43 protein-coding genes, 2 tRNA genes and 1 pseudogene (1 of these 46 running past the window's edge) are annotated in these 57671 nt (G+C 71.3%); 34 read left to right on the forward strand and 12 right to left on the reverse strand.

What is annotated here, in order from left to right; all coding sequences use genetic code 11:
• The 3 genes from B1H50_RS08790 to B1H50_RS08800 form a co-directional block, all read right to left on the reverse strand.
• Positions 1-125: biotin/lipoyl-containing protein (locus B1H50_RS08790; protein WP_143231782.1), on the reverse strand; the 125-nt coding region annotated here is incomplete at its 3' end.
• 62 nt (positions 126-187) lie between these two features.
• Positions 188-1561 carry a dihydrolipoyl dehydrogenase gene (gene lpdA, locus B1H50_RS08795; RefSeq protein WP_080463409.1) on the reverse strand — a complete coding sequence of 458 codons (1374 nt, stop codon included), beginning with the start codon at positions 1559-1561 and terminating at the stop codon, positions 188-190.
• Between the two features lie 152 nt (positions 1562-1713).
• Positions 1714-3258: a leucyl aminopeptidase gene (locus B1H50_RS08800; protein WP_080463410.1), complete on the reverse strand. Its 1545-nt coding sequence runs from the start codon at positions 3256-3258 to the stop codon at positions 1714-1716.
• A 201-nt stretch (positions 3259-3459) separates the two neighbouring features.
• Between B1H50_RS08800 and B1H50_RS08805 the strand changes: the two genes are divergently transcribed.
• Entirely contained in the window at positions 3460-3978 is a 519-nt protein-coding gene (locus B1H50_RS08805) for a hypothetical protein (protein ID WP_080463411.1), read from the forward strand.
• 230 nt (positions 3979-4208) lie between these two features.
• Here the strand turns inward: B1H50_RS08805 and B1H50_RS08810 are convergent, their stop codons facing one another.
• Positions 4209-6221, reverse strand: a complete 2013-nt coding sequence (locus tag B1H50_RS08810; RefSeq protein ID WP_080463412.1) for an alpha/beta hydrolase family protein — start codon at positions 6219-6221, stop codon at positions 4209-4211.
• 256 nt (positions 6222-6477) lie between these two features.
• On the opposite strand from B1H50_RS08810, the gene dxs reads away from it, so the two are divergent.
• The 5 genes from dxs (at position 6478) to B1H50_RS08835 (ending at position 12963) form a co-directional block, all read left to right on the forward strand.
• Complete coding sequence (dxs, locus tag B1H50_RS08815; RefSeq protein WP_080463413.1) at positions 6478-8523, forward strand: 1-deoxy-D-xylulose-5-phosphate synthase; 2046 nt, start codon at positions 6478-6480, stop codon at positions 8521-8523.
• Positions 8524-8933: 410 nt separating this feature from the next.
• Positions 8934-11051 (forward strand): pyruvate formate lyase family protein, encoded by a 2118-nt coding sequence (locus B1H50_RS08820; protein WP_080463414.1) that lies wholly within the window; start codon positions 8934-8936, stop codon positions 11049-11051.
• 67 nt (positions 11052-11118) lie between these two features.
• Positions 11119-11364, forward strand: coding sequence for an autonomous glycyl radical cofactor GrcA2 (grcA2, locus tag B1H50_RS08825; RefSeq protein WP_080463415.1), 246 nt, complete (start codon positions 11119-11121; stop codon positions 11362-11364).
• 22 nt (positions 11365-11386) lie between these two features.
• Positions 11387-12265 (forward strand): pyruvate formate-lyase-activating protein, encoded by an 879-nt coding sequence (gene pflA, locus B1H50_RS08830; protein ID WP_080463416.1) that lies wholly within the window; start codon positions 11387-11389, stop codon positions 12263-12265.
• A 317-nt stretch (positions 12266-12582) separates the two neighbouring features.
• A complete protein-coding gene (locus B1H50_RS08835; RefSeq protein WP_188640718.1) occupies positions 12583-12963 on the forward strand; it encodes a hypothetical protein in 381 nt (126 codons plus the stop codon).
• Here B1H50_RS08835 and B1H50_RS08840 read toward each other — a convergent pair.
• The 5 genes from B1H50_RS08840 to glgX form a co-directional block, all read right to left on the reverse strand.
• Positions 12960-14249, reverse strand: coding sequence for an HRDC domain-containing protein (locus B1H50_RS08840; RefSeq protein ID WP_229657922.1), 1290 nt, complete (start codon positions 14247-14249; stop codon positions 12960-12962). The two genes, B1H50_RS08835 and B1H50_RS08840, sit on opposite strands and share 4 nt — an antisense overlap.
• Positions 14246-14851, reverse strand: coding sequence for a DUF3000 domain-containing protein (locus tag B1H50_RS08845; RefSeq protein WP_080463417.1), 606 nt, complete (start codon positions 14849-14851; stop codon positions 14246-14248). Before B1H50_RS08845 ends, B1H50_RS08840 begins: the two co-directional genes overlap by 4 nt.
• A gap of 601 nt (positions 14852-15452) precedes the next feature.
• Positions 15453-17264 (reverse strand): malto-oligosyltrehalose trehalohydrolase, encoded by a 1812-nt coding sequence (treZ, locus tag B1H50_RS08850; RefSeq protein WP_080463418.1) that lies wholly within the window; start codon positions 17262-17264, stop codon positions 15453-15455.
• Positions 17261-19945 carry a malto-oligosyltrehalose synthase gene (gene treY, locus B1H50_RS08855; protein ID WP_080463419.1) on the reverse strand — a complete coding sequence of 895 codons (2685 nt, stop codon included), beginning with the start codon at positions 19943-19945 and terminating at the stop codon, positions 17261-17263. Before treY ends, treZ begins: the two co-directional genes overlap by 4 nt.
• 73 nt (positions 19946-20018) lie before the next feature.
• Positions 20019-22400: a glycogen debranching protein GlgX gene (gene glgX, locus B1H50_RS08860; protein WP_080463420.1), complete on the reverse strand. Its 2382-nt coding sequence runs from the start codon at positions 22398-22400 to the stop codon at positions 20019-20021.
• A gap of 165 nt (positions 22401-22565) precedes the next feature.
• On the opposite strand from glgX, the gene B1H50_RS08865 reads away from it, so the two are divergent.
• From B1H50_RS08865 to B1H50_RS08965, 21 genes are all read left to right on the forward strand, one after another.
• Positions 22566-22638 (forward strand) — tRNA-Gly (locus B1H50_RS08865).
• Position 22639: 1 nt separating this feature from the next.
• Positions 22640-22711 (forward strand) — tRNA-Val (locus B1H50_RS08870).
• Between the two features lie 271 nt (positions 22712-22982).
• The gene (locus tag B1H50_RS08875; protein ID WP_080463421.1) at positions 22983-24221 is read left to right on the forward strand and encodes a carboxylate--amine ligase; all 1239 of its coding nucleotides are present in this window, start codon (positions 22983-22985) and stop codon (positions 24219-24221) included.
• 88 nt (positions 24222-24309) lie between these two features.
• Complete coding sequence (locus B1H50_RS08880) at positions 24310-25374, forward strand: lipid II:glycine glycyltransferase FemX (protein WP_080463422.1); 1065 nt, start codon at positions 24310-24312, stop codon at positions 25372-25374.
• 156 nt (positions 25375-25530) lie between these two features.
• Positions 25531-27588: a threonine--tRNA ligase gene (thrS, locus tag B1H50_RS08885; protein WP_080463423.1), complete on the forward strand. Its 2058-nt coding sequence runs from the start codon at positions 25531-25533 to the stop codon at positions 27586-27588.
• Positions 27581-28183 carry an HIT family protein gene (locus B1H50_RS08890; protein WP_080463424.1) on the forward strand — a complete coding sequence of 201 codons (603 nt, stop codon included), beginning with the start codon at positions 27581-27583 and terminating at the stop codon, positions 28181-28183. Before thrS ends, B1H50_RS08890 begins: the two co-directional genes overlap by 8 nt.
• A 56-nt stretch (positions 28184-28239) precedes the next feature.
• A complete protein-coding gene (gene pgsA, locus B1H50_RS08895) occupies positions 28240-28890 on the forward strand; it encodes a phosphatidylinositol phosphate synthase (RefSeq protein ID WP_080463425.1) in 651 nt (216 codons plus the stop codon).
• A complete protein-coding gene (locus B1H50_RS08900; protein WP_080463426.1) occupies positions 28887-29888 on the forward strand; it encodes a phosphatidylinositol mannoside acyltransferase in 1002 nt (333 codons plus the stop codon). The genes pgsA and B1H50_RS08900 overlap by 4 nt, the downstream gene beginning before the upstream one ends.
• The gene (locus tag B1H50_RS08905) at positions 29885-31066 is read left to right on the forward strand and encodes a glycosyltransferase family 4 protein (RefSeq protein WP_080463427.1); all 1182 of its coding nucleotides are present in this window, start codon (positions 29885-29887) and stop codon (positions 31064-31066) included. Before B1H50_RS08900 ends, B1H50_RS08905 begins: the two co-directional genes overlap by 4 nt.
• 12 nt (positions 31067-31078) lie before the next feature.
• The gene (locus B1H50_RS08910) at positions 31079-31720 is read left to right on the forward strand and encodes a hypothetical protein (protein ID WP_080463428.1); all 642 of its coding nucleotides are present in this window, start codon (positions 31079-31081) and stop codon (positions 31718-31720) included.
• Entirely contained in the window at positions 31717-32913 is a 1197-nt protein-coding gene (locus B1H50_RS08915) for a PrsW family intramembrane metalloprotease (protein ID WP_080463429.1), read from the forward strand. Before B1H50_RS08910 ends, B1H50_RS08915 begins: the two co-directional genes overlap by 4 nt.
• Positions 32914-32946: 33 nt before the next feature.
• Positions 32947-33591: an NUDIX hydrolase gene (locus B1H50_RS08920; protein WP_080463430.1), complete on the forward strand. Its 645-nt coding sequence runs from the start codon at positions 32947-32949 to the stop codon at positions 33589-33591.
• Between the two features lie 120 nt (positions 33592-33711).
• On the forward strand, positions 33712-34476 hold the full coding sequence (locus B1H50_RS08925) for a YebC/PmpR family DNA-binding transcriptional regulator (RefSeq protein ID WP_080463431.1): 765 nt from the start codon (positions 33712-33714) through the stop codon (positions 34474-34476).
• 80 nt (positions 34477-34556) lie between these two features.
• The gene (locus tag B1H50_RS08930; protein ID WP_080463432.1) at positions 34557-35159 is read left to right on the forward strand and encodes a crossover junction endodeoxyribonuclease RuvC; all 603 of its coding nucleotides are present in this window, start codon (positions 34557-34559) and stop codon (positions 35157-35159) included.
• A gap of 67 nt (positions 35160-35226) precedes the next feature.
• Positions 35227-35868, forward strand: coding sequence for a Holliday junction branch migration protein RuvA (ruvA, locus tag B1H50_RS08935; RefSeq protein ID WP_080463433.1), 642 nt, complete (start codon positions 35227-35229; stop codon positions 35866-35868).
• A 4-nt stretch (positions 35869-35872) separates the two neighbouring features.
• Positions 35873-36892, forward strand: a complete 1020-nt coding sequence (ruvB, locus tag B1H50_RS08940; protein WP_080463448.1) for a Holliday junction branch migration DNA helicase RuvB — start codon at positions 35873-35875, stop codon at positions 36890-36892.
• 250 nt (positions 36893-37142) lie between these two features.
• Complete coding sequence (locus tag B1H50_RS08945) at positions 37143-37499, forward strand: preprotein translocase subunit YajC (protein WP_080463434.1); 357 nt, start codon at positions 37143-37145, stop codon at positions 37497-37499.
• 106 nt (positions 37500-37605) lie between these two features.
• Positions 37606-39546, forward strand: a complete 1941-nt coding sequence (gene secD / locus B1H50_RS08950; RefSeq protein WP_080463435.1) for a protein translocase subunit SecD — start codon at positions 37606-37608, stop codon at positions 39544-39546.
• Complete coding sequence (secF, locus tag B1H50_RS08955; RefSeq protein WP_080463436.1) at positions 39543-40646, forward strand: protein translocase subunit SecF; 1104 nt, start codon at positions 39543-39545, stop codon at positions 40644-40646. Before secD ends, secF begins: the two co-directional genes overlap by 4 nt.
• The gene (locus B1H50_RS08960; protein ID WP_080463437.1) at positions 40643-41188 is read left to right on the forward strand and encodes an adenine phosphoribosyltransferase; all 546 of its coding nucleotides are present in this window, start codon (positions 40643-40645) and stop codon (positions 41186-41188) included. Before secF ends, B1H50_RS08960 begins: the two co-directional genes overlap by 4 nt.
• 136 nt (positions 41189-41324) lie before the next feature.
• On the forward strand, positions 41325-43652 hold the full coding sequence (locus tag B1H50_RS08965) for a RelA/SpoT family protein (protein WP_080463438.1): 2328 nt from the start codon (positions 41325-41327) through the stop codon (positions 43650-43652).
• On the opposite strand, the gene B1H50_RS08970 is transcribed toward B1H50_RS08965, so the two are convergent.
• Together B1H50_RS08970 and B1H50_RS08975 are read right to left on the reverse strand one after the other, a co-directional pair.
• Positions 43626-44297: a hypothetical protein gene (locus tag B1H50_RS08970; RefSeq protein ID WP_188640716.1), complete on the reverse strand. Its 672-nt coding sequence runs from the start codon at positions 44295-44297 to the stop codon at positions 43626-43628. The genes B1H50_RS08965 and B1H50_RS08970 overlap by 27 nt on opposite strands.
• A 168-nt stretch (positions 44298-44465) precedes the next feature.
• A complete protein-coding gene (locus B1H50_RS08975; protein ID WP_080463439.1) occupies positions 44466-46079 on the reverse strand; it encodes a DUF349 domain-containing protein in 1614 nt (537 codons plus the stop codon).
• Positions 46080-46539: 460 nt separating this feature from the next.
• Here B1H50_RS08975 and B1H50_RS08980 point away from each other — a divergent pair, with 460 nt between their 5' ends.
• The 6 genes from B1H50_RS08980 to B1H50_RS09005 all read left to right on the forward strand — a co-directional run bounded on the left by B1H50_RS08980 (position 46540) and on the right by B1H50_RS09005 (position 53642).
• Positions 46540-47118, forward strand: a complete 579-nt coding sequence (locus B1H50_RS08980; protein ID WP_080463440.1) for a hypothetical protein — start codon at positions 46540-46542, stop codon at positions 47116-47118.
• A 19-nt stretch (positions 47119-47137) separates the two neighbouring features.
• Complete coding sequence (locus B1H50_RS08985) at positions 47138-47803, forward strand: RES family NAD+ phosphorylase (protein ID WP_158082842.1); 666 nt, start codon at positions 47138-47140, stop codon at positions 47801-47803.
• An 86-nt stretch (positions 47804-47889) separates the two neighbouring features.
• A complete protein-coding gene (locus B1H50_RS08990) occupies positions 47890-48711 on the forward strand; it encodes an MBL fold metallo-hydrolase (RefSeq protein WP_080463442.1) in 822 nt (273 codons plus the stop codon).
• 34 nt (positions 48712-48745) lie between these two features.
• A complete protein-coding gene (gene hisS, locus B1H50_RS08995) occupies positions 48746-50149 on the forward strand; it encodes a histidine--tRNA ligase (protein WP_080463443.1) in 1404 nt (467 codons plus the stop codon).
• A gap of 8 nt (positions 50150-50157) precedes the next feature.
• Positions 50158-51966, forward strand: coding sequence for a dynamin family protein (locus B1H50_RS09000; protein ID WP_080463444.1), 1809 nt, complete (start codon positions 50158-50160; stop codon positions 51964-51966).
• A complete protein-coding gene (locus tag B1H50_RS09005) occupies positions 51963-53642 on the forward strand; it encodes a GTPase (protein WP_080463445.1) in 1680 nt (559 codons plus the stop codon). Before B1H50_RS09000 ends, B1H50_RS09005 begins: the two co-directional genes overlap by 4 nt.
• Before the next feature lie 127 nt (positions 53643-53769).
• On the opposite strand, the gene B1H50_RS09010 is transcribed toward B1H50_RS09005, so the two are convergent.
• On the reverse strand, positions 53770-56229 hold the full coding sequence (locus B1H50_RS09010) for a DEAD/DEAH box helicase (RefSeq protein ID WP_080463446.1): 2460 nt from the start codon (positions 56227-56229) through the stop codon (positions 53770-53772).
• Between the two features lie 624 nt (positions 56230-56853).
• On the opposite strand from B1H50_RS09010, the pseudogene B1H50_RS09660 reads away from it, so the two are divergent.
• Positions 56854-57671 (forward strand): annotated as a pseudogene (locus B1H50_RS09660) (hypothetical protein); its annotated part runs 152 nt beyond the window's last position; the annotation flags it as partial.

A 57671-nucleotide genomic window follows, 5' to 3' on the forward strand; every position in this document is an offset into this window, starting at 1 on the left:
TCGGTGGCGACCTCGACCAGGGGCTCGTCGGCGGTGACGGACTCGCCCACGGCCTTGAGCCAGGAGGAGACTGTGCCCTCGGTGACGGACTCGCCCAGAGCGGGCATCTTGACGGATTCAGACATGAGTGGACTCTTTCCTTGGGGATTCTCGGCAGGACCTACGTGGGGCGCGGGCCCTCGGTGGATCAGCTGTGGTTGTGCAGCGGCTTCCCGGCCAGGGCCATGGCGGCCTCGCCGAGGGTCTCGTTCTGGGTGGGATGGGCGTGGACGAGCGAGGCGACGTCGTCGGCGTCGGCCTCCCAGGAGACCATGAGCTGGCCCTCGCCGACCTGCTCGCCCATGCGGGCGCCGATGGCGTGGAAGCCGAGGATGGGGCCATCCTTGAGGGACACGAGCTTGACGAAGCCCTGCGTGCCCAGGATCTGGCTCTTGGCGTTGCCGGCGACGTTGAACTCGGCCGTGGTGACCGCCTCCTCGCCGTGGAGCTCCTTGGCCGCGGCCTCGGTGAGGCCCACGGAGGCGATCTCGGGTTCGCAGAAGGTCACCTTGGGGACGAGGACGTCGTCGACCGGGGTGGGGTCGAGGCCGGCAATCTTCTCGGCCACGACGATGCCCTGGGCGAAGCCGCGGTGGGCGAGTTGGACGCCGGGGACGATGTCGCCCACCGCCCACACACCGGGGACGTTAGTACGGCCGTACTCGTCGGCGAGCACGAATCCGCGGTCCATCGACACCCCGACCTCCTCGTAGCCGAGGTTCGCGGTGGCCGGGCCGCGGCCCACGGCGATGAGCAGGACCTCGGCGTAGTAGGTGGTGCCGTCGGCGGCGCGCACGGTGACGGAGTCCTCATGGCGCTCGACGGACTCGAACATCGTCGAGGTGCGGAAGGCGATCTTGCGCTTGCGGAAGGCGCGCTCCAACTGCTTGGAGATCGCCTCGTCCTCGTTGGGGACCAGGCGGGGCAGCCCCTCGATGATCGTGACCTGGCAGCCGAGCGAGGCCCATGCGGAGGCGAACTCGACGCCGATGACGCCACCGCCCAGGATGACCGCCGAAGCGGGGACGTGGTCGAGCTCGAGGGCCTGCTCGCTGGTCATCACCGGGCCGGAGATCTCCTGGCCGATGTCCTTGGAGTAGGAGCCGGAGGCGAGGATGACGTTCTTGCCGGTGATGCGGCGGCCGTCGACCTCGACGGCGTCAGGGGCCACGAGGCGGCCCCAGCCCTGGATGAGGTCGATTCCCCTGGAGGCGACGAGGCCCTGCAGGCCCTTGTACATGCGCGAGATGATGCCGTCCTTGTAGGTCTTGACGGCGGGCATGTCGATGCCCTCCAGGGCGGCGCGGATGCCGAGGGCGGAGGCCTCCCTGACTGTGTCAGCGGTCTCGGCGGCGTGGAGGATGGCCTTGGTGGGCACACAGCCGCGGTGGAGACATGTGCCGCCCACCTTGTCGGCCTCGATGAGCGCGACCTTCAATCCGAGCTGGGCCCCGCGAAGCGCGGCCGCGTACCCGCCCGAACCGGCGCCCAGGATGACCATGTCGTAGACGGTGTCTGTCACAGAATCTCTCCTCGATGGTGAGTTGTCCGAGTCGCCCACCGCTCAGGTGGGCGGTTGGTCCCGCACGACATTGTGTCACCCGTGCAGGGGAGGCGGGCATCGAAATGACGTGCCGATCGGGGACGGGAGTCCTATATCGCCTGTGAGTCCACTCACTTGGAGGCCGCTCGGAGGTAGGCCAGGAGGGTGGCCACGCCGTGGCCCGTCCCACCCGTGGGAGTGGCGCCCCACGGGGCGCGCTCGTTGAAGGCGGGGCCGGCGATGTCCAGGTGGGCCCAGGGAGTGGAGCCGACGAACTCGCGCAGGAAGAGCCCGGCCGTGAGCATGCCCCCGGCCCGGCTGCCAACCACGGCATTGCGTAGCGCGGCGTACGGACTGTCGAGGCCCGGGCGCAGCTGCTCTGGCAGCGGCATGGGCCAGAACGACTCGCCGGCGCCGGCCGCAGCGCGGGCGACGGCGTCGCGGACGGTCGGTGTCCCCATGACCCCGGAGACATGATCGCCCAGGGCCACGATCTGCGCGCCGGTGAGCGTGGCGACGTCGAGTACCGCGTCCGGGGAGTCCTCGACCGCCCGGGCCAGGGCATCGGCCATGACGAGCCGGCCCTCGGCGTCGGTGTTGGTCACTTCCACCGTGGTGCCGCCGCGCATGGTGATGATGTCGCTGGGGCGCTGCGCGCAGGGGCCGGGCATGTTCTCCGCCAAGGCGAGCCACGCGGTGACGCGCACCGGCAGCTCGAGCCGAGCGGCGGCCAGCACGGCGCCGAGGACGGTGGCCGCGCCGGCCATGTCGGACTTCATCTCCGGCATCGAGGCGGGGGGCTTGAGTGACAGGCCGCCGGAGTCGAAAGTGATGCCCTTGCCGACCAGGGCCACGTGGGCGCGCGCGCCGCTGGGCGCCCACTCGAGACGCACGAGGCGGGGAGGATTGGCCGCGCCCTGGCCGACAGCGAGGATCCCGCCGAAGCCCTGCTCCGCCAGCTCCCGCTCATCGAGCGCGTCCACCCCGATTCCCGCCGAGCGCGCCGCCGAGGCGGCGCGCTCGGCCAGGGCCTCGGGGACCAGGCGGTTCGGGGGCTCGTTGACGAGGTCGCGCGTCAGGGCGACGGCCTCACCCAGCGTCACGGCCCTGGTCCGGGCCTCCTCGGCCCGCGCCCCGCCCGCCAGCGGCGAGGAGATGGTGATCGCCGCCAAGGGCTCGGTGGGCGCGGGGACCCGGCCCCTCCAGGCGTAGGCGCCCGTCATCGCGCCTTCGGCGACGGCGGTCAGATCGGCGGCCTCGGTGCTTGGCAGCGCGAGGACGGCGCGCTCCACTCCCGCCAGCTCGCGGGCGGCGCGTCCTGCTGCGCGCGACAGCACGCTGGCGCGCGTGAGGCCCAGGGCCGCCGCGTCGTGATCGGCGCTCTCGGCCAGGGCGAGGCCCCGCCCAGTGCCGACCACCAGGATCGTCCGCGCGCTGATCGCCCGGTCGGCGGGCGCGGCGATGGCGGAGGGGATCCTCACCACCGCGTCGAGCGAGCCGGAGAAGCCGAGGGAGGGAAGCGCCGCCTCCACGGCGCTGACATCGATCCCCTCCAGGCAGGCACCAGTGCGCAGGATGCCGGTAGCGCCTCCATCGGAGGGCGGAGCCGCGGCGAGGACGAGGACATCGGCGTCGATCCGCGCCGCGGGGGCCTGGATGATCTCGAGAGTGCTCATGGAGGGAGATGGTATGCCCGGTGGTACCGTCATGATGCCGGAGGAGTCCCGTGCCGCGGCAGCTCCGTGGACGCTGCCCGGCGACGCGCTTCCGGCATTCAGCAATGGGTCGGGCCGGTCGGACGAGATCGGGGCCCGCGCCGCCCGGAGCGGCGCGCGAGCACGCCGCGGGCCCGACGCCGATGAGCCAGAAGGAGCAGCATGGACGATCGCCCCGAGGTCCGATCGACGGAGGACCGTCGTCGGCCCGCGCGAGGCCTGAGCCGTATTCTCGTGGGTGTCACGGCGGTCTTCGGCCTGGTGGTACTCTGCCCCGCTGTCGTCTCCCTCATCCGGCATCCCGCTCAGGCGCCCGTCCTGGACGCGATCGACGCCGTCGCCGGAGCCCTCTACCTCATGCTCGCAGTGTGCATGGCCCACAACGGCCGCCGCATGCGGATGATCGGGTGGGTCTGCCTGGGCGGACTGCTCGCCGGCGCGATGCTGCTGGGACTGCTGACCATCACCGGCACCGCGCCCGAGCTCGAGGCCTCCTTCCTCGCCCACGGGGGGCGCGGGCACGGATACCTCCCCCTCGTCCTGCCGATTACGGCGGCGATCTGGATGTGGATGAGCGACCCCCGCCGCATCGTCGTCCATGCCGAGATGATCACCGATCTGGCCTCGGCCCGCTCCGACAGGTCCGGCAAGGACCGCTCCGGCGGTGAGGCGCGGAAGTAGCCGCGGGTATCCCTGACGGCTCACCGATGGCGGTCCGCCCACGACGCCTGGGCGCGCGATCCCAGCGAGGTCCTCGCCGCAGCTCCTCGGTGTAGATCGTGGTGCGGGTCAGGCACCTGCTGGTGACCGCCGCCAGTGCGACCGACGGCGAGCAGAGGACCGCCAGGGCGAAGAGCCCCGAGCGGTGGTAGCGCATGAGGCGCGGAACCGCCCTCCGTGTGCGGGCGGCGTCACTCCCCGCGGGGCGCGAGGTTCTCCACCGCGATGGGCGTGGCCTCGTCGTCCCGGGCGATGCCCCACACCTGGCTGTAGAAGGACAGCTCGTCGGTCAGGGCCTTGCGGATGTTCGCGCCGAGGCGGAAGCCATGGCCCTCGCCCTGGAAGACCTCGAGGGCGACCGGCAGGCCCTTGGCGCGCGCCGCCTCGAACATGGAGGTGGCCTGATCGGCCGGGACGATGGGGTCGTTCGAGCCCTGGAGCAGCAGGAGGGGGGCGTGGATCGTCTCCACGTGGTTGATGGGGGAGCGCTCGGCCAGCAAGGGGTCGTCGACGGAGTTAGCGCCAATGAGCTCCTGGACGTAGTGCGACTCGAACTTATGGGTCTCCTGGATGAGCATCCGCAGGTCAGCGACGCCGTAGAGGGAGGTTGCCGCGGAGAAGACGTCGGAGCGCGTGATCGCCGAGAGCACGGTGAACCCGCCGGCCGACGAGCCGCGCACCGCGACCCTGGAGCCATCGACCCGGCCGGCCTCGATGAGGTGGCGGGCGCCGGCGATGACGTCCTCCACCTCGCCCACGCCCCAGGCGCCGTTGAGGCCTTGGCGGAAGGAGCGCCCGTAGCCGGTCGACCCGCGGTAGTTGACCTCCAGATAGGCGAAGCCCCGGGAGGTCCAGTACTGCACCTTGAGGTCGTAGACCGAGCGGGACATGGCGGACGGGCCGCCGTGCACGTGGACGATGAGCGGGGGGAGCTCGCCCTCGGGACCGGCGTGCCCCACCGAGGCCGGGGGGTAGAAGAAGCCATGGGCGGTCACGCCGTCGGAGGAGGGCCACGAGATCGTCTCGGGCAGGGACACGCCGCGATCGGCGGGCCCGAAATCGCCTGAGCCCCGCAGCACGGTCACCTCGCCGCCGGAGATCTCGACGATCCCCGGCAGCTCGCGCTCATTGCCTGCCAGCATGACGACCCGCCCGTCGGTGGCGGCCACGTTGCCCAGGGGCTGCCAGCCGGTCGCCCACTCCTCGAGCTCGCCGTTGGCCAGCTTGATGGTGCCCAGGTGCCACACCGAGTCCCTCGTCCACGAGGCGATGAGGCGCTCGCCGTCGAGGATGTCGAAGGAGTGGGGCCCGAGCTGCCAGGCCGGCTGGGTGAAGGTCGCGTCCGTGGGGTGCAGCGGCCGGGTCCGCAGCCGCTCGCTCCAGCCGGTCTCCGCGGTGCCGCGCCGGGGGAAGCCCTCCGTGCGGTAGAGGTTCCAGAACCCCGAGGCCTCCGAGACGTGGATGAGCTCGCACTCCTCCGTCCAGCGCGGCTCGGCGGCGCCGTGCCCGTCGCCACCGCTGACGATGACGTGCTCGCCGATGGTCCCGTCGGGCAGCAGGTCGCCCACGTGCAGGGATGCGTTGTCCCACGGCATCCACGGGTGGTCCCAGGCCAGCCAGGCCAGGAGGCGCCCGTCGGGGGAGAGCGTGGGGGAGGAGACGAAATCGGTGCCCGACACGATCGTGCGCACCGGGGCGTCGTCGCGCGCGGCCGAGCCGTCCAGGGGGATGGCGACCAGCGTGTTGACGGCCTCGCCCTCGCCCCGGTGGTCCTCGCGCACGGCGTAGACGAGCCCGCGCTCGGTGTCGATCTCCAGGTCCCCGTGGCGCACATCGCCGTAGATCGTCAGGGGGACCAGGCCGCGCATCCTGTGCGCGACGTCGAAGCGGTAGAGGCGCCCGTCCCCGGCGTGGGAGACCACGATGATCCCGGAGTCGACGGCGTAGGCGCGCCCCCCGTACTCGTGGACCCGGGTGCGCGCGTCGACCAGCTCGTCGCCGGGGGTCAGGGGAAGGACCTCCCCGATGCGGCCCGCGCCGTCGCGGCGCAGGAGCACCTGTCGGCCGGAGTCGGTGGCGCGCCACTCCACCCAGTAGGTGTCGGGGCCGTCGACGCGCACCTGCGAGAGGTTGATCGTTCGGCTGGTGATCGTTCCGGGCGAGATGGGCGAGGGCCAACTGCCGTAGGGCGCGATCGTGGTCATGCTTCCTCCTCGAGGACGGCGATGGTCGGCGTGCGGGCGCGCGCCAGCGCGCTCCGGGAACGCCGCGGGGGCGGGGCACTGGGGGCCCGCCCCGGTCCCGGACCAAGACTACGTGCTCGTCAGCACTGCGCGCGATGACGCGCAGGCGCATCGACGGCGCTTATGCTTGCCACGCCGCCGCGCTGGGCCCCGCCCACCGCCGTACATGGCGCCCATCACCACGTACCCGCCGTCGAGTTCCCGGAGGCCCGCGACAATGACACCTCCATCGTCCCCGCGCGATCAGGCGCGCGAGGCGGGCAGCGGCGGCAAGGCCCTCGCGCCGGAGCCGCTGCTCGCCTCCGTCCACGGGCCCGAGGACCTGCGCAGGCTGACCTCCGACCAGCTCGTCGAGCTCGCCGCCCAGATCCGCGCCTACCTGGTGGCCAGCGTCTCGCGTACGGGCGGGCACCTCGGCCCCAACCTCGGCGTCGTCGAGCTGACGATCGCCCTGCACCGCACCTTCCGCTCCCCAGCGGACTCCCTCGTCTTCGACACCGGCCACCAGGCCTACGTCCACAAGCTGCTCACGGGCCGCCAGGACTTCTCGGAGCTGCGCTCGCGGGGAGGGCTGTCGGGCTACCCGGACCGCGGCGAGTCTGCCCATGACGTCGTGGAGAACTCGCATGCCTCCACGGCGCTGTCCTGGGCGGACGGCATCGCCCGGGCTAACCGACTGCGGGGCCGGGAGGACCGGCACGTCGTCGCCGTCATCGGCGACGGGGCGATGACGGGGGGGATGGCCTGGGAGGCCCTCGACAACATCGCGGACTCGGGGGACAAGCACCTCGTTATCGTCGTCAACGACAACGGCCGCTCCTACGCCCCGACCATCGGCGGGCTCGCCCACCACCTCGACGCCCTGCGCACCAACCGAGGCTACGAGCGCATGCTCTCGGGGATCAAGCGCGGCCTGCTGGCCCAGGGAGCGCCGGGTCGCGCCGCCTTCGACGCCCTCCACGGCCTCAAGGCCGGCATCAAGGACGTCCTGGTCCCCTCGGCGTTCTTCGAGGACCTCGGGATCAAGTACACCGGCCCGGTGGACGGCCACGACATCACCGCCCTGGAGTTCGCGCTGACACGGGCCAGGGAGTACTCCGAGCCCGTCATCGTCCACGTCATCACCGAGAAGGGCCGCGGCTACACCCCCGCCGAGGAGGATGTCGCCGACCGCTTCCACGCGGTGGGGCGCATCCACCCCGAGACCGGCCTGCCCGTCGTGCCCTCCGCCTTCGGCTGGACCGCCGTCTTCGCGGAGGAGATCCTCGCGCTGGCGCGCCGCGACGAGCGGATCGTGGGGGTCACCGCCGCCATGCAGCAGCCGGTCGGCCTCCAGCCGCTGGCCGACGCCATGCCGGAGCGGGTCATGGACGTGGGCATCGCCGAGCAGCACGCGCTCACCGCCAGTGCCGGGATGGCCTTCGCCGGGCTGCACCCCGTGGTCGCGCTGTACGCGACCTTCCTCAACCGCGCTTTCGACCAGATCCTCATGGATGTTGCCCTGCACCGGGCCGGGGTGACGATCATGCTCGACCGCGCGGGCTTGACGGGCAACGATGGGGCCAGCCACAACGGCATGTGGGACATGGCGCTGCTGGGCCACGTGCCGGGCCTGCGCCTGGCCGCGCCCCGCGACGAGGCCACGCTGCGCGCCTGCGTGCGCGAGGCCGTGGGCGTCGATGATGCCCCGACGGTCGTGCGCTACCCCAAGGGCGCGCTGCCCGAGCCTCTGCCCGCCATCCGCACGCTCGGGGGGGACGACGGCGTCTTCGGCCAGGTCGATCTGCTTCTGGAGAACCGCACGGGCGAGAACGACCAGAGCGCCGGTGACGATGGGGGCCGGGCGCTCGGCGCCCCGATCCTCCTCGTCGGCGTCGGCTCCATGGCCCCTGCCGCGCTCGCCGCGGGCCGATCCCTGGCCGCCGAGGGCCGTGACGTGATCGTCGTCTCGCCCCGGTGGGTGGTCCCCACCCCGCGCGCCCTGACCGACCTCGCCCTGGCGGCGGGCCGCGTCGTCGTGGCCGAGGACGGGCTGGTCGACGGCGGCGTCGGCTCGCAGTTGCGCGATGCGATGGACGAGGCCCTCGACGCGCTGGCAGCCGAGGGCGGGGACGGCTCTCGCGCTGCCGCCCCGCTGCCGCCCCCGACCACGCGGATCGGGGTGCCGAGGAGATTCGTGCGGACCTGTGACAGGGCCACCCTCCTGGAGGAGTTCTCCATGACCGCTGAGGGCATCGCCGCCGCCGCCCGCGCGCGGCTCTAGCCGACAGGGTCGGGTCTGCGCGCCTGGCCGCGCCGGCCCTCCGGGAGGGGCCGGGCTCCGAGGGGCTCGGTGCGTCGTCGCCCTGCTCAGAAGACCTCGGCACATGGGACGGGCGTCCTATTGCACTCATGTGCCCGCGCTATCCTCCCCCGTGGGGACGGGTGAAGACCGCAGGCTATCCGATGTCTGACGGTGTGGGCCGGGATAATGCTACTTCAGGACTAAAGGCCTAAAATCCGGTGGTCTAGAACGCTGTGTGAGTCATCGCACCGATGAGCCCCCGATCGTCGTGGTCGCACCGGGGTCGAAGGGCCTACGCTTGGAGGGACGGCGCAACGATGTACCGCCACGCCTCACAAGGGCGATGACTCATCCGGGCGGGACCGCCGCCCACATACAGGAGGACACGGATGACAACTGAGGTCACTTCATCCACCACGGCGGAGGGCGCCCCGACCGACGCATGGGAGGGATTCGTCGCCGGCCCGTGGACCGAGGACATCGACGTCCGCGACTTCATCCAGCGCAACTACACCCCCTACGACGGCGACTCCTCATTCCTCGCCGGTGCCACGGACAAGACCCTCCGCCTGTGGAACACCCTGGAGGAGAAGTACCTCAAGGAGGAGCGCAAGGTCCGCATCCTCGACGTCGACACCCACATCCCCTCGGACATCGACGCCTTCGCCCCCGGCTACATCAGCGAGGACGACGATGTCATCGTCGGCCTCCAGACCGACTCCCCGCTCAAGCGCGCCATGATGCCCAACGGCGGCTGGCGCATGGTCGCCCAGGCCATCAAGGAGGCCGGCAAGGAGGTCGACCCGGAGGTCGCCAAGATCTTCACCCGCTACCGCAAGACCCACAACGATGCGGTCTTCGACATCTACACCCCGCGCATCCGCGCTGCGCGCTCCAGCCACATCATCACCGGCCTGCCCGACGCCTACGGCCGCGGGCGCATCATCGGTGACTACCGTCGCGTGGCCCTCTACGGCGTCGACCGCCTCATCGAGCTCAAGGAGATCGCCAAAGACAAGGTGGCGGACCAGCCCTTCTCCGAGCACTGGGCCCGCTACCGCGAGGAGCACTCCGAGCAGATCAAGGCCCTCAAGAAACTCAAGAAGATGGCGGCCGACTACGGCTTCGACATCTCCGGCCCCGCCAAGAACGCCCACGAGGCGGTGCAGTGGACCTACTTCGCCTACCTCGCCTCGGTGAAGTCCCAGGACGGCGCCGCCATGAGCATCGGCCGCCTGTCCGCCTTCCTCGACTGCTTCTTCGAGCGCGACCTCAAGGCCGGCGTCATCGATGAGACCCGCGCCCAGGAGCTCATCGACAACATCGTCATGAAGCTGCGCATCACGCGCTTCCTGCGGACCACCGACTATGACCAGATCTTCTCCGGCGACCCCTACTGGGCGACCTGGTCCGACGCCGGCTTCTCCGACGACAACCGCCACATGGTCACCAAGACCTCCTTCCGCCTCCTCCAGACCCTGGTGAACCTCGGTCCTGCACCGGAGCCCAACATCACCATCTTCTGGGACGAGAAGCTCCCCAAGGGCTACAAGGACTTCTGCGCCTACATCTCCATCACGACCTCCTCCATCCAGTACGAGGCCGATGAGCAGATCCGTGAGCACTGGGGCGACGACGCCGCCATCGCCTGCTGCGTGTCCCCGATGCGGGTGGGCAAGCAGATGCAGTTCTTCGGCGCCCGAGTCAACTCTGCCAAGGCGCTCCTGTACGCCATCAACGGCGGTCGCGACGAGATGACCGGCAAGCAGGTCGTCACCGGCCTGCCCGGCATCGAGGGCGACGGCCCCCTGGACTTCGACGAGGTCTGGGACAAGTACGAGAAGATGCTCGACTGGGTCGTCGCCACCTACGTGGAGGCCCTTAACATCATCCACATGTGCCACGACCGCTACGCCTACGAGGCCATCGAGATGGCGCTGCACGACTCCGACATCGTGCGCACCATGGGCTGCGGCATCGCGGGCCTGTCGATCGTCGCCGACTCGCTGAGCGCCATCAAGTACGCCAAGGTCACCCCGGTGCGCGATGAGACCGGCCTCGTTGTCGACTACGTCACCGAGGGCGACTTCCCGATCTACGGCAACGACGACGACCGCGCCGACGACATCGCCGCCACCGTGGTCCACACGATCATGTCCAAGATCAAGGCGCAGCCCATGTACCGCGACGCGATCCCGACCCAGTCCGTGCTGACGATCACCTCGAACGTCGTCTACGGCAAGGCCACCGGCTCCTTCCCGTCCGGCCACAAGAAGGGCACACCCTTCTCCCCGGGCGCGAACCCGGAGAACGGCATGGATACGCACGGCATGGTCGCCTCTATGCTCTCCGTCGGCAAGCTCGACTACAACGACGCCCTCGACGGCATTTCACTGACCAACACCATCACCCCGCAGGGCCTGGGCCGCACGCTCGATGAGCGCGTGGCCAACCTCGTGGGCATCCTCGACGCCGGCTTCGTCCCGGACGACTGCGCCGAGGTCTGATCGCTCCGCGCGATCCCCAGGACCATCACGGCTCAGAACACAACTCACCACACAGAAAGGGGCAGACATGCCCACTTACGAAGAGCGCCTCGAGTCCATGAAGGCGCAGCGCCAGGGCAACGGCGGCGTCAAGGGCCTCTACCACGCCAACATCAACGTCCTGGACCGCAACACCCTTGAGGACGCGATGGAGCACCCGGAGAACTACCCGAACCTCACGGTTCGTGTCTCCGGCTACGCCGTCAACTTCGTCAAGCTGACGCGCGAGCAGCAGCTGGACGTCCTCAACCGCACCTTCCACGCCGGCGCCTGATCCGGCAGGGGGCAGGGCTCAGATGACTGAGACCATGATCCCCGCGGCGCTGGGCGGCCGGGACCAGGACTTCCTGGCCCCGGCCGCCCGTCTGCGCGGGGCGGGCATCGGCGGGCTCGAGGAGCTCACCGACATTCAGCGCTCAGAGCGACTGGTGCGCATGCGCGAGGGAATCCTGGGTTCCATCCACTCCTGGGAGCTCGTCACAGCGGTGGACGGTCCCGGAACGCGGATGACCATCTTCCTCAACGGCTGCCCGCTGCGCTGCCTCTACTGCCACAACCCGGACACCTTCCTCATGAAGGACGGCGAGCCGGTCGAGGCCAACGAGCTCCTACGCCGCATGAAGCGCTACAGGAACGTCTTCAGGGCCTCGGGCGGCGGCATCACCCTCTCCGGCGGAGAGGTGCTCATGCAGCCGGCCTTCGCGGCGCGGCTCCTGGCCGGCGCCAAGGCGATGGGGGTCCACACCTGCATCGACACCTCCGGCTACCTCGGGCGCAATGCCACCGACGAGATGCTCAACAACATCGACCTCGTGCTCCTGGATGTCAAGAGCGGGGACGAGGAGACCTATAAGCGGGTCACCGGCCGGGAACTTGCCCCTACCATCGCCTTCGGCGATCGCCTGGCCGCCAAGGGCATTGAGATCTGGGCGAGGTTCGTCCTCGTTCCGGGGCTCACGGACAGCCCTGAGAATGTGGAGAATGTCGCACGGATCATCGAGCGCTGGGGCTCGGTGGTCAGCCGCGTCGAGGTGCTGCCATTCCACCAGATGGGCACCGATAAATGGGATGCCCTGGGGCTGGACTACAAGCTGCGCGACGCGCGGCCCCCCGAGCCCGAGCTCGTGGAATCGACCCGTGCGATCTTCCGCTCCCGCGGGTTCACGGTGCACTGAGGATCGCACGCCCATCGGCGCCGGAGGAGCTCACAGCATCGGTCAAGGTATGGCACAGGACGCCATCATGTGATGCTCCTGCCGTATCTTCCGGCAGCCGGTGATCCGCTCGGCGCTCCTCAGCGCCGGACGGCATGCCCGGGCGCGGATCGGCGGCTGCTCCGACTCGTAGAGAACCTGATCCCCCGCCGGGGTGAGAAGAGCCCTCACCGTGCTCTCCGCATCCGTGAATCCGCCTGCCCGCTAGGACTCAGTGGAGCAGATCGGCTGGGAGGCCTTCTGCGATACGGCGAACGAGGCGGGGCGCACGCCCCCCATTGAGCAGGGACGTCCGGGATCGCTTCGACCTCGCACAGGGGAGCCGCCAGTCGTGGGGCCGCAGGGATGTGCGCAAGGCCCTGCGCAACGAGGCGATGCGCTTCGTCGATGAGACGGCCCGCGCCCAAGAGGTGTTCACCGAGCTCTACGAAGTACTCCTTGAGACCGGTGAGCGCGACGGCTTCAGGCCGGCACCCGAGCGGACCTACCGGACGATGCTCGCCGACGTGCGGGAGCTCAAGAGCAAATTCACCCGGAGCGGCCCCGTCGATGCGCCTGGCGCGTGGGATGTCCCGGTCAAGTCCAGCGTGCACAAGACCCTCGCCATGGCCCTGGGCGCCAAGCGGGCGGCCGGGCCTCTGGGCCGAGCGGAGCGCTAGACGGCCCGGCGCAGCGCTCGGGACAGGGGATCGGCGCATTGCTCGATCTGCCAGGGCCTGGCATCGAGGTCCTCCAGCCGGGCCGAGACCGCATCCGGGTCGATTGCGGGGTGCCCGCCCCGGGCCATCTCATGACCGAGGTCCCAGGCGAGCCGGCGCTGAGACTCGGGGGCGAGGAGCAGCTCTTGGGGCACACGGATCCTCTCGCCATGCGCACGCACGCAGGAGCGGACGATGTCGAGGAGCTGCGCGGCCTCGGGGTGGTGACGCGCCCAGGATCGGGGCTGGGGAAGAGCGCCGGGTGCGAGTGGGGCGCGCAGCGGCGGAAGCTCGTCGTCGGGAAGGCTGAGGGCCCGCTCCACCGCCCGCCACCACACCTCGGAATGCTGGCGCGCTTGGCGCGAGGAGAAGTCCTTGAGAGCGAAGAGCTTGCGGCGGGAGGTCGGGCAGGCGATCGCCGCGGACACGACGGCGCGGTGGGGAAGGACCCTCGACGGCGTCCGGTCGAGCTCGACGGCGAGATCCTCCCGGGCGGTCCACACCTCCCGCAGCACCGCTAGCGAGCGCTGGGAGCGCACGGCAGTGCCCGCGCGTGGCGTCTTGCGCCAGGGATCGACCTTCGGGGCTCTCGGGCCCCGAGTGCGCACCGCCTCGAACTCCTGCATCGCCCACTCGAGCTTCCCCTCATCGGCGAGCTCCGAGGTCAGGGCGTCCCTCAGCTCGGTGAGGAACTCGACGTCGAGAGCGGCGTAGACGAGCCAGGAATCCGGCAGGGGGCGGGTGGACCAGTCGGCGGCCGCGTGGTCCTTGGCCAGCCGTAGGCCGAGCGTCTCCTCGATGACCGCGCCGAGGCCCACATGCTCGCGGCCGAGCAGACGGGCCGCGAGCTCGGTGTCGAAGACCTCCCGCGGGGCCAGGCCGACATCCGCCAGGCAGGGAAGGTCCTGGTCGGCCGCGTGCAGGATCCACTCGGGCCCGTCCAGCGCTGCGGCGAGGGCATCGAGGGGCCCGGCCGAGACCGGATCGATCAGGATGGTCCCAGCACCGGCGCGCCGGAGCTGGATGAGGTAGGCGTCCTGGCCGTAACGGAAGCCCGATGCCCGCTCGGCGTCGACGGCGACGGGGCCGGTGCCATCTTCGATCGCCGAGGCCGCCTGCGCCAGCGCCGCGGGGGAGTCCGTTAGAGGGGGGATCCCATCAGCCGGCCGTCGGTAGGGGACGACCTCGTTGGCGGGCACCGGCTCGTCGGTCGTTCCGAATCGGCTGACCGGTACGGCCCGCCTCACCTGGCCCATCCCGCGAGAGCGAGCATGGGGAAGGCCATTTCGGGCTCATGACCCGCCGCCGCGTGGAGTGCCTGGTACCAGGCGGCCAGGTGCGGGGCGAGATCGGCGGTCGAGGGCGACCAGGAGGCGCGGATCTCCGCATGCGCGCAGGAGTCGGTGAGCTCCAGGCCGCCGAAGGTCTCAGAGACGACCCTGGTGACGGTGCCCACGAGGGCGCGGTGGCCCGCGCCGGCCTCCTCGAGCGCCTCGGACAGCCACGTCCAGGCGGCATGGCCCAGGAGCGGGTCGGAGCTCACCTCGTCGTCGATCCGGGACCGCACCATGACGACGACTCTCAGATCGCCATCCCAGGCGGTCTGCCCGGTAGGATCGTGCAGGACGATGAAGCGGCCCGAGGCCACGGGCGTGCCGGAGTCGGTCTCCTCCGTCTCGGCGGACAGGGCGGCGGCATAGGGGGCGAGTCGATGGGGAGCGGGGACCTCTTCAAGGATGAGGCCGCGGGGCCGATCCGCCTGCCTCATCGATAAGAGCACCTCTTCGAATCGCTCAGGGATCTGGGCGGCCGCTTCCGGGGACGAGGCAGGGCCGTTCGTGTCGTTCACGGGCCCAGGGTACCGGCGCTCAGGCCGAGCCCGCGCTGCCACGCCGCAAGGAACCGCAGCCGGGGGGATATGTCAGGCGACGGTATCGCGGCCCCGGTGCCACCGTCGAGATCATTCGAGAGCGGCTGCGCGGGCGGCCTATCTGCCGCGCACGATGAAATATGCTGCGGATGTCGGATAGCGCCAAGAAAGGGGCTGGGCTGTTCCGCTTGGAAGAATTATTCATCGGGTCATATGAGGCCATCGGGAGAAGAGTCTTGAAGCGATGTATGGGCCTGGCTCGATTCGCCCTGACTCAGGATCGGTCTTTGGAATGCTGCCCGTGACCGCTGGCATCATTGGCTTCACGGGAAGCTATCATCACATCCTCCACGTGAGTTTCTGCCACCCCGGAACGGATGTTCTTGCGTGGCGGCTGCATCGTGGCGCTCATCGGCATCAATGGTTGAAGAAGGAGTGAGATGTGTGAACTCCTGCGGTGGTTCCATGAGCCTGATGACGGGGGATCCTCATTGTCATCAGGCCTATATATGAGCTCTGAGGAGAATTCCTCCACTCGTGGCCCTCGGTCCTGTTCCAGGATTTCTTGAGGTATGAGCGGTCAGCGTTGGGCGATGAGCGTCTGGCCCGCCGCGAGGACGCCGGGGCGGCATGAGCCGACGCCCGCCTCCCCGGGTTCCCACGAGGCGAGGACCTCACCGTGATCTGGTGCCGGGCGCTCCTGGCCGGACAGGTTGACCACGACGATCACGTCATTGTAGGCCACCGTGATGACGTCGTCGGCGTCCTCGACCCTGGGCCATTGCTGGCGCTGCGACCATCCCAGCTCGCGGCGCAGTGCGATCAGGCGGGTGAACCAGTCCAGCATCCGCGTGTGCTCCAGCGTGCCGGGCTCGTGCCAGTCCAGGCGCGAGGCGGCCACCGTCGATGGTGCCTGCGGGTCCGGGATCTCTTCGGCCGACCAGCCGAAATCGGCGAACTCCCGCTTGCGCCCTTGGCTCACGCCCGCCGCCAGGGCGGGGTCGTCGTGATCGGTGAAGAACTGGAAGGGGCGCCGCGTGCCCCACTCCTCGCCCATGAACAGCATCGGCGTGTAGGGGCTGAGCAGTACGAGTGCCGCCTGCCCCGCTAGCGCGTCATCGTCCAGCGAGGCGGCCGGCCGGTCCCCGACGGCCCTGTTGCCCACCTGGTCGTGGTTGGAGGAGAAGATCACGAAGCGCCGGGGGTCCGTGCCCTTCGGGACGGGCGCGCCCCACGGGCGCCCGCGGAAGCCCGACCACGACCCATCGTGGAGGAAGACGCGGGAGTAGGCCTTCAGCCAGGCTCCCGGGGCGGCGAAGTCGGCGTAGTAGCCCTGCGCCTCGCCGGTCAGGCGGGCGTGCAGGGCATGGTGGACATCGTCGGCCCACTGAGCGGTCATCCCCAGCGAGGGCACGCGCGCGGGCGGCGCCTCATCGGCGGGAGTGATGACGCCGACGTCGTTGAGATCGGACTCGGCGATGAGGCCCAGCGGTCGGCCGAGCTCGCCGGACAGCGCCGCGACGGCGTCGGACAGCTCGGCGAGCACATGGCGGGGGGAGTTGTCGACGATGGCGTGGATCGCGTCGAGGCGCAGGGCATCGACGTGGAAGTCCCTCAGCCAGCGCAGAGCCGCATCGATGACATAGGCGCGCACCTGCTCACTGCCGGCCTGGTCGAAATTGACGGCCTCGCCCCAGGGCGTGTGGTGCGCGGCGGTGAAGTAGGGGCCGAAGGCGCCCAAGTAGTTCCCCGAAGGGCCAAGGTGGTTGTAGACGACGTCGAGGCACACGGCGATCCCCTCGCGGTGCGCCGCATCGACGAAGCGCGCCAGGGCCTCGGGCCCGCCGTAGGGCTCGTGGACCGCCCACAGGCTCACGCCGTCGTAGCCCCAGCCCGAGGCGCCCGGCGACGGCGCCAGCGGCATGAGCTCGACCATGTCCACCCCGAGCCGGGCCAGGTGCCCCAGGCGCTGCGCGGCCGCGTCGAGCGTTCCGTCGGGGCTGAAGGTCCCCACGTGCAGCTCGTAGATGACCGCACCGAGCGCGTCCCTGCCCGCCCATCCGTCATCGGTCCACACTCCGGCCCAGGCCGAGGGGTCCACGAAGCGGGAGGGGCCGTGGACGCCATAGGGCTGGCGGGCGCTGCGCGGATCGGGGCGGTCGGGGGAGCCATCGACCCGGAAGGCGTAGTCCGTGCCGGGGGCGAGTGCGCGGGGGCTCATCCACCAGCCATCGCCGACGCGCTCCATGGGCAGCGCCTCACCGGTGGCCGGCAGGCTGAGCTCCACTCCGGCGGCGCTGGGCGCCCACACGGGGACCCGCTCGCCGATGGGCAGGGCGGGGCTCGTCCAGGGGCGGGGCGCGCCCGCAGCGGAGGTCCCGGGCGGGATCATGACCGGGCCTTCTCCTGCCCGTGAGCCCGCGTGCCCTGGGCCGGATCCGCGGCAATGGGGCAGGCCTGGCGCGCCAGGACGACGACGGGCGCGTCGCCCATGAGATCGGCCAAGGGGAGCGTGCCCCCGCCGGTCTCGGCATCGGTGGTCGCCGAGCGCCAGGTCCCCTCGGGCAAGACGATGGAGTGTTCGCGCCAGCCCCCAAGGGTCGCCAGGCGCCTGCCCAGTCGCCGCACGACGACGATGACGTCCTCCTCGCCGTCGAGCGTGCGAGCGAAGGCGAAGGCGTGCGAAGTGGTCACGGGGATCGCCCGGTAACCAGAGCGCGATCCGACGAAGGTCTCGGGGCGGTTCCGGCGCAGGCGCAGCAGCGCGGCGGTCAGCGCGAGCTTCTCCTCGTCCAGTCCGCGCGCGGGGGTGCCGGAGTCCAGGTGGGAGAGCATTCGCTCGAGGCCGCTCTCGCCGTGGTAGTTCACCGGTCGGCGGTTGTCCGGGTCGACGAGACTGGTGCGGGTGATCTCCGAGCCCTGATAGACATCGGCCACGCCGAGCCAGGTCAGGGCGAGGGCCTTGTTCGCCAGGACGATCGCGCGGGTCTCGCGGGCGGTGAGCGAGGCGAAGGCCTCGATCTGCTCGGCGACGGCGGGATCGGTGAGCAGATGGGCGGCGTAGCCGGTCAGCGCCTCCTCGCGGGCGGTGTCCGGACTGGTCCACGTGGTCCAGGTCTTCTGCTCACGGGAGGCCTTGATGAGGTAGGCCGTCAGCCGCTCGGGGGTCATCGGGTCGGCGCTGCCGGGAGCCCAGGTGCCCCACAGCGCCTGCCACAGGAGGATCTCGCTGCGCCCGTCCAGGTCCATTGGCCGCGCCTCAGCGGTCAGGAGGCGAAGCCGATGGATGAGGTCGGTCCACTCGTCGGCGTAGGAGGCCAGGACGTCGAGGCGCGCGCGCACGTCCTCCCCGCGCTTGGTGTCGTGGGTGGTGGAGGTCACCATGGTGGCGGGCCAGGTGGCTTGGACTCGCTCGGCCCAGGCATGAGCCTCATCGGGGTCCAGGGCGAAGCCGGAGGGGTTCCCGCCGACCTCGGTCAGGCTGGTCAGGTGCATCCAGCGGTAGAAGGCGGTGTCCTCGACGCCCTTGGCGGTCACCGCCCCGCAGACCTGCTGGAAGCGGACGATGGCCTCGGCCCGCAGGGGGGAGTCGGACATGCCCTCGCTGCCCACGGGCTCGCCGAGCAGGAGCGCGACGACGAGATCGAGGGTCTCGGCCTGATCCTCCTCCAGGCGCTCACGGGCGCGCTCGGCGGAGGCGCGCAGGACGGCGGCCTGCTCGGGGTCGGCCGGGTGCCCGGGAACGATGTAGGCGCGGTAGCGGTCCGCGGCCACGAGCAGTTCGACGAGGCAGGCGTGCAGGTCGCGCAAGGTGTGGTCGCGCAGGCGCACGTCCAGGGAGGTGAGGCGGTCGAGGATGCCCGCGAGCCGATAGACCTCCGCGGCCAGCGAACCGCCGATGACCTCCCGCTTGGCGGTCTCGACGACGCGCGGGTAGTCGATCGGGCCCTCACCGGCGAGCTCGTGCATGAGCATGCCCAGGCGCGCCGAGCCCGCGGGGTCGACCTGCAGCTGGTCGATGCGCCAGGCGGCGTCGTAGCCGGTGGTGCCGGCCACGGGCCATGAGGGGGGAAGGGACTCGTCGGGCGCCAGGATCTTCTCCGCGGCGATCCACGCCCGACCGGTGGCCCCGCTCAGGCGCTCCAAGTACCCGCCCGGGTCGGCCAGGCCGTCGGGGTGGTCCACGCGCAGCGCGTCGATCGTGCCGTTCTCGATGAGCTCGGTGATGAGCGCGTGGGAGCCCTCGAAGACGGCGGGGTCCTCCACGCGGATGGCGGCGAGCGTGCCGACGTCGAAGAAGCGGCGGTAGTTCGTCTCCTCGTCACCGACCTTCCAGTACGCCAGGCGGTAGAACTGCTGCTCGACGAGCACGGCCATGGGCAGGGATTCGGTGCCCTCGGCGACGGGGAAGACATGGTCGAAGTAGCGCAGGACCCACTGCTCGCCCCTGTCGGGCTCGGTGGGAACGACGATCCGCTCCAGGCGCAGCTTGTCGTCGGCCAGAATGCGGCCGATGCGCGCCCCCAGGATCGGCATGAGGATCGGCTCATCGACCGACACATCGAACCAGTGCGCGTAGGGGGATTCGGGGCCGTCGCGCAGCACCGACCACAGGGGCAGGTTGGACCAGCCGGGGGTGGGGACGGCCATGTGGTTGGGGACAATATCGACGACGACGCCCAAGCCCGCCTCGTGGGCGGCGCCGGCCAGGCGCTCCAGACCCTCCCGCCCCCCCATGGGCTCGGAGACGCGGGTGTGGTCGACGACGTCGTAGCCGTGGGTGGAGCCGGGGGCCGCCTGGAGGATGGGGGAGAGGTAGAGGTCCGTGACCCCGAGGCGGGCCAAGTAGGGCAGGAGGGCCCGGGCCGCGTCGAAGTCGAGGTCGGCGCCCAACTGGAGGCGGTAGGTGCTCACGGGGACACGCCGACCCTCGTCTGGCAGGTGCCCGGACCAGGGCGCGTAAGCGGCTGGGGCCGCCTGTGCGGAGGGGGTGTCGGCTGGCGCGTGGCCCTCGCGGGCGCGGCGCGGCCCGGCGTGCTGCGGGGAGGAGAACGAGGGACGGTGATCGGTCATGCTCTCGGGCCTTCTGGGCAGGGCTGGGTCGCGCGGTGGTCAGGGCGGTTGCCCGGACCGTATCAGGAACGCCTCAGGGCTTGGCGGGAAGGACTGCCCGGTTGCGGTCGCCCGTATCCTCGGCCGAGACGAGGAAAAGAATCGAGTGCGCCTCGACGACGACCTGCTGGCCGGCGCGCAGCGTCCCGATATGGACCTCGTCCGTGGCGGGCGCCGTGTCGAGGGCGATCCGCCAGGCCGGCGCATGGTCGGCATCGGGGATGGTGAAGGTGATGTCCTCCCCGGCGGCGTTGATGAGGATGAGGATGGAGTCGTCGACAATGCGCTGGCCACGATCATCGGGCTCGGCGATGGCGTCGCCGTTGAGGAACACGGCCATGGCCCGGGCGTACCAGGTGGCCCAGTCCTCGTCGGTCATGCGCACGCCGGAGGGGCCGAGCCACTCGATCTCGCCCATGTCGGACTCGCCGCCATGGCCCGCGGCCCCGGAGAAGAAGCGGCGGCGTCGCAGTACGGGGTGCTTCTTGCGCAGCCGGATCATGTCGGAGGTGAAGGCGAGCAGCTCCCTGGACTCGCCGTCGAGGTCCCAGTGGACCCAGGTCAACTCGTTGTCCTGGCAGTAGGCGTTGTTGTTCCCGTTCTGGGTGCGGCCCATCTCGTCGCCATGGCAGATCATGGGCACGCCCTGGCTGAAGAGGATGGTGGCCAGGAAGTTGCGGGCCTGCCGGCTGCGCAGCTCCAGCACGGCGGGATCGTCCGTGGGGCCCTCGGCGCCGCAGTTCCACGAGCGGTTGGCGTTGTCACCATCGGCGCCGCCCTCGCCGTTGGCCTCATTGTGCTTCTCGTTGTAAGACACCAGGTCGCGCAGGGTGAAGCCATCGTGCGCGGTGACGAAGTTGACGCTGGCCACCGGCGTGCGCCCGGAGTTCTGGTAGAGGTCCGAGGAACCGGTGATCCGGGAGGCGAAGTTGCCCAGAGTGGAGGGCTCGCCCCGCCAGAAGTCCCGGACGGTGTCCCGGTAGCGGCCGTTCCACTCGCTCCACAGGGCGGGGAAGCCGCCGACGTTGTAGCCGCCATCGCCCACGTCCCAGGGCTCGGCGATGAGCTTGACCTGGGAGAGCACGGGGTCCTGGTGGATGATGTCGAAGAAGGCGCTGAGCTTGTCGACCTCGTGGAACTGGCGGGCCAGGGTGGAGGCCAGGTCGAAGCGGAAGCCGTCGACGTGCATCTCGGTGACCCAGTAGCGCAGGGAGTCCATGATCATCTGCAGGACCGCCGGGGAGCGCATGAGCAGGGAGTTGCCCGTGCCCGTGGTGTCGAAGTAGTGCTCCTGGTCGCCGTCCACGAGCCGGTAGTAGGCGGCGTTGTCGATGCCCTTGAAGGACAGGGTGGGACCCATGTGGTTGCCCTCGGCCGTATGGTTGTACACGACGTCGAGGATCACCTCGATATCGGCCTCGTGGAAGGCCTTGACCATGGATTTGAACTCCTGGACCTGCTGGCCGGCCTCGCCGTAGGCTGCGTAGGCGTTGTGCGGGGCGAAGAAGCCGATGGTGTTGTAGCCCCAGTAGTTCGACAGGCCCTTCTCCTGCAGATGCGTGTCGTTGACGAACTGGTGGACGGGCATGAGCTCGATCGCCGTGACGCCCAGCGCCTTGAGATGGTCGATGACCGGGCGCTGCGCGAGGCCGGCGTAGGTGCCGCGCAGCTCGGCGGGGATCTCCGGATGCAGTTTGGTCATGCCCTTGACGTGGGCCTCGTAGATGATCGTCTCGTGGTAGGGGTGGGCCGGCGGACGGTCGTGGCCCCAGTCGAAGAAGGGGGAGATGACGATCGAGCGCATCGTGGCGCCGGCGGAATCGGACTCATTGCGGGTGCCCGGGTCGTCGAAGCTGTAGGAGTACAGGCTGGGGGATGGGGAGACCTGGCCGGAGATCGCCTTGGCATAGGGGTCGAGGAGCAGCTTGGAGGGGTCGCAGCGATGGCCCGCCCCGGGGTCGTAGGGGCCGTGGACTCGGTAGCCGTAGACCTGGCCGGGGTGGACCGAGGGGAGGTAGCCGTGCCAGACGCCCGCGTCCACCTCTGTCAGCGGCACGCGGGTCTCGGTCCCGTCATCGTCGAAGAGGCAGAGGTCGACGCCGGAGGCGACCGAGGAGAACAGCGCGAAGTTGGTTCCCGAGCCGTCGAAGGTGGCGCCCAGGGGGGCGGGCCTTCCCGGCCAGACGACCGGCGTGTCGGCGGGCTCCTCAAGGGGAGCGGCGGGCTCCTCAAGGGGAGCGGCGGGCTCCTCAAGGGGAGCGGCGGACTCCGCGGGCTCGGCGGGGGAGGTGGGGGGAGCCGTGGGGATCTCGGGAGCGGGGGTCGTCGCGGGCTCAGGGGTCTCGGGGGATGACGACTCGGCCGCCGTCGGCAGTGGTGCGCGAGTCGGTAGGGGGTTGCCCGTGCTGGTGTCCATGGCTGATACCTTGCCACGACGGGGCGCCCGGGAGCGGGACCTTGTGGCTTGACCGCGCGCATGACACGGCGTGACGGAGGTCATGGGCCGGCGGGCGGGGCGGATTTGGCAAGGCCGCGCACCCCCTGCTACGTTTCTGCCGCGCCGCGATACGGTGCGAGCAATGCGGATGTGGCTCAGTTGGTAGAGCATCACCTTGCCAAGGTGAGGGTCGCGGGTTCGAGTCCCGTCATCCGCTCGGGCGATTGGCGCAGCGGTAGCGCGCTTCCCTGACACGGAAGAGGTCACTGGTTCGAACCCAGTATCGCCCACTGTCCCATCGAGGTCCGGGCCGCTGTCGGCGCCCCGGACCTTCTGCGTCGGTCTGACCAGTGTCTTCGGTGGCGGTGGCGCCGGAATCGGCGCTCGCCACCGCTCGGCGACCCGCGCGTTGTCTCCCTCCTCTCCCTCACGTGCTCATGCGGCTAGGGTGCGGCTAGGCTGGCCCCAGTGGCGACGCGGCGTCCGCCCCGCCGGCCCTGAACCGCGGGGGCGGAGCCCGCTCCAACGGCCCCGCCCACACGATCCCCAGGAGGACCACGGATGACCGCACGGCACGAGCGGATCCTGCCCGTCGTCATCGGCGGCGACATCGGCGTCTATGCCATCGCCCGCCAACTGCACGAGGCCACCGGCCAGCGGGTCACCGTCCTGGCCAACGCGCCCATCGACGCCATCAGCCGCTCCACCTACATCGACATCGAGCCCCTGCCTGCCCACGCCGCCCGGGACGAGATCCGCGACGCCCTGAACGGCCTGGCCGCCGGGCGCGAGCCCCGCAGCGCCGTCGTCATGGCCAACACCGACGCCATGGCGACCATCCTCGCCTCCCTGCGGAGCGACCTCGAGCCGGTCTACGCCGTGCCCTTCCCGGACGTGGACGTCATCGACCGCGTCTCCGACAAGGGCGCTTTCGGCCGTATCTGCGACGGGGCCGGCGTGCGCAGCCCCCGGCAGGTCGTCGTCGACTTCTCGGGCGCCGACGACCCCGATTGGGCCGCCCCCGCCATCGACATCCCCTTCCCGCTCGTGGCCAAGGCGGCCGTGGGCGCCGCTTACGACGCCGTCGAGTTCCCCGGCAAGCGCAAGATCTGGTTCGTGGACAGCGCCGCCGAGCTCGACTCCCTGTGGGTCGGCCTGCGCGAGGCCGGATTCCGCTCCACCTTCGTCGTCCAGGAGCTCATCGCGGGGGACAACACCGCCATGCGCTCCATCACGGCCTACGTCGGCTCCGACGGCGCCGTGAGGCTCATCGGCTCGGCCCGCGTCCTCCTGGAGGACCACGCCCCCACGATGATCGGCAACCCCGTCGCCATGATCACCGAGGCCTTCCCCGAGCTGTGGGCCGGCGCGGAGCGCATCCTCACCGCGGCCGGGTACCGCGGCTTCGCCAACTTCGATGTCAAGATCGACCCCGCCACCGGCGAGCCCGTCTTCTTCGAGATCAACCCGCGCATCGGCCGCAACTCCTTCTACATGACGGCCGCCGGCGCCAATCCCATGGTCCCCATGCTCGCCGACCTCATCGATGGCGAGCCCCTGCCCCGCAAGGAGGTCACCACGGAGATCCTCTACTCCCTGGTGCCCACGCGGCTCCTGCTGCGCTACATCCGCGACGACGCCCTGGCCGCCCGCATCCGCTCGCTCGCCCCAGGCACCGACCCCCTGCGCGACCCCGCGGACCGCTCCCTGGTGCGCGCTGCGCTCGTCGAGGCCCAGCGCCTCAACCACTACCGCAAGTTCAAGCGCTACTACCCCAAGCCCACCGACCTGTCCTACTGACGCGCGCTGCCCGGCATCCCGCCCAGCGGTCGCCGAGCGCCGCGGACCCCACCCGGATCCCTGATAACCCCGCGCGAGGAGCATGATGATGACCAGTAACGATCACTTCGCCACCGGGCGCCCTGAGACCCTCAGGAGGGTCGATGGGCGCGAGATGCGCCTGGCCATCGGCAACACGCCGGTGGGAATCGAGCAGACCGATGCCTGGGAGCGCTATGAGGCCTCCCAGGGCCACGACCTGTGGGGCCGCTACCTCTATGTCGGTGAGGACTCCAAGCCGGTGGCCGCCATCGCCATCTACACCGACACCATCGGCGGCCGCCCCTTCCTGTGGGCCAAGCACGGCCCCACCTGGCTCAAGGAGCAGTCCCCCGAGCGCGAGGCCCATCTGCGCGAGCTGCTGCGCGCCGAGATCCGCCGCCGCGACCGCGCGATCCCCTTCCTGCGCATGCACGCCCGCTACAACGCCCCGGACCTCCGTGAGCTGCTCAACACCATCACCTACGACCGCACCTTCGTCATCGACCTCACGCCGCGCACGCCCGACGCCATCGCCGCCGCTATGCCCAAGGACGGGCGCCGCGCCGTCAGGCGCGCTCAGCGCGTGGCCGAGGAGGCCGGCTGCACCATCAGCGACGAGACGGGCCTGGATCGCGGCGAGTTCGCCGCCGTCTACGAGGTCCTCGCCGAGACCGCCCGCCGTGACGGCTTCCGCCCCCACCCCGCCGATGTCTACTGGTCCATGCTCACCTCGCTCGGCCCCGAGCACGCCCGCCTCTTCGTGCTGCGCCGCGACGGCGTCCCGCACTGCTGGGACCTCATCACCACCTCCGGCAAGGACGCGACCGCCTACTACGGGGCTTCCTCCACCGAGTCCCGCGGCTTCCGCGGCGCCGAGGCCCTCGACTGGTGGGCCGCGCGGACCCTGGCCGAGGAGGGCTACCGCGGCCTGGACCTCATGGGCGCCGACTCGCCCCGCGTGCCCGAGCTCTACCAGGTCGGCATGTACAAGAAGCGCTACGCCAAGCACCCCACCGAGGTGGACGGCGCCTGGGACGTGCCCGTCAACCAGGCTATGCACGCCGCGCTGCGCGCCGCCAAGACCGGCAAGGGGGCCTACAGGGTCCTGCGCGATCGCCTCGGGCGGCATTGAGGGGCGCCGAGAGGTGCTGAGGGCGGGGCCAACCGGGCCGCACTGAGCAGCGCTGAACGGTGCTCAGCGGTGCTCAGCGGCACTGGTTACTCTGAGTAGACTGCACCGCGTGCGCCGATGGCGCGCCCCGCTCTCACCCGACCCTAGGAGACCGCAGTGCCCTCCCAGATCCCGCAGACCATCGACGTGACCATCGACGGCGCCACCCGCGTCATCGGGGCGGGAACGACGGGCACCGAGTTCTTCTCCGAGGAGGTCCGCCGCGGCGTCGTCGCCATGCGCGTGGATGGCGAGCCCTGGGACCTCGGGCGCGAGATCCCCGCGGGCGCCGCCGTCGAGCCCATCACCCTGGACTCCGAGGACGGCCTGGCCATCCTGCGCCATAGCGCCACCCACGTCATGGCCCAGGCCGTCCAGGAGATCTTCCCCGACGTCAACCTCGGCATCGGCCCCTTCATCACCGACGGCTTCTACTACGACTTCGGGGGGATCGACGCCGTCACTCCCGAGCTCCTCAAGGAGATCGAGAAGCGCATGAAGCGCATCGTCAAGGAGGGGCAGCGCTTCGTGCGCCGCGATATCTCCGAGGACCAGGGCCGCGCCGAGCTCGCCGACCAGCCCTACAAGCTCGAGCTCATCACCACCAAGGGGGCCGGCGCGGAGTCGGCCTCCGTCGAGGTCGGCGCGGGCGGCCTGACCATGTACGACAACGTCCGCCGTGACGGCACCGTCGCCTGGACGGACCTGTGCCGAGGCCCTCATCTTCCCACCACCAAGCTGATCGGCAACGGCTTCGCCCTGACCAAGTCCTCCTCCGCCTACTGGAAGGGCGATCAGTCCGGTGATTCCCTCCAGCGCATCTACGGCACCGCCTGGGCCTCCAAGGAGGATCTGACCGCCTACCAGGAGCGCATCAAGGAGGCCGAGCGGCGCGACCACCGCAAGCTCGGCGCTGAGCTCGACCTCTTCTCCTTCCCCGAGGAGATCGGCCCCGGCCTCGTCGTCTTCCACCCCAAGGGTGCGATGCTGCGCCACGAGATCGAGAGCCATGTCATCGAGCGCCACCGCCAGTACGGCTTCGATTTCGTCCGCACCCCCGAGATCTCCAAGAGCGGGCTCTTCCACACCTCAGGCCACCTGCCCTACTACGCGGGCACCATGTTCCCGCCCATGCTCGCCGACGAGGAGCGCGATGAGGCGGGCACCATCACCAAGGCGGGCCAGGAGTACTACCTCAAGGCCATGAACTGCCCTATGCACAACCTCATCTTCCGCTCCCGCGGACGCTCCTACCGCGAGCTCCCGCTGCGCTTCTTCGAGATGGGGCACGACTACCGCTATGAGAAGTCCGGCGTCGTTCACGGTCTGACCCGCATGCGCGGTTTCACTCAGGACGACTCCCACACCTACTGCACCGCCGAGCAGGCGGCCGAGGAGATCAAGGCGCAGATCGCCTTCTTCATCTCCATCCTCGAGGACTTCGGCCTGACCGACTTCCACCTCGAGCTGTCCACCCGCGACGAGGACGGTGCCAAGAAGGACAAGTTCATCGGCTCCGATGAAGACTGGGCCACCGCGACTGAGGCCCTGGCCGCGGCCTGCGAGGCCTCCGGGCTCGAGGTCGTCCCCGACCCCGGCGGCGCCGCCTTCTACGGCCCGAAGGTCTCCGTGCAGGTCAAGGACGCCATCGGCCGCACCTGGCAGATGTCCACCGTCCAGTACGATTTCAATCAGCCCGAGCGCTTCGACCTGGAGTACACCGCCGCCGACGGCGCCCACCAGCGCCCCATCATGCTGCACTCGGCCAAGCTCGGCAGCGTCGAGCGCTTCATCGGCGTGCTCACCGAGCACTACGCCGGCGCCTTCCCCGCCTGGCTGTCCCCAGTCCAGGCGCGCCTCATCCCCGTGGCCGAGGCCTTCGATGAGTATGTCGACGGCGTGGCCGCGACGCTGCGCGCCGCCGGAGTGCGCGTCGAGGTCGATCATTCCAACGACCGCTTCGGCAAGAAGATCCGCAACGCCGCCAAGGACAAGATCCCCTTCACGCTCATCGCGGGAGGCGAGGATGCCGAGGCGGGCGCCGTCTCCTTCCGCTTCCGCGGCGGCGACCAGGTCAACGGCGTGCCCGTGGACGAGGCCGTAGCCCATATCCGCCGCGTCATCGCCGAGCGCCTCAATGACCCCGCTGATGAGAGGCTCATCGTCCATGAGTGACGACGTCGCCCCGATGGCGCCCGTCGGGCGCGCCTCGGTCGAGGCGCCGCCCTATCACGAGGGAGCGCCGGAGTCCTTCCAGCGGCTGTGGACGCCGCACCGCATGGTGTACATCGGCGGGGCTGACAAGCCCAAGGACTCCACGCCCGGCCAGTGCCCCTTCTGCGCCGCCCCCGGGCGGGACGACGAGGACGCACTCATTGTCCACCGCGGCGAGCGCGCCTACGTCATCATGAACCTCTACCCCTACAACACGGGGCACCTCCTCATCTGCCCCTACCGGCACATCTCGGAGTTGACCGAGGCCTCCGACGCCGAGCGCCTGGAGATCATCCACCTCTGCGCCCGCTCCATGGAGGTCCTGCGCGCCGTGTGCCGCCCGCACGGGTTCAACCTCGGCATGAACGCCGGGGAGACCGGGGGAGCGGGCATCGCCGCGCACCTGCACCAGCACGTCGTGCCCCGCTGGATCGGCGACGCGAACTTCATGCCGATCATCGGGCGCACCAAGCCCGTCCCACAGCTCCTGGGGGACCAGCGCGACATGATCGCCGGTGCCTGGGACTCGGCGCCCGCCACGCCCCGCGAGCCCTGATCGGCGCGCGGCGCCGGCGATCCCATACCCGACTGACACGAGACACGAGGCAACCCATGCTCGGAAACCACGGCAGAGGCCTGACCAAGGCCCTGTTCACCAAGCCGGCCCTGCTCCTGGCCAGGGCCGGGATCACCCCCAACATGCTCACCGTGGCGGGGACCATCGCCTCCATCACCGCGGCCGTCCTCACCATCCCCCAGGGCCGCTTCATCCTCGGCCCCATCCTGCTGACCTGCCTACTCGTGGCCGACTCCTTCGATGGCATCCTCGCCCGCGCCACGGGTGCCTCCTCCGCCTTCGGGGCCTTCCTCGACTCCACCATGGACCGCCTCGCCGACGGCGCCGTCTTCGGCTCGCTCGCCATGTGGGCCGCCACGCACCTGGACCCCGGGCCCTTGAGGACGTGGACGATCTCCCTGGCGCTGGCGGCGCTCGTGCTCGGCGCGGCTGTTCCCTACGCCCGCGCCCGGGCCGAGTCCGTGGGCGCGAAGGCCTCCGTGGGCATCGCCGAGCGCACTGACCGCCTCGTCGCCATCGGCCTGGCCGTGCTCGCCGTGGGCCTGGGCGCCCCCCAGTGGGCCATCACCGCGGGGCTCGGGATCGTCGGCACCGCCTCCCTCATCACCGTCATCCAGAGGGTCCTCACCGTTCGGACCCAGCTCGCCGGAGTGCCCGCGGGCGGCAGGACGGGAGCCGCCGAGTGAGGCGGCCCCGCGCCGAGGACGCCTACCGCATCGCCTGGCGGGGTGCCGGGCGCCTGCCCACCGGCCTTGGCTACGCCCTCGCCCACGCTGCCGGCGACGCGCTGTGGGTACGCCAACGCGTGCTGCCCTCCCGAGGCGGGGTGGGCCAGCTCGAGCGCAACCTGGCCAGGATCATGCCCGCCGGCACCCCGCGGCGCCAGATCCGCGCGCTGTCCCGCGCCGGGATGCGCTCCTACATGCGCTACTTCTATGAGGCCTTCGCCCTGCCCGGCGTCGGCCGGGAGCGCATCCGCGCCCGTGTCCGGGCCGACCTTCCCCCCACGCTGCGCGAGGACCTCCAGCGCGGCAGCGTCGTCCTGGCCCTCGCCCACATGGGCAACTGGGACCTGGCCGGAGCCTGGGCCTCGTCCGAGCTCGCCAGCGTGCTCACCGTCGCCGAGCGCCTGGAGCCCGCCGATCTCTTCGACCAGTTCGTCAGTTTCCGCTCCTCTCTCGGCATGCGCGTCATCGGGCAGGGCCGCGGCGAGAGGGTCTTCGAGCCGCTTGCCGCCGCTGCCGGAGAGCAACGCCACCTCATCGCTCTCTTGGCCGACAGGGACCTGTCGTCGGCGGGCATCGAGGCGGACCTCCTCGATCACACGATCCGCGTGGCCGCCGGGCCCGCAGCCCTGGCGCACCGCCTCGGAGCACCCCTGTACGCGACCGCCATCCACTACGAGCGCCTCAGCGGCGAGCGCCGTCGCCGCGCCGGGGCCCGCTGGGGGATCGTCCTCACCCTCGTCAAGGTGCCCGCCCCTCGGGGCCGGGAGGGACTGCGGAGCGACGGCGATGCCCGCGCGCTCATCACCACCTGGACGAGGGCGTGGGTGGCGGCGCTGGCCCCCGCCCTCGCCGCCCATCCCGAGGACTGGCATATGCTCCAACCCGTCTACGACGCCGATCTGGACCACGAGCGGCTGGCCAGGCGCCACGCCCGGGAGCAGGAGGAACCCGCATGAGGATCGGACTCGTCTGCCCCTACTCCATGGACGCCCACGGAGGGGTCCAGATCCATGTCATGGACCTGGCCACCGAGCTCATCAGCCGCGGATACGACGTCGGCGCGCTGGCGCCCGCCTCGGAGGACGTCGAACTGCCCGACTGGATGACCTCCGCCGGGGATTCTGTCGCCATCCCCTACAACGGATCCGTGGCCCGCCTCAGCTTCGGGGCGCGCGTGGCCCGCCGGGTGCGGCGCTGGCTGGCCGACGGCCAGTACGACCTGCTCCACATCCACGAGCCGATCACCCCGAGCATCGGGATGCTCGCCCTCCAGTCGGCCACGTGCCCGGTTGTGGGCACCTTCCACGCGGCCATGGACCGCTCGCTGGCCCGGGGCCTGCTCTCCCCGATGGCCATCCCCCTCATGGAGCGCATCACCGCGCGCATCGCCGTGTCCGAGGAGGCCCGGCGCACCCTCATCCAGTACCACGGCGGGGACGCCGTCGTCATCCCCAACGGCGTCAACGTCGCCCCCTTCGCCCGCGCGCCCAAGGACGACCTGCGCTTCGCCGGCGCTCCCGGGGCCCCGACCATCTCCTTCCTCGGAAGGCTCGATGAGCCCCGCAAGGGGCTGGCCGTGCTCGCCGGCGCCATCCCCACCGTCCTCGATGCCGTCCCGGGCGCGCGCTTCCTCATCGCCGGTCGCGGTCAGGCCGAGGACCATCGGCGCGAGCTCGCCCGGTTCGGGGGCGCCGTGACCTTCCTCGGCGGGGTGAGCGACGAGGACAAGGCCGCCATGCTCGCCTCGACGACCTGCTACGTCGCCCCGCAGACCGGCGGGGAGTCCTTCGGCATCGTGCTCGTCGAGGCCATGGCCGCCGGTACCCGGGTCGTCGCCTCCGATCTCACAGCCTTCTCCGACGTCCTCCAGGGCGGTCGGCTCGGCTCACTGTTCGCCAACGGAGACAGCGCCGACCTCGCCCGGGCCATCATCGAGACCCTCACCCGGGCGGAGGCCGCGGAGGCCCGCCGCCGCGCCGCCACCGAGGTCGTCGGCCGCTACGACTGGGCGCGGGTGACCGACGCCGTCCTCGACGTCTACGACATGGCGCTGTCCACCGCCCACACACGCGTCACCGTCGCCCCGGGACAGCGCACCGCACTCGGGCGCCTGCGGGATGCCCTCGACGACTGAGAGAGGACCCCTATGAATGGGCTCGACTCGATCCTTCTGGCGATGATCGTCGCTCTTCTCCTCCTGCTGGTCCTCGGCTGGAGGCTCTACGCGATCGCCGTGAGGGTCGACCGCCTCCACCGGCAGGTCCTCGGCGCGCGCGCCACCCTCGAGAAGCACCTGGCCTACCGGGCGCAGGCCGCGGTCGACCTCGCCTCGACAGGGCTGCTCGACGCCGCTTCGGCGATGCTCCTCCAGCGCGCCGCCCACGAGGCCCTCGACTGCGAGACTCCGATCGTCCCCGACGGCCTCGACCCCCTCGACACCGCGGGCAGGAGGGCGGCCCCCGCCGGGCGCTCCCGCAGCAGCGCGGGGCGCTCCCGGGCCGGAGTCGAATCCGATCTCTCCCGGGTCATCCGCACCGCCGTCGATGGCGAGGCCAGGGCCGAGCTGCGCGCCACCGAGATGGGCCTGGACGCCGTCGGCCGCCTTGAGCGGGCCAGCGCGCGCGTCGTCCTCGCCCGCCGCTTCCACAACACGCATGTCGCCGAGGCCCGCAGGCTCCGATCCACCCCCGTTGTGCGCCTGCTGCGCCTGGCCGGGCGCGCCCCGATGCCCAGTGCTTTCGACATCGATGACGACGCCGAGCCATCCTCTGATCAGGAGGCATCATGACCGCACCCGGAAGCTCGGGATGGGCGCCGCGCGCAGACTACCGGCGCTCGGCCTGGGCCCCCCGCCCCGCCCGTCACGAGGACATCTTCGCCTCCTCCGCCCCCGACTGGGATGATCCCGTCGCCATGCGCCCCGCGCGCCGGCGCCGCGTCATCGTCGGACTGCTTGTGGCGGCCGGCGTCATCGGCACGGGAATCATGTTCTACGTGCTGGCCTCCAGCGCCTCCAGCGGCTCCAGCCTCGTCCAGATGACCCTCCTGGCGCTCGTCCCCCTGACCATCGTGCTGACCACCGTGTGGTGGATCGATCGCTGGGAGCCCGAGCCGCTCGGAATGCTCCTGCTGGCATTCCTGTGGGGAGTGGGCGTGTCCACGGCGGTCTCCTTGATCGCCAACACGAGCGCCACCGTGCTCCTGGCCGGCGTCACCGACGACTTCCAGTACGTCAGCGCCGTCGTTATCGCGCCCCTCGTGGAGGAGAGTACCAAGGGACTGGGCGTGCTTTTCATCTTCCTGCTCTCGCGGCGCTCCTTCAACGGGGCCGTCGACGGCATCGTCTACGCGGCCGTGGTGGCCGCCGGATTCGCCTTCTCCGAGAACATCCTCTACTTCCTGCAGAACCAGGACGACCTTGCCCGCACCTTCGTGCTCCGCGGCATCATGTCGCCCTTCGCGCACATCATGTTCACCTCCTGCGCCGGTGTGGCGATCGGCGCCTCCGCCCGGATGCGCTCGCGCCTGGCCTGGCTGTGGACCACCCCGATGGGCCTGGCCGGGGCGATCTGCCTCCACGCCTTCTGGAACGGCGCGCTGTCGGGCAACCTCATGCTCTACTTCATCGTCGAGGTCCCCCTGTTCGTCGCCGCCATCGCCCTCGTCCTGGCCCTGCGCTGGCGCGAGCGGCTACGGATACGCGCGAGGCTGCGCGAGTACGGGCAGTCCGGCTGGTACCACGAGGCCGAGATCATCATGCTCACCACCTCCGCCGGGCGCAGGGCCGCCCGCCGGTGGGCCAGGAGGCGCGGCCCGGAGGCCAAGCGCGCCATGCGCGACTTCCAGGCCGCCTCCGTCCAACTGGCCAATCTCCGCCAGGGCGCCATGGAGGGCCACGCGGTGAACGACTTCGCCGCCTCCGAGAAGACTCTGCTCGCCCGCGTCATGGGCTCGCGCGCCGCCTACATGGGGAAGCGCTGACATGGCTGACATTGCCGCCGAGGAGGAGCTCGTATGACCCCGTGCCGGAGCGCACCGGGCCTCGCCCCCGATGGGCGCGACCCCGCCCGCGTGCCCGCCGACTGGCGAGAATTGCTCGACGCCGAGGAGTGGCGCCTCGGTCCCGAGGGACTGCCGTCGCGGCGCGCCGCCCGCGTCATCGCCCTGCGAGAGGACCCCGAGCCGGGGATCCTCCTCGTCCTGGGCCACGACTTCGCCGACGCCGCCCATGCGTGGGCCTTCACCCCCGGCGGCGGCATCGCTGACGGCGAGGGGCTCCGCGAGGCGGCGCTGCGCGAGCTGCGGGAGGAGACCGGCATCTCCCTGGCGGCCGACCGGCTTATCGGACCCGTCGTCGAGCGATCCAGTGACTTCGTCTTCAACCTCGTCACCTGCCGCCAGGACGAGGTGATGTACCTCGCCCGCCTGGAGCCGGCCGACACCGCCGCCCTCGAGGGCCAGTGCGGCGAGCTCGATCGCGCCGGGTGGACGGACCTGGAGCGCGACGTCCTGGACTCGCTGCGCTGGTGGGGCCTGGATGAGCTCGACGACGCCATCGCCGCGGGCATGACCGTCTACCCCGAGGCCCTGCCCGTCCTGGCCCGCGAGCTCATGGCCGGATGGGACGGCGCCGTCCGCGCCATCCACGAGAGGTCCTGAGGCGCGCGGGCGGTGGGCCCCGGCGCGCTAGGATATGCGCGGTTCGCCGCGCCCACTCGCGGCACGTCAGAGACATTGATCCTGCACGCCGAGCCAGTCCGCTACTGCCGAGGAGAACACATGTCGGGTCACTCCAAGTGGGCCACCACCAAGCACAAGAAGGCCGCCATCGACGCCAAGCGTGGCAAGCTGTTCGCGCGCCTCATCAAGAACATCGAGGTCGCCGCCCGCACCGGAGGAGGCGACCCCGCCGGCAACCCCACCCTCTTCGATGCCATCCAGAAGGCCAAGAAGAACTCCGTCCCCGCCGACAACATCACCCGAGCCGTCAAGCGCGGCAGCGGCGAGGAGGCCGGCGGCGCCGACTGGCAGACCATCATGTACGAGGGCTACGGACCCGCCGGCGTCGCCTTCCTCGTCGAGTGCCTCACCGACAACCGCAACCGCGCCGCCTCCGACGTGCGTGTCGCCTTCACCCGCACCGGCGGGTCGCTGGCCGATCCCGGCTCGGTGGCCTACAACTTCACCCGCAAGGGCGTCGTTGAGATCGCCAAGGCCGACGGCATCGACGAGGACACGATCCTCATGGCCGTGCTCGACGCCGGGGCGGAGGAGGTCGTCGAGGGCGCTGAGTCCTTCGAGGTCGTCTCCGAGCCGCAGAACCTCATCGCCGTGCGCAACGCGGTCACCGAGGCCGGCATGGACTACGACTCCGCGGAGTCCCAGTTCGTTGCCGGCACGAGGATCGAGGTCGACGCCGACGGCGCCCGCAAGGTCCTGCGCCTTGTCGACGCCCTGGAGGACCTCGACGACGTCCAGAACGTCTACACCTCCGTGGACATCTCCGCCGAGGTCGCTGCCGAGCTCGAGGCGGCCGAGGACTGAGCGCCACGGCGGGCCCCGCCCGGGGCACGAGAGCGCGCACCTCCAGCCGCGCCGTTGTCGCCCAGCAGCGCGTCCTGGGCATCGATCCCGGGCTCACGCGCTGCGGGCTCGGCTGCGTGGACATCGATCCGAGACGCCGCGTCCGACTCGTCGAGGTCGGCGTCGTGCGCACCCCGCCCTCTCAGAGCCCCGAGTTGCGGATCCTGGCCATCGCCGACGCCCTCGACGACTGGATCGCCCGCCTGGGGCCCAGCGCGCTGAGTGTCGAGAGAGTCTTCGCCCGGGACAACCTGCGCTCCGTCATCGGCGTCGCCCAGGTCATGGGCATTGTCATGCTCGCCGGCGCCCGCGCCGGAGTCGAGGTCGCCCAGCACACGCCGAGCGAGGCCAAGGCGGCCGTCACTGGATCGGGAGTGGCCGGCAAGGCCCAGGTTCAGGCCATGGTCGCCCGCATCCTCGGTCTGGCCGAGCCCCCCAGGCCCGCCGATGCCGCCGACGCGCTCGCCCAGGCCATCTGCCATGGTTGGCGCGGCGGGGGCACCGGGGCGGACGGCGCCACCGAGATGGTCTCCGCCGGAGGAGCCGTGCGCGCCAGCGCCCGGACCCCCGCCCAGCGCCGGTGGGCGGCAGCCCAGGCGGCGGCCCGTCGCACCGGCGCCGTCGACCCGCGCCACGCCGGATGAGTGCGCGGGGCCCGCGTCGCGCACCCCTGCTACTATCCGAACAATTGTTCGAAGGGAGTTCCCGCCTATGATCTCCTCGCTGCGCGGCACCGTCACCGCTGTCACGCTGACCTCGGCGGTGATCGAGATCGGGGGAGTGGGCATGACCGTTCTCGCCACCCCCACCACGCTGTCCTCACTGCGCGTGGGCGCCGAGGCCCTCCTGCACACCGAGCTCATCGTGCGCGAGGACTCCCTGACCCTCTACGGCTTCGCCGACGCCGATGAGCGCGACTGCTTCCGTGTCCTGCTCGGGGCCAAGGGCGTGGGCGCCAAGCTCGCCCTGGCGATGCTCGCCGTCCACACGCCCGATGCCCTGCGTCGCGCCATCGCCGCTGAGGACGTCGCCGCCCTCAAGCGCGTCCCCGGCCTGGGGCCCAAGGGCGCGCAGAGGATCATCATCGACGTCGGCGACAAGCTCGGCCCCCCGCTCGGCCAGGATCCTTCCGCGAGCCGTGGCGCGCCCGGGGCCGTCGACGGCGCTGCCGAGGACGGCGAGCCCCACCCCGACGTCGTCGCCGCGCTCATCCAGCTCGGCTGGAACGAGGCGAGCGCCCGCGATGCCGTCCTCGCCGTCGAGCCCGGCCTGACCGCCCCCGGCCAGACCCCGGCCGTCCCCGAAATCCTGCGCGCGGCCCTGAAGTGGTTGGGCGGTGGCCGCCGTGGCTGAGGACATGCCGGGCCGCTTCATGGGCGGCGAGGCCGATGAGACCGAGCGCGCCGCCGAAGCCGCCCTGCGCCCCAAGCGCCTGGAGGACTTCACCGGCCAGGAGGTCGTGCGCGACCAGCTCTCCGTGGTCCTGCGCGCGGCCCTCGCCCGCGGCGCGGCTCCGGACCACGTCCTGCTCTCCGGCCCGCCCGGCCTGGGCAAGACCACGCTCGCCATGATCATCGCCGCCGAGGTCGGAGGGGCGCTGCGGCTCACCTCCGGGCCCGCCATCCAGCACGCGGGGGACCTCGCGGCGATCCTGTCCTCCCTGGAGGAGGGCGATGTCCTCTTCATCGACGAGATCCACCGCCTGGCCCGCACCGCCGAGGAGATGCTCTACCTGGCGATGGAGGATTACCGGGTGGATGTCGTCGTCGGCAAGGGCCCGGGCGCCACCTCCATCCCCCTGGCCCTGCCGCCGTTCACCGTCGTCGGCGCCACCACCCGGGCGGGCCTCCTGCCCGCCCCCCTGCGCGACCGCTTCGGATTCACCGGCCACCTCGACTACTACGCCCCGGAGGAACTCGCCCGCATCCTCAACCGCTCCGCCGGCCTGCTCGGCGTGGGTCTGGAGCCCGAGGCCGCTTCCGAGCTCGCCAGTCGGTCGCGGGGCACGCCGCGCATCGCCAACCGGCTCCTGCGGCGCGTCCAGGACTGGGCTCAGGTCCACGGAACCCCCGGGCTTCTCGATCTTCAGGCCGCCCGCGCCGCGCTGGAGGTCTTCGAGGTCGACGCCCTGGGCCTGGACCGCCTCGATCGGCAGGTGCTGGAGGCCCTGTGCTCCCGATTCGGCGGCGGCCCGGTGGGCCTGACGACGCTCGCGGTCAGCGTGGGGGAGGAGCCGGAGACGGTGGAGACCGTGGCCGAGCCTTACCTCGTGCGCGAGGGCCTCGTGGTGCGCACGCCTCGGGGCCGCGCCGCGACCCCCGCCGCCTATGCGCATCTCGGCCTGGAGCCCCCCGCCGAGGGCACCCTGTTCGCCTGAGCGTCGTGCCGCCTCCGGCCGTGCCCTGCCGGGCGGTCGGCCCGGGCGGAAGGACACAGTCGGGCCACGGCGCGGTCACGCGCGCGTCTCGGCCTCTGCTGCCCCGCCACAACAGGGCGCGTGTCACAGCCCAGTCCGGGTTTCGGCCTCCCCGTCGCCCCCGGCGGTGACCTAGACTCGGTGCGGTTTGCCCCACGTCGGGGCGTCGTCGCCGCAGGAGCTGCGGATCACTCTCGGAACTGGAGTCCCTATGTCCATCATGATCATGCTCGCCGCGTTCCTCATCATTATGTGGCTGTTCAGCGGCTTCGCCCGCCGCCAGCAGCAGAAGATGCTCGCCGAGCAGGACCGGCGCCGCGAGGAGGCCCTCGTGGCGGGCACCTGGGTGCGCACCACCGGCGGCTTCTACGGCCAGGTCGTCGATGTCGACGGCGACGTTGTCGTGCTCGCCACTCAGCTGGGCGACGAATCCCTGTGGAACAAGAAGTCCATCGTCTGCGCCGAGGAGCCTCCCTTCGCCTCCACGGACGAGGGCAGTGACGCCGATGGCGCCGCCGATGCCGGTGACGCCGTCGACGCCCCCGCCCCCGGGACCGCCGAGTCCTGAGCCCGCCACCGCCTGGCCCCCACCCACTCCCCAGGACCCGCCGGGCGATCTCCCTCACCCCACGCATCCCGCTGCCCCAGGGCGGCGACCTGATGAAAGGGACCCCGTGCCCACCAAGAAGACCAAGCGCCCCGGAACCAGGATCCTCCTCCTGCTGATCATCCTCGCCGTCGGCTTCGGCGCCCTCGCCTTCGGCTCAGCGACCAAACGCACCGCCATGACCCCGGGCCTCGCCCTCGACCTCGAGGGCGGCACCCAGCTCATCCTCACCCCGACGACGACCGACGGTTCGGAGATCTCCGACGAGGACGTCAACCAGGCGATCGAGGTCATCCGCCAGCGCGTCGACGCCTCCGGCGTGGCCGAGGCGCAGATCTCCCGCCAGGGCGGGCAGAACATCGTCGTAGCGCTGCCCAGCACTCCGAGCGAGGCGACCCTCGACCTCGTGCGCAAGGCGGCGGTCCTCTACTTCCGACCCGTCATTCGCATCATCCAGGGCAACGCCATGCAGATCGCCGAGCAGCAGAACAAGCTGGCGGCCCAGCGGAATCAGGCCGCCTCGGCGGCGCCGACAGACGCGGCCGCTCCGAGCGCCGCCCCGTCCGCTTCGCCCACCATCCCGATGACGACGCCCGAGCAGGTGGCCACCCGGGCCGCCGACGTCAACGGCGACGGTGTCATCAGCGAGGATCCGCTGCCGGCCACCAGCAATGACAACTCCTCGGATGCGTGGATCACCGAGAAGATGATCTACGACGCCACCATGCGTGACTGCACCGCCCCGGAGAACCTCACCGGCGAGGCGCAGGATCCCGCCAAGGCCGTCATCTCCTGCGACAAGCGGGGCAGCGGCACCGCGTACATCCTCGGCCCCGCCGACATCGCCGGCACCGACATCGAGACCGCCGTCTCCGGCACCGAGACCACCGAGCAGGGGGGGACCACCAACAAATGGGGCGTGTCCGTCGAGTTCAACTCCACGGGCACGGAGAAGTTCGCCGCGGTCTCCGAGCGCCTCCTGGCCTACCGCAATGCCGCCCGGGCTGCGAAGCCCTCCGCAGGTGCCAACAGTGCGCCGACCAGCACCACCGATTCGCAGAAGGCCCAGTTCGCCATCGTCCTGGACGGTCTGACAATCATGTCCTCGGGCTTCCGCGACTCCGTCACCTCGCCGATCACCGATGGGCGCGTGCGCATCGACATCGGCCAGGGCGGGAAGGCCCGCGCCCAGGCCAACACGCTGGCCAACCAGCTCTCCTTCGGCGCCCTGCCCATCAACTTCACCGTCCAGTCAGAGCAGCAGATCTCGGCGACTCTGGGAACCGAGCAGCTGCGCAACGGCCTCATCGCCGGGCTCATCGGATTCCTCCTCATCATCATCTACCTCGCCTGGCAGTACCGGGGCCTCTCGCTCGTCGCCGTGGCCTCCCTCATCATCGCGGCAGCGGGCACCTACCTCGTCATCGCGCTGCTGAGCTGGTTCATCGGCTACCGCCTGTCGCTGGCCGGCGTGGCCGGACTCATCATCTCCATCGGCATCACGATGGACTCCTTCATCATCTACTTCGAGCGGGTCCGCGATGAGGTCCGCAACGGCCGCACCCTCATCGCCGCCGTCGATGAGGGCTGGAAGCACGCGCGCCGGACCATCGCCGTCTCCGACGCAGTCAACCTCGTCGCCTCGGTGGTCCTCTACGCCCTGGCGGTCGGCGGCGTGCAGGGCTTCGCCTTCACCCTCGGCGTGACCACCGTCGTCGACCTCGCCGTCATCTTCGCCTTCACCCATCCGCTCATGGTGTGGATCCTGCGCTTCCGCTTCTTCGGCGAGGGGCACCGGCTCTCCGGCCTCGACCCCGAGCACCTCGGCGCCCGCTCGCTCGCCGCCTACGGCAAGGGCCGCGACGCGCTCATCGAGGGCGCCGTCGGCTCCCTGGCCCGGCGCAAGGCCCTCGCCCGACGCGGTGAGCCCGACGACGGTACCGCGATCCAGGGGGACGACGCCGTCGACTCCCAGGCCCACGATGGGAAGGACGGTGAGTCGAAGTGAAGAACCTTGCCACCCTCGGAAACGAGCTCTACTCCGGCAAAACCTCGATCCCCTTCATCGCCAAGCGGCGCATCTGGTACACGGTCGCCGCGATCATCGTCATCGCCTCGGCGGCGCTGCTCGGAACCGTGGGCCTCAACCCCGGCATCGACTTCAAGGGCGGCTCGGAGGTGACCATCACCGGTCTGGCCGCGCCCGCCGAGGGCCCGGCCAACACAGTCCTGTCCGACCAGGGCCGCTCCGCGGGCTCGACGGTCACCAAACTCGGCTCATCCTCGGTGCGCGTCCAGACCACCGCGCTGGACAAGGCTGACCTCGACGCCCTGTCCAGCGGCCTGGCCAGCGCCTACGGGGTCGACGCGGGCAGTGTCTCCTCGACGACCATCGGCCCGACCTGGTCCTCCGACGTCACGAACAAGGCCGCCCGGGGCCTCCTGCTGTTCTTCCTGCTCATCGGCGGCCTCATCTGGATCTACTTCCGCACGTGGAAGATGGCGGTCGCGGCCCTGCTCGCCCTGGCCCACGACATCATCATCACCATCGGCATCTACGCCCTGACGGGATTCGAGGTCACCCCCGCTACGATCATCGGCGTGCTCACGATCCTGGGGTACTCCCTCTACGACACGGTGGTCGTCTTCGACAAGATCCGCGAGAACACCGCCTCCTTCACCGCGCAGACCCGCTCCACCTACGCCGAGCTGGCCAACCTCGCGGTCAACCAGACCTTCATCCGCTCCGTCAACACCTCGATCGTCGGCGTGCTGCCCGTGGCCTCGCTGCTCTTCGTCGGCGCCTTCATCATGGGCGCCGGCACGCTGCGCGACATCGCCCTCACCCTCTTCATCGGCATGATCGCCGGCACACTCTCCTCGATCTTCCTGGCCACACCGCTCCTGGTCGACCTGCGTCGCCGTGAGAAGGGAGTGCGCGAGCAGGCCGAGCGCGTCGAGCAGGCCCGCAGGGCCCGCATCGACGCCGCCGGCGACGACGAGGATGCCGTCGAGGCGATCCTGGCGGCTCCCAAGGCCTCGCCCCTGACCCCCGGCCACCACCTCGGCCACGCCGCCCAGCCCAAGAGGAGGAAGAAGCGCCCATGAGCGTTCCCCCGCCCCTGCCCGCCGCGCTCACCCGGCTCGTGGCCGACAACCTCCGGGAGATCCCCGACTTCCCCGAGCCCGGAGTCCTCTTCCGGGACATCACGCCGCTGCTGGCCAACGGCCCGGCCTTCTCCGAGCTCATTGACGGCCTCGCCGAGCACTACCGGGGCCGGATCGACGCCGTCGCCGGCCTTGAGTCCCGGGGCTTCATTCTCGCCGCGCCGCTGGCAGTGAGGCTGGGCATCGGGATGCTCACCGTCCGCAAGGGCGGCAAGCTCCCCGGACCCGTCATCGGCGTCGACTACGCCCTGGAGTACGGCACGGCCCGCATGGAGCTGCGCCCCGAGACCGTGCGGGCGGGGGACAGGGTCCTCATCATCGACGACGTCCTGGCCACCGGCGGCACGGCCGCGGCCTCCATCGAGCTCGTGGAGCGCGCCGGGGGCAGTGTCGAGGCGATCTGCATGCTCTTGGAGCTCGCCGAGTTGGGCGGCAGGGCCCATCTGGGCGGGCGGGGCGTCGATGCCGTCGTCGTGTACTGACCTCCACTGATCTCGCCCCCGGCCCCGCTACTGCCGGAGGCGGGATTGCCCGAGGTGGGTCCCGCCTCGGGCCCCGGACGGGCCTCGGGGCATCAGATGTCCGATGCGTGGGTCTCCTCGTGGCTATGATGTTGGAATGACCGAGACCAAGGGCGCAGCGGACACGGGGCACGACGCGATCGTGCCCGGCTCGCGCGTCCGCAGCCGCCTCGCCTGGTTCGGCTCCCGGGGGCACTCGACGCCCCCCGCGATCGACCCACTCCTGCGCGCCCTGCGGGCCAACCACCCCAAGGCGGACACCGGGCTCATCGTGCGCGCCTACGAGGTCGCCGAGAAGGCCCACGAGGGACAGACGCGCAAGTCGGGGGAGCCCTACATCACTCATCCCGTCGCGGTGGCGACCATCCTCGCCGAGCTCGGCATGACGCCTCAGACGCTGGCCGCGGCGCTCCTGCACGACACGGTGGAGGACACCGACTACACCCTCGACAAGCTGCGTGCGGACTTCGGCGGTGACATCGCCCTGCTCGTCGACGGCGTCACCAAGCTCGACAAGCTCCAGTACGGGGAGGCCGCGCAGGCCGAGACCGTGCGCAAGATGATCATCGCGATGTCCCATGACATCCGCGTGCTCCTCATCAAACTGGGGGACCGTCTCCACAACGCCCGGACCTGGAAGTACGTTCCCGCCGAGAGCGCCGCCCGCAAGGCCAAGGAGACGCTCGAGATCTATGCTCCCCTGGCCCACCGGCTCGGGATGAACACCATCAAGTGGGAGCTCGAGGACCGCTCCTTCAAGGCCCTCTACCCCGGCGTCTACGACGAGATCGAGCGGATGGTCCACGAGAGGGCGCCGGCTCGCGAGGAGTACCTGTGCCAGGTCCGTCTGCAGATCGAGGAGGACCTGCGGGTCAACAAGATCAAGGGGACCGTCACCGGTCGGCCGAAGCACTTCTACTCGATCTACCAGAAGATGATCGTGCGGGGGAAGGACTTCGACGACATCTACGACCTCGTCGCCGTGCGCGTCATCGTTGACTCGGTGCGGGACTGCTACGCCGTCCTCGGCGCCCTCCACTCCCGCTGGACACCGATGAGCGGGCGCTTCAAGGACTACATCGCCGTCCCCAAGTTCAACCTCTACCAGTCACTGCACACCACGGTGCTCGGGCCCGGGGGCAAGCCCGTCGAGATCCAGATCCGCACCGCGGAGATGCACCGCATGGCGGAGTACGGCGTTGCCGCCCACTGGAAGTACAAGGAGGACCCCAACGCCTCCGCGCCGGCCCCGGGCGGCGCTGGCGTCGAGGACGCCGGCGAGATGGGCTGGCTGCGCCAACTCGTTGACTGGCAGAAGGAGACGCAGGACCCCGCCGAGTTCCTCGACTCCCTGCGCTTCGAGATGGCCGGCTCACAGGTCTACGTCTTCACCCCCAAGGGCGACGTCCTGTCCCTGCCCAGCGGCTCCACAGCCGTCGATTTTGCCTACGCCGTCCACACGGAGGTCGGTCACCGCACTGTCGGCGCCCGCGTCAACGGGCGCCTCGTTCCCCTGGACACCCGCCTGGAGAACGGCGATGCCGTCGAGGTTTTCACCTCCAAGGCGGCTAATGCCGGCCCATCACGGGACTGGCTCAGTTTTGTGGGCTCCACTCGGGCGCGCAACAAGATCCGCGCCTGGTTCTCCAAGGAGCGCCGCGAGGAGGCCATTGAAGAGGGCAAGTCCGCGATCGCGCGGGCGATGCGCAAGAAGGACCTCCCGATCCAGCGCCTCATGAGTCACGATTCCCTCACGGACGTCGCCAAGAGCCTCGACAAGGTCGATATCGACGGGCTCTACGCCGCGGTGGGCGAGGGGCACATCTCCGCCCAGCACGTCGTCGACACCCTTGTGACCGCCATGGGCGGCGAGGCGGGCGCCGAGGAGACCCTCGCCGAGGGCGTTCTTCCCACCCGGGCCTCGGCCTCCTCCAGCCACCGCCGCAGTGGGGACTCAGGAGTCGTCGTCGAGGGCATGGACGCCGACGACGTCTACGTCAAGCTCGCCCGCTGCTGCACGCCCATGCCGGGGGACCCGATCGTCGGATTCATCACCAGGGGATCCGGGCTCTCCGTGCACCGGGCGGACTGTCAGAACGTCGCCCAGCTCCAGCGCGAGCCCGAGCGGATGCTCCCCGTGACCTGGGCCGAGCACGCGCACTCGGTCTACCTCGTCCAGTTGGAGGTCGAGGCGCTCGACCGCGGCGGCCTCCTGGCCGACGTCACCCGGGTCCTGGCCGACAACCACGTCAACATGATTTCGGCGACGATCACCACCTCCAGGGATCGCGTGGTCACAGGGCGGTTCGTCGTCGAGCTCGCCGCAGCGAGCCACCTCGACCACACCCTCGCCTCCCTGCGCAGGATCGATGGCGTCTACGAGGCCCGCCGCACCACTTCAGGCGCTCGGAACCACGGCTCCTGAACCGCGATGCGCGGCAAGCGGCGCGGTCCGTCGGTGCAGGGGCCCCGCGCGCTCGGGGAACGCCCGCTCCACGCTCAGGATGAGCCGCTGAGCGCGGGGGCGGCCGCGCGCCGCCCCGCCGCGGCAGTGCCCCAGGGCCAGGAGCATCCCGCGCCGCGTCGCCCCGGCGGCGTAGGCTGCCAGGATCGCCTCGACCGCCCGGGTCGGCGGCGCGGTCCTCGCCACGTCGACGGCGGCGCGCTCCAGGGTGGAGCACTCCACTCCGGCCAGTACCACTCGGTCCTCGGAGGGCAGCGACATGCGGTGGGAGTCGAGGCCCCGCCACGCGCCGGGCCTCTCCGTGCTCGCCACGGACAGGACCTCGGGCGGCCTGAGCCCCGTGTGGACCCAGAGAGCGCTGGGGCCGCAGACCAGGTTGCCCCGCGGCACATGGGGGCCCAGAGCCCGAGCGCGCAGCGGGGGAGAGGTGAGCAGGTCACTGGGGTAGTGGCCGCCCAGGAGCGGGGTGAGCAACTCGTCATCGAGCCCGTGGCAGCGCAGCACCCGCATGTCCTGTGGCGGGAGGGCGCCGAGCGCCGGCTCGATGGGACGGGGGCGCAGCCATGCGAGAGCCGCGCGGGCGGGGACGTGGGGATGCCTGGCCATAAGGACCATGCTGGGCCCCCGCGCAGCGCCGCGGAAGGGGGTGCGGAGGATCTGTGGATAACCAGGGCGGTGGGCCTCGCACGGACGGCGGCTGGGCGGGACGGGAGATGCCCGGCACCGATCGAGGTGCCGGGCATCAGCCGGTTCCTGAGGCGTCGCGCGCCCGGATCAGGCCTGGGCCGAGCGCAGGACCTGGTCGAGCCAGGCGCGACGGGCGGTGAGCGCCGCCTCGGCCTCCGCGACCTTCTTGGCGTCCCCCGCGGCCTGGGCGGCGGCGAGGTCCTTCTCGAGCTCGGCGATCGAGTCCTGGAGCTGGCCGGCCAGGCCCTCGGCGCGGGCCTTGGTCTCCGGGTCGGTCCGGCGCCACTCGGCGTTCTCCGCCTCGCGGATCGCGTCCTCGACGGCGCGCATGCGTCCCTCGATCCGGCGCACGGCCGAGCGCGGCACGCGCCCCGCCTCCTCCCAGGCGTCCTGGATGGGGCGCAGGGCCTTCTTGGCGGCCTTGATGTCCTTGATCGGCAGCAGGGCCTCAGCCCTGGCCACGAGGGCCTCCTTGGTCTTGAGGTTCTCCGCGAACTCGGCGTCCACGGCCTCGTCCTTCGCCTTGCGGGCGTCGAAGAAGATCTGCTGGGCGGCGCGGAAGCGCGCCCACAGGGCGTCGTCCTCCTTGCGCGAGGCGCGGCCGGCCTTCTTCCACTCGTCCATGAGCTCGCGGTACTTGGCGGAGGTGCCGGCCCAGTCCGTGGAGCCCGAGAGCTCCTCGGCCCGCTTGATGAGGGCCTCCTTGGCGGCCTTGACCTGCGACTGCTTGGCGTCGAGCTCGGAGAAGAACTGGCGACGGCGGCGGTCGAAGGCGGTGCGGGCGTGGCTGAAGCGCTTCCACAGGGCGTCCTCGGTGGGGCGGTCCAGACGCGGCCCGCGACGCTGGGCCTCCTTCCACTTCTCCAGCAGGGCGCGCAGCTCGGCGCCGGAGTTCTTCCACTGGGTGCGCGCCGGGTCCTGCTCACTGATCTCCTCGGCGCGCTCGACGATGGCGGTGCGGTCCTTGAGGGCCTGCTCCTTGGCGGCGGCGCGCTCGGCGGCAACGGCCTCGCGGCGCTCCGCGGCGACTCCGCGCAGGGCGGAGAAACGGGCGCGCAGCCCATCGAGGTCCCCGACGGCGGCCGGTTCGACGAGCGAGGCCTCGATCGAGGCAATCGTCGTGTCGATGTCGTGGATGGAGAGCTGCGGCAGGCGCGTGGCGAAGAGGTCGATCGTCGCCTTGAGGTCGAGGTAGCGGCGCACGTAGAAGGCCATGGCCTCGGCGATCGGGGCATCCGGGAACTGGCCGACCTCGCGCTCGACGCCGCTGTCCTGGACGTAGACCTTGCCCTCGCCGTCGACACGGCCCCACTTGGCGGCGTCCATGGCCTCCTCGGGGTCGATCGGCGCCTCGTTCGTCGCTGCGGGCGAAGGCTGCTCGGCCGAGGCGGGGGCTGCGGCATCCGCAGCGTCGGCGCCGGCGGCCGGCTCGATGCTCGCGGCCTCGCCAGAGTCCTCGACGGCGGCCCCCTCCGAAGAGCTGGGGGTCTCGGAGGGCGCAGCCGGTTCGGCGGCTTCCTCGGTCCCCGTCCCCTCGGGCTCCGAGGCCCGGGCCGCTGTCCGGTCGATGGGTGCCTCGGCGGTCGTCGGCTCCGGCGCGCCCGCGGGGGCGGTGGTGGTCTCGGTGGTGGCGGAGGCGGGCTCCGACTCGGACGTGGCGGTGGGCTCCAGCTCGGCGGCGGGCTGCGTCTGCTCAGTCACGTTGTGCTCCTTCGTGGTTGACGGGGCGAGGGAGGAATCTGATCCCTGTTCCGTTCGCGCCCGGCCTCGCCGGCCGGGTGGTCGTGCGCTGGCCCGGGAGGCGCCAGCACACCGAGCCTACCGGCAACATCACTGAACTCCGAGCGCCGACCGCCCTTGATCACGGATGGGGGCGCCAGGACCGCCGGACCATGACCGCCGTTCCACTCGGGTGAGGCCGAGACCCTCGCCCGCCGCCTCGAACCGGACTCCGATCCGGCCGTCATCGAGCTTCTACCGCCGCTCAGGACCCATGCGAGTCGGGCCCATCGGCCCCGAGTCGACTCGAGCGCACGCGGGAGCCGCTATGGCGCATCTATGCGCAACTATGTAGAATTAGTTGCGTAGTGCGAAGGGGTCCAAGGTAAGGACTGCGGGAGGCCGCAGAAGCGCGGGCCGGAGAGGAAGCGAGGGCGAGAAGATGACGCTGACCGTCGCGGATGTCTACGCGGAGCAGGGCCTCGACTACGACGAGGAGGCCCACGCCCGCCAACTCCGGGCCATGCTGCGCAAGGCGCCACGGGGAATGGCCGTGGGGGAGACGATGCTCGCCGACCTCGTGGAGCGCGGAGGCCTGGACGAGCCCGCGCGTCTGCGCTCCTGGTCGGGGCGGGACGCCGCGAAGCTAGCCGCAGGCCATGCCGAAATGGTCATCAATCGGACCCTCGAGCTCACGCTCTCGGCCGCGCAGGCCGCGCAGGAGCTGGGCATCAGCCCCTCCCGCCTGTCCCACCGCGCCGCATCCACGCCGCTGGCCTCCACGGTGGTGGGCGGGCGCAAGCGCTACTGGCGCTGGCAGCTCGCCGCTGGGCGGGCACTGCCCCACCTGGGGGAGATCGTCTCGAGGCTGCCGGGGGACCTGGCGGGGATCGACATCGCCACCATCATGACCTCGCCGGATGAATCGCTGGGCGGCCGCAGTCCCGTGGACCACCTCCTGCTCGGAGGCGACGCCGAGCCCGTCGTCGAGCTTCTCGACGCCGCCGCCCGCGCCGCCTGAGCGCCGCCGCACTCCCACCATGCCCCTCGACGCTCCGAAAAACCCCAGTCGCCCGCCGTTGCCGCTCTTGATCGGGCCGGAGGACATCCACCTCCATCAGGGTCTGCTGTGGCGCATCCACCGCACGGCGGGGGAGTACCCGTCGGCCTGGAACGACTTCCGCTCCTACGGCCCCCTGACCACCATGCGCTGGGACCCGCATCCTGGGCCCGTCGGCGATCACCCCGGGCATGGCGTGCTCTACACGGCCACAGACCTGCGCACGGCCGTCGCCGAGGTCTTCCAGGCGCAGCGCCGGGTCGACCCCATGGGGGCGGCCATCGCCGCGACCACCTTCGTCCCTGTCCGCCCGCTGCGGCTCCTGGCGCTCCTCGCCGAGGACTCGCCCTGGCTGCTGCGCAACGGGGCCAGTCATTCCCTCATGGCCGCTCCCCGGGACACCTGCCGAGCCTGGGCCCGGGAGATCGCGCGGGCCGAGCCCGCCGACGGCCGGGGCCCGGTGGACGGGCTCTGGGCGGAATCCACGATGACGGGGCGCCCCATGGTGGTGCTCTTCGAGCGGGCCGCCTCCGCCCTGCCCGAGGAGCCCCGGGCCAGCGCCCTCCTGGCAGCGCCGGTCATGATGACGGCGCTGGCGGATATCAGTGCCTCCCTCGGCTGGGAGCTCGCCTGGCCGACGGCGTGAGTGACCCGCGCTTGGACCTCCTCCGCGCGCTCGGCGAGCGCAGGTGATCACGCGAGCGGCCCGGGGCGAGCGACTACGCTGGCCCCATGATCCTCGAGCGCACGATCGCACCCGTCTTCGCCGCCAACTGCTACGTGCTCGCCCCCGCCCCCGCCGGCCCGGCCCTCGTCGTCGACCCGGGAGCGGGATCCGTGCGGGGCGCGATGGCCCTGCTCCGCTCCAACCGGCTCGCCCTCGGCGCGATCCTCCTCACCCACGGGCACGCCGACCACGTCTGGGACACCGCCGCTCTCATCGAGGCCGCCCGCGCGGAGGACATGCTCGCCATCGCCGACCCGCTCGCCCCCGAGGCCTCCGTCCCCGTCTACGTCCCCCAGCCCGATCTCCACCGCCTCGACGACCCCGATGCCTCCACCGCCATCAGCGCCAACGGCATGGGCTTCGCCGACATGGCCGGCACCGCCTGGAGACGGCCTGCCGACGTCCGCGCCTTCCCCGCCGAGGGATTCGGCGCCGCCTTCGAGATCCTCCCGGGCCTGGGCCTCCAGGCCATCCCCGCTCCCGGCCACACCGAGGGCTCCACGCTCTTCTTCTTCAACTCCCGTCTGGCGGACAACTACCTCCTCACCGAGGTCATCGACGACGACCCCGGCCACGCCGATGAGGAGCACGACTACCTCATGGCGCTAGCGGGCGACGTCATCTTCAAGGGCTCCGTGGGCCGCACCGACCTGCCCGGCGGCGACCAGGTCCAGATGTGGGCGACCCTCCGCCTCCTGGCAAGCGCCGTCTCCCCGGAGACCATTCTCCTGCCCGGCCACGGGGCGGTGACCACCATGGAGCACGAGCACCACGGCAACCCCTACCTCGCCGAGGCCAAGATCCGTGGTGGGGATCGCAACGCCTGATACGCCCACCACCTGGCGAGCGCACCATGACACAATGCCCGCCATGGCATCGAGCGTCCAGGCGCGTCAGGCGCAATCGTCCCTGTCCGGATTCCCCGAGTGGCTGCCCGCGGGCCGCATCGTCGAGCAGTCCTTCCTGGACGCCCTGCGCACCACCTTCGAACTGCACGGCTTCTGCGGCATCGAGACCCGCGCCGTCGAGCCCCTGTCCGAGCTCGCCCGCAAGGGGGAGACCTCCAAGGAGGTCTACCTCCTCAACCGCCTCCAGGCCGAGACCGCCGATTCCGAGGAGGCCGACCCCGCCAAGCGCCTCGGCCTCCACTTCGATCTCACCGTCCCCTTCGCCCGCTACGTCCTCGACAATGCCGGCACCCTCACCTTCCCCTTCAAGCGCTACCAGATCCAGAAGGTCTGGCGCGGCGAGCGCCCCCAGGACGGCCGCTTCCGGGAGTTCATCCAGGCCGATATCGACATCGTCGGCGACGGCGCCCTCCCGCTGCACAACGACGTCGAGGTCCCGCTCATCATGCACGAGGCCCTGGCCGCCCTGCCCATCCCGCCGATCACCATCCACGTGTCCAACAGGAAGGTCGCCCAGGGGTTCTACCAGTCCATCGGAGTGGGCGACGACGAGCTCATCGAGGTCCTGCGCATCGTCGACAAGCTCGACAAGATCGGCCGCGACGCCGTGGCGGCCGAGCTCATCGATGCGGTCGGGCTGAGCGCCGATCAGGCGGAGCGCGCCCTTGACCTCGCCACCATCACCGGGACCAGCCCCAGGGCGATCGACGCCGCTGTGCGCACGGCCCTGGGCGAGGCCGCCCCCTCCGAGATGCTCCTCGAGGGCCTGGCCGAGCTCGCCGGCCTCCTCGACACCGCCAACCTGCGGCGCCCCGGCGCGATCATCGCCGATCTCAAGATCGCCCGCGGCCTCGACTACTACACAGGCACCGTCTACGAGTCGTTCATGGCCGGCCACGAGGACCTCGGCTCGGTGTGCTCCGGCGGGCGCTACGACTCCCTGGCCTCCAACGGCAAGCGCACCTTCCCGGGTGTGGGCATCTCGATCGGCGTGTCCCGCCTTCTCGCCCGCGTCATCGGCGCGGGCCTCATCAAAGTCACCCGCGCCGTGCCCACTGCCGTGCTCGTGGCCGTCACCGACGAGGCCCACCGCGCCGACTCCGACGCCGTCGCCGACCGCCTTCGCCGGCGCGGGATCCCCGCCGACGTCGCCCCCAACGCCGCCAAGTTCGGCAAGCAGATCCGCTTTGCGGACAAGCGCGGCATCCCCTACGTCTGGTTCCCCGGCGCCCCCGGGGAGGGCGACTCCGTCAAGGACATCCGCTCCGGGGACCAGATTCCCGCCGACGCCGCCACCTGGCAGTGCCCCGAGGCTGACCTCGCCCCGCGCCTCGTGGCCCGCAGCGGCCGGGCCTGAGAGGCATCATGGTCGCCCCTGGCACGCCACCTGGAGTCCCGGGCCTCTCCAACGGCATCGGCGCACCGACCACCACCACCGCCCTGGAAGGGCTGGAAGCACGACTGGGCTCCGTCGATCTGCCCTACGCGCTGCCCGGTGCCGCCGAGGCCGCCACGCGCGCGGCCCTGGTCGCCGACCAGCTCGGCGACTACATCCTTCCCCGCCTCGCCAGCATCGACGCCCCACTGCTCGCCGTGGTCGGCGGCTCGACGGGTGCCGGGAAATCCACCCTCGTGTCCTCCCTCATCCGCAGGCGCGTCGCCGCGGCCTCGGCCATCCGCCCGACCACGCGGCGCCCCCTGCTCCTCCACGCCCCCGCTGACGAGCCCTGGTTCGTCTCCGACCGGGTCCTGGGCTCCCTGGCCCGCGTGCGCGTGCCCGAGGACGCCCCGCCCAGCGCGCCGATCACCACCGCCGACGGCGAGTCCCCCGCCTCCTGGAGGGAGCTGGAGGTCCGCTCCTGCAGCGAGCTGCCCTCGGGGCTCGCGCTCCTGGACGCCCCCGACGTCGACTCCGTCGTCGATGAGAACCGCGAGCTCGCCGCCACCCTCCTGGCCTCCGCCGACCTGTGGGTGTTCGTCACCACGGCGGCCCGCTACGCCGATGCCGTGCCCTGGCGGCACCTGCGGGCCGCCGCCGAGCGGGACATCGTCGTTGCCGTCGTCCTCGACCGCGTTCCCGACGGCGCCGCTGCCGACGTCGAGGCCGACCTGCGTCGCCGCCTCGCCTCCGCCGGGCTCGCCACGTCACCCGTCATCACCATCCCCGAGACTCCCCTGGACGCCGAGGGCCTCCTGCCCGTCCCGCTCATCGCCCCCCTGCAGGACTGGCTCACCACCCTGGCCGCCGACGCCGAGGCCCGCCGCGACGTCGCCCGGCGGACGCTCACCGGGGCCCTGGGCAGCGCCTTGGCGCAGATCGAGCTGCTGGCTGACGAGCTCGACGCCCAGGCCCAGGAGCACCACGAGCTCGCCGAGGCGGCCTTCTCCGCCCATGCCGAGGCTGCGCAGCGGATCAACGCCGCCTGCGCCGACGGATCCATGCTGCGCGGCGAGGTCCTGGCCCGCTGGCAGGAGTACATCGGCGCCTCCGGGATGATCAAGGGACTCGAGACTCAGGTCGGGCGCATCCGCGATCGCCTCAGCGCCGCCCTGCGCGGCCGGCCGGGCCCCGCCCAGCGCGTCGAGAACGCCATCGAGTCCTCCCTGGCCACCCTCATCGTCGCCGAGGCTCAGCGCGCCTCGATCGCCACCGAGCGGGCCTGGCAGCGCGCCGGCACCGCGGCTGCCGCCCTGGAGACCGTTCGCGAGGTCCTTCCCGGCCAGGAGGTCCTCACCGAGCGGGCCACCGCCCTCGTCCACGAGTGGCAGGGAGATCTCCTGGGCCTCGTGCGGGCCGAGGGCGCCGACAAGCGCCTCACCGCCCGGCTCATCTCGCTCGGCGTCAACGGGGTCGGCGTGGCCCTCATGATCGTCGTCTTCGCCCACACCGGGGGCCTGACCGGGGGAGAGATCGGTATCGCCGGGGGCACAGCCCTCGTCGCCCAGCGGCTCCTCGAGGCGATCTTTGGCGACCAGGCCATGCGCGCCATGGCCGAACGCGCGCAGATCGACCTCGACGCCCGCGTCCACGCGCTCGTCAGCGAGCAGGCATCGTTCCTGGCCTCCGCCCTGCGCCGGCCCTCCCCCACGGGCCCCGAGCTGAGGCGGGCCGCGCGCGCTGCCGCCTCCGCTCTCGAGGCCACTAGCGGCGTTATCGGGGAGGGTCGCTCATGAGCGGGACTGTGTCCGAGCCCGCCAGGCGCGCCACGCGCGGCAACCCCGCGGCCCGGAGCCTCGCGGAGGCACTCGGGGCGCTCGGGAGGATCATCGAGCTCGGTGACGGCCTCGGCCTCGGAGAGGAGCTCGACGAGGCTCGCGAGATCGTTGCGCGCGCGGGTGCGCGGGCCTCACTGGCACCGGGGCGCACCGTCATCGCCCTGGCCGGAGCGACCGGTTCGGGCAAGTCCTCCCTCCTCAACGCGCTCGCCGGGGCGCCCATCGCCCGGACCGCCGTCACCAGGCCCACCACCACCCGCCCCCTCGCCCTCCTGCCGGGCGGGCACACCGATGGCGAGGCGTCCGCGCTCCTGGACTGGCTCGGAGTCGATGAGCGCGTAGTCGCGCCGCTGGCAGGGCCGGTCCCCGCCGATGCGATCATCCTCGACCTGCCCGACATCGACTCCGACGTGCCCGAGCACAGGTTCATCGCTGAGCGCATGGCCGCCCAGGTCGACGCCCTCGTGTGGGTGCTCGATCCCGAGAAGTACGCCGACGCTGTCCTCCACAAGGACTTCATCGCGCCCATGGCCGCCCACGCGGAAGTCACCCTCGTGGTCCTCAACCAGGCCGACCGGCTCGATGCCGCCTCACGCGAGCAGGTGAGCGCCGACCTGCGCCGCCTTCTGGCCCGTGAGGGCCTGGCCGGTGCTGCCCCGATACTGGCCTCCGCCCGCACCGGTGAGGGGATCGATTCCCTGAGAGGCGCCCTGGAGCGCATCGCCCGGGCGCGCAACGCCTCAGCCCTCCGGCTGCGGGCCGATACGCGTCGGGCCGCGACCCGGCTGTGCGAGCGCGTCGGGGGCGGCGGGACCGGGGCGCCGATCGACGGCCGGCGCCTCGCCGAGGCGGCCTCCCGCACCGCCGGCGCCGAGGTCGTCGCCAGCGCCGTTCGCGCGGCCACGATCCATCGCGGCGCGCTGAGCGTCGGGTGGCCGCCGGTGCGATGGATCCACCGACTCCGGGCCGATCCGCTCGCCGCACTCCACCTGCGGGACCCCTCTCCTTCGACCCTCAGCAGGGCGGGGGAGGGCCCGAGGCCTGTCGATGCCCTCGCGCGCACATCCCTGCCCGAGCCGAGCCCCGTGGCCGTGGGGCTCCTGCGCACCGAGGCGCATCGCCTCGCCGCGGACGCCAGTGCCCACCTGCCAGGGGCGGCCCGGGACGCCATGCTCCAGCGCATGGATGAGCGCGCCGAGGCGATCGGCCCTGAGCTCGACGCGGTCATCGCCCGCGCCGATCTGGGGATGCGCGCTCCTCGCTGGTGGTCGGTCGCCTCAGCTCTCCAATGGCTCGCCCTGACCGCGGCGATCGCCGGAGGCGTCTGGCTGGTCGCGCTGCGGGGCATGCGGGACCTGCTGCTCATCGCTGTCGAGCCGCCCCGCTGGGGCCTCGTGCCCTGGCCAGTCGTCCTGCTCGCAGGCGGCCTGGCCGGCGGCGCCCTGCTGGGGGCCATCGGCGTGGCAGCCGTGCGCGCGGGCGCCGAGCGACGTGCGGCACGGGCCGGGAAGTGCCTGCGGCGGGCGACCGACGCCGTCGTCGACTCACGGCTTCTCGAACCCCTGCGCGCCGAGCGCGAGCACTGGGACGAACTGGGCGCGATGGCCGCAGACCTCAGTCGGCACGAGCGCTGACTGTTCCCGACCAGGGACGACCCGCGCACGTCGGGACTGTTCAACTCGGGGGAACCGGGATGCGGATCGCCCCCGGCCGGAGCACCGGTCGGGGGCGATCGCGCCTCATCGCTCTGAGCGCGGGCACTCAGGAGTCAGCGCGCCGCGAGCCCCAGGACCCGCGGTTGTCCCGGTTTCCGCGGTAGCCGCCGCGGTTGCCCCCGCGCTCGTCGCGCCCGGAGCGGTAGCCGCGGTCGTCCCGGAAGCCCGAGTCACGACCGCCGCGGTCCTCCCAGCGACGGCCGCCGCGATCGTCCCGGTACCCACCGCGGCGGTCAGGGCGACCGCGGTAGCCGCCGTCGCGGTCCCCGCGCTCATCGCGGTCGCGATAGCCGCGATCGCCACGGTCACCGCGGAAGCCACGATCGCCACGGTCACCGCGGAAGCCACGGTCACCGCGGAAGCCGCGGTCATCGGGGCCGGACCAGCCGTGGCCCGGGCCCTCATCGGGGCGGATGCGCAGCTCGCGCCCGGAGAAGGTCGCGTGCCGCATGGCCTCGAGTTGGTCCTCGCTCAGCGGCGCGTGAATGGTGACGAGGGAGAAGGACTGCAGGATGTCGATCTTGCCGATGTCCGAGCCGCTGATCCCGCCCTCATTGGCCAGCGCGCCCACGATCGCGCCGGGCATGACCCGGTCGCGATGGCCGACCTCGATCCGGTAAACGGTGCCGGGGCCCTCATGCTCGCGGCGCCCGCCGCGCGAGGCTCCCGGTTTGCCCTCGGGACGCTCGCGACGGCGGCTCTCGCGGCCTCCCTCGAAGCTGGCCGAGACGAAGGCGCCCTCGTCGTCGACGCTCACCTCGCGCCGCTCACGGCCCCGGCGCGGGCGGTCGTCGTCGTGGCGGCGCTGCGGTCCCTCGTCGCCCACCGCGAGGGCGAGCAGGGTGGCAGCGAGCTCCTCGGCGTCGATGTCCAGCTCGGCGATGAGCGGGGTGTACATGCCCAGGCGGCCGCGCTCGTGGCGGGCGGCGGCCTTGGCCAGGAGCTTGTGGGCGCGGTGCGCGGAGACGTCGGCGGGGGAGGGCAGGGTGATCTCCTCCAGGCGCGTGCCGGTCAGGCGCTCGATCTGGCGGAGCTTGCTCTTCTCCTTGGGGGTGAGGAAGGTGACGGCCTCGCCGTGGCGGCCGGCGCGGCCGGTGCGCCCGATGCGGTGGACGTAGGCCTCGGCCTCGCGGGGCACATCGAAGTTGACGACGAGCCCGATGCGGTCCACGTCCAGCCCGCGGGCCGCGACGTCAGTGGCGACGAGGACGTCGAGGGTGCCGGCGCGCAGTCGCTCGACGAGCCGTTCGCGCTCGCGCTGGGGGACGTCGCCGGAGATCGCGGCGGCCTGGATGCCCCGCCCGGCCAGCTCGATGGCGACATCCTCGGCGGTGGACTTGGTGCGCACGAAGACGATGGCGGCCTCCGCCTCGGTGACCGCCAGGACGCGGGAGACCGCGCCGATCTTGTGGCGGAAGGGGACCACCGCGTAGGTCTGGTGAACGGTGTCGACGGTGGAGGACTGGCGGGAGACCTCGATGCGCGCGGGGTCGACGAGGTGCTCGGCGGCCACCCGCTCGATGGCGGGCGGCATGGTGGCGGAGAACAGCGCGGTACGGCGCTCGGAGGGCAGGGAGGCGGCGATGGTCTCCACATCCTCGGCGAAGCCCATGCGCAGCATCTCGTCGGCCTCGTCGAGGACGAAGTACTTCACCGCATCCAGGACGAGCGCGCCCTTGTCGATGAGGTCGATGATGCGGCCCGGCGTGCCGACGACGACCTGCGCGCCGGATTTGAGCGCGCCGATCTGGGGGCCGTAGGGGGCGCCGCCGTAGACGGCGACGACGTCGAGGCCGCGCGAGCGCGACGCCATCTCCGTGATCGCGTCGGCGGACTGGAGGGCGAGCTCGCGGGTGGGGGCGAGCACGAGGGCCTGGACCTCCCCGTCGCGGGCGTCGACGGCGTCGAGGAGGGGGAGCCCGAAGGCGGCGGTCTTGCCGGTGCCGGTCTGGGCCACGCCGACGACGTCGCGCCCGTCCAGGAGGACCGGGATGGCCTCGCGCTGAATGGGGGTGGGGGTCGTATAGCCCATGTCGGTGACGGCCTTGAGCAGGTCGGCGGGCAGACCGAGGTCGGAGAAGGTGACCTCGGCCGGTGCGTCGCCAGCGTCGCGGGCGGAGTCCTCGGGCTCGTCATCGTCGTCGGAGGGATCGAAGGGCGCGTGGCCGTCGACATCCTCCTCATCGATGTCGGCGCTGTCGTCAGCGTTCTCGGCCTCGTCGGGCGCGTCGTCCTCGGGGTCGGACTCGGGCAGGGCGCGATCGACGTCGTCCTCCTCGTCCTCGTGCTCGACGTCCTCGGGATCCTCGGGGGTGTCGGAGGAGGCCGGGGTGTCGAAGGAGGGCGCTGAGGCGGACGAGTCGGCGGACACGGCTGAGATGGCCGTGCCGATGGCACCGGTGCGCGCCGCGGTGGGCGAGGCGACCCCCTCCTCGGAGGTGCTGAAGAGAGCATCGAGGCCGAGAGGCCCGTGCTCGTCGGAGGCGGACGGGTTCTGAGTGGTCATTGAGTTCTTCCCAGGTTCTGGCCATGAGGCCTTCGCGGAGTGTGGGGGAGCGCCGGTCGGCCTCCTCTCTTGCCGCACCTGGCCCACCACACTCGCCCACCGGCGCTCGCCGCGCGAAGGCGCGGATGCGCTGAGGGCTTGACGCACAGACTCACGGGCTCACTCGTCCGCACCCCTTCCCATGCGCTGTCGACCGCCGTGGGGCGGCAGGGGCCCGGGGATGCCGGGGAGAGCTTGGGGAAGAGTGCGGGAGTCCCGAACGGGGTTCTCAGGACGCGGATCACTCCTGAACCCAGCGTAGATGAGGGTGGGAGGCGGACCGGGACTCGCCGCAACAGGTCACAAGTGATATAGGTCTCAGGGGTGGGCCTTGAGTTCAAGTTGCGCCGATCCCCACCTGCGAGTATGCGGGGAGCTCTCGGCGGGAGAATTGCCTGGTCGCTGACGATTCGCTGACGATCGGCCTTCGTTTGGGACTCGATCCGCCGCAGGATCGCGCGACTGACACGGCTCGGACGGTAGTATATGGCTGTATCCACATGGCCGCAGCCCCGAGCGGCCTTGACGTTCCCGGGCCCGTCGGAGACGGTGGGCCCGCCTGAGACAGGAAGCGCACCCGCCGAGATGTCCCGATCCCTGTGCCGTCCGGGCCTCGAGCCCCCCCGTGCCGCGATGGTCCTACCCGCGGCGCTGGGCATCGTCCTCACCGCGGGCCTTGGCCTCGGTTCCATTGTCGTGAGCCCCACCGCCGGAGCCGATGAGCTCAGTCCAAAGGCCGCTCAGACCTCCGAGGCGGTCCCTGCCGCCGCCCCGGATGGCGCTGAGGCTTCCACCCCCCGGGTCGGCCGCCCTATCGACGAGATCGTCGATCGCCCCGAGCGGGGCGCCGTCAAGAAGCTCGCCGATGCCCCCGCGGGCGATATCGAGCCGGCCCCGAGCCCCATGGGGGCTCCGCAGATCAACATCCTCCCCCGTCAGACTGAGGCGCCGAGCCCGACCCCGGGCGAGTCTCCGACGCCCGCTCCTCCGGCTCCTTCGGCGACTCCCAGCGCGGTGCCCTCCCCGTCGGCCGCGCCGAGCGCGTCCGCCACCGCCTCGCCGTCGCCCTCCGCGTCCGCTGAGCCGAGCGCCTCCCCGTCGGCCGCGCCGAGCGCGTCGGCCACCGCCTCGCCCAAGGTGATCACCGGGAAGCCTGAGGCCAAGGTCGGCGATGACGGCCCGCTCAGCACGACGGCGCTCTCCTTCAAGAGCTCGAACTGGGCCGATGCCAAGGGGCATGCTCTCAACGGGACCGTCAATATGACAGTGAACCTGTACGGCGCGGGTGGCGCGATCGACCGCAAGGCCACGATCCCGGTCATGGTGGAGAACGGCGCGTTCTCCACCATGATCGACGCCGAGACCCTCTTTGATCTGAGCGCGAAGGATCTCGTCGACAACGG

This window comes from Actinomyces gaoshouyii (assembly GCF_002072175.1).
Lineage (GTDB): Bacteria > Actinomycetota > Actinomycetes > Actinomycetales > Actinomycetaceae > Actinomyces > Actinomyces gaoshouyii.

What these genes read in the sequence shown, in the direction of transcription:
- B1H50_RS09010 (WP_080463446.1), bottom strand. Translation starts at nt 56,229, where the DNA reads ATGACCACTCAGAACCCGTCCGCCTCCGACGAGCACGGGCCTCTCGGC.
- B1H50_RS08990 (WP_080463442.1), top strand. Translation starts at nt 47,890, where the DNA reads ATGATCCTCGAGCGCACGATCGCACCCGTCTTCGCCGCCAACTGCTAC.
- B1H50_RS08920 (WP_080463430.1), top strand. Translation starts at nt 32,947, where the DNA reads ATGACCCCGTGCCGGAGCGCACCGGGCCTCGCCCCCGATGGGCGCGAC.
- B1H50_RS09000 (WP_080463444.1), top strand. Translation starts at nt 50,158, where the DNA reads ATGGTCGCCCCTGGCACGCCACCTGGAGTCCCGGGCCTCTCCAACGGC.
- B1H50_RS08985 (WP_158082842.1), top strand. Translation starts at nt 47,138, where the DNA reads ATGCCCCTCGACGCTCCGAAAAACCCCAGTCGCCCGCCGTTGCCGCTC.
- treZ (WP_080463418.1), bottom strand. Translation starts at nt 17,264, where the DNA reads ATGATCCCGCCCGGGACCTCCGCTGCGGGCGCGCCCCGCCCCTGGACG.
- B1H50_RS08925 (WP_080463431.1), top strand. Translation starts at nt 33,712, where the DNA reads ATGTCGGGTCACTCCAAGTGGGCCACCACCAAGCACAAGAAGGCCGCC.
- B1H50_RS08880 (WP_080463422.1), top strand. Translation starts at nt 24,310, where the DNA reads ATGACCAGTAACGATCACTTCGCCACCGGGCGCCCTGAGACCCTCAGG.
- B1H50_RS08800 (WP_080463410.1), bottom strand. Translation starts at nt 3,258, where the DNA reads ATGAGCACTCTCGAGATCATCCAGGCCCCCGCGGCGCGGATCGACGCC.
- B1H50_RS08945 (WP_080463434.1), top strand. Translation starts at nt 37,143, where the DNA reads ATGTCCATCATGATCATGCTCGCCGCGTTCCTCATCATTATGTGGCTG.
- B1H50_RS08905 (WP_080463427.1), top strand. Translation starts at nt 29,885, where the DNA reads ATGAGGATCGGACTCGTCTGCCCCTACTCCATGGACGCCCACGGAGGG.
- B1H50_RS08810 (WP_080463412.1), bottom strand. Translation starts at nt 6,221, where the DNA reads ATGACCACGATCGCGCCCTACGGCAGTTGGCCCTCGCCCATCTCGCCC.
- ruvB (WP_080463448.1), top strand. Translation starts at nt 35,873, where the DNA reads ATGCCGGGCCGCTTCATGGGCGGCGAGGCCGATGAGACCGAGCGCGCC.
- B1H50_RS08960 (WP_080463437.1), top strand. Translation starts at nt 40,643, where the DNA reads ATGAGCGTTCCCCCGCCCCTGCCCGCCGCGCTCACCCGGCTCGTGGCC.
- treY (WP_080463419.1), bottom strand. Translation starts at nt 19,945, where the DNA reads ATGACCGATCACCGTCCCTCGTTCTCCTCCCCGCAGCACGCCGGGCCG.
- B1H50_RS08910 (WP_080463428.1), top strand. Translation starts at nt 31,079, where the DNA reads ATGAATGGGCTCGACTCGATCCTTCTGGCGATGATCGTCGCTCTTCTC.
- B1H50_RS08965 (WP_080463438.1), top strand. Translation starts at nt 41,325, where the DNA reads ATGACCGAGACCAAGGGCGCAGCGGACACGGGGCACGACGCGATCGTG.
- glgX (WP_080463420.1), bottom strand. Translation starts at nt 22,400, where the DNA reads ATGGACACCAGCACGGGCAACCCCCTACCGACTCGCGCACCACTGCCG.
- B1H50_RS08875 (WP_080463421.1), top strand. Translation starts at nt 22,983, where the DNA reads ATGACCGCACGGCACGAGCGGATCCTGCCCGTCGTCATCGGCGGCGAC.
- hisS (WP_080463443.1), top strand. Translation starts at nt 48,746, where the DNA reads ATGCCCGCCATGGCATCGAGCGTCCAGGCGCGTCAGGCGCAATCGTCC.
- B1H50_RS08915 (WP_080463429.1), top strand. Translation starts at nt 31,717, where the DNA reads ATGACCGCACCCGGAAGCTCGGGATGGGCGCCGCGCGCAGACTACCGG.
- B1H50_RS08890 (WP_080463424.1), top strand. Translation starts at nt 27,581, where the DNA reads ATGAGTGACGACGTCGCCCCGATGGCGCCCGTCGGGCGCGCCTCGGTC.
- B1H50_RS09005 (WP_080463445.1), top strand. Translation starts at nt 51,963, where the DNA reads ATGAGCGGGACTGTGTCCGAGCCCGCCAGGCGCGCCACGCGCGGCAAC.
- pflA (WP_080463416.1), top strand. Translation starts at nt 11,387, where the DNA reads ATGACTGAGACCATGATCCCCGCGGCGCTGGGCGGCCGGGACCAGGAC.
- B1H50_RS08980 (WP_080463440.1), top strand. Translation starts at nt 46,540, where the DNA reads ATGACGCTGACCGTCGCGGATGTCTACGCGGAGCAGGGCCTCGACTAC.
- B1H50_RS08970 (WP_188640716.1), bottom strand. Translation starts at nt 44,297, where the DNA reads ATGGCCAGGCATCCCCACGTCCCCGCCCGCGCGGCTCTCGCATGGCTG.
- B1H50_RS08820 (WP_080463414.1), top strand. Translation starts at nt 8,934, where the DNA reads ATGACAACTGAGGTCACTTCATCCACCACGGCGGAGGGCGCCCCGACC.
- pgsA (WP_080463425.1), top strand. Translation starts at nt 28,240, where the DNA reads ATGCTCGGAAACCACGGCAGAGGCCTGACCAAGGCCCTGTTCACCAAG.
- grcA2 (WP_080463415.1), top strand. Translation starts at nt 11,119, where the DNA reads ATGCCCACTTACGAAGAGCGCCTCGAGTCCATGAAGGCGCAGCGCCAG.
- ruvA (WP_080463433.1), top strand. Translation starts at nt 35,227, where the DNA reads ATGATCTCCTCGCTGCGCGGCACCGTCACCGCTGTCACGCTGACCTCG.
- B1H50_RS08805 (WP_080463411.1), top strand. Translation starts at nt 3,460, where the DNA reads ATGGACGATCGCCCCGAGGTCCGATCGACGGAGGACCGTCGTCGGCCC.
- dxs (WP_080463413.1), top strand. Translation starts at nt 6,478, where the DNA reads ATGACACCTCCATCGTCCCCGCGCGATCAGGCGCGCGAGGCGGGCAGC.